Annotated in this window: 47 protein-coding genes and 1 pseudogene (2 of these 48 running past the window's edge); 25 read left to right on the forward strand and 23 right to left on the reverse strand. The window is 73.4% G+C overall.

Annotation, left to right across the window (positions count from 1 at the left end):
* The 4 genes in view from IOD16_RS16705 to IOD16_RS16720 are tightly spaced (at most 10 nt apart) and all read right to left on the reverse strand, a layout consistent with a single transcriptional unit that may run on beyond the window.
* Positions 1–631, reverse strand: the 5' end (the start) of a protein-coding gene (locus tag IOD16_RS16705) for an NAD(P)/FAD-dependent oxidoreductase (RefSeq protein ID WP_201440794.1). The gene continues 674 nt to the left of window position 1, outside the view; 631 of the gene's 1,305 nt are visible here — the first part of the coding sequence; the start codon lies at positions 629–631; its stop codon lies beyond the left edge, outside the window.
* A complete protein-coding gene (locus IOD16_RS16710) occupies positions 631–1,554 on the reverse strand; it encodes a UbiA family prenyltransferase (protein WP_201440795.1) in 924 nt (307 codons plus the stop codon). The genes IOD16_RS16705 and IOD16_RS16710 overlap by 1 nt, the downstream gene beginning before the upstream one ends.
* A gap of 10 nt (positions 1,555–1,564) precedes the next feature.
* Positions 1,565–2,692: a DegT/DnrJ/EryC1/StrS family aminotransferase gene (locus IOD16_RS16715; protein ID WP_201440796.1), complete on the reverse strand. Its 1,128-nt coding sequence runs from the start codon at positions 2,690–2,692 to the stop codon at positions 1,565–1,567.
* Positions 2,689–3,837 carry a DegT/DnrJ/EryC1/StrS family aminotransferase gene (locus IOD16_RS16720; protein ID WP_201440797.1) on the reverse strand — a complete coding sequence of 383 codons (1,149 nt, stop codon included), beginning with the start codon at positions 3,835–3,837 and terminating at the stop codon, positions 2,689–2,691. The genes IOD16_RS16715 and IOD16_RS16720 overlap by 4 nt, the downstream gene beginning before the upstream one ends.
* 227 nt (positions 3,838–4,064) lie before the next feature.
* Between IOD16_RS16720 and IOD16_RS16725 the strand changes: the two genes are divergently transcribed.
* From IOD16_RS16725 to IOD16_RS16750, 6 genes and pseudogenes are all read left to right on the forward strand, one after another.
* On the forward strand, positions 4,065–5,087 hold the full coding sequence (locus tag IOD16_RS16725) for a Gfo/Idh/MocA family protein (RefSeq protein ID WP_236595035.1): 1,023 nt from the start codon (positions 4,065–4,067) through the stop codon (positions 5,085–5,087).
* Positions 5,077–5,895, forward strand: coding sequence for a sugar phosphate isomerase/epimerase family protein (locus IOD16_RS16730; RefSeq protein ID WP_201440798.1), 819 nt, complete (start codon positions 5,077–5,079; stop codon positions 5,893–5,895). Before IOD16_RS16725 ends, IOD16_RS16730 begins: the two co-directional genes overlap by 11 nt.
* Before the next feature lie 31 nt (positions 5,896–5,926).
* The gene (locus tag IOD16_RS16735; protein ID WP_201440799.1) at positions 5,927–7,162 is read left to right on the forward strand and encodes a M20/M25/M40 family metallo-hydrolase; all 1,236 of its coding nucleotides are present in this window, start codon (positions 5,927–5,929) and stop codon (positions 7,160–7,162) included.
* Entirely contained in the window at positions 7,159–8,211 is a 1,053-nt protein-coding gene (locus tag IOD16_RS16740; protein WP_201440800.1) for an Ldh family oxidoreductase, read from the forward strand. The genes IOD16_RS16735 and IOD16_RS16740 overlap by 4 nt, the downstream gene beginning before the upstream one ends.
* Positions 8,208–9,272: pseudogene (locus tag IOD16_RS16745) on the forward strand (Gfo/Idh/MocA family protein); the annotation flags it as partial. The gene IOD16_RS16740 and the pseudogene IOD16_RS16745, both read left to right, overlap by 4 nt.
* Complete coding sequence (locus IOD16_RS16750) at positions 9,197–9,613, forward strand: DUF6917 domain-containing protein (protein WP_246038289.1); 417 nt, start codon at positions 9,197–9,199, stop codon at positions 9,611–9,613. The pseudogene IOD16_RS16745 and the gene IOD16_RS16750, both read left to right, overlap by 76 nt.
* Positions 9,614–9,668: 55 nt before the next feature.
* Here IOD16_RS16750 and IOD16_RS16755 read toward each other — a convergent pair whose 3' ends face one another.
* The 6 genes from IOD16_RS16755 to IOD16_RS16780 all read right to left on the reverse strand — a co-directional run bounded on the left by IOD16_RS16755 (position 9,669) and on the right by IOD16_RS16780 (position 15,948).
* Positions 9,669–10,211 carry an EF-hand domain-containing protein gene (locus IOD16_RS16755; protein WP_328809470.1) on the reverse strand — a complete coding sequence of 181 codons (543 nt, stop codon included), beginning with the start codon at positions 10,209–10,211 and terminating at the stop codon, positions 9,669–9,671.
* A gap of 90 nt (positions 10,212–10,301) precedes the next feature.
* Positions 10,302–11,549: a nucleotide sugar dehydrogenase gene (locus IOD16_RS16760; RefSeq protein ID WP_201440802.1), complete on the reverse strand. Its 1,248-nt coding sequence runs from the start codon at positions 11,547–11,549 to the stop codon at positions 10,302–10,304.
* 698 nt (positions 11,550–12,247) lie between these two features.
* Positions 12,248–13,123: an LLM class flavin-dependent oxidoreductase gene (locus IOD16_RS16765; RefSeq protein ID WP_201440803.1), complete on the reverse strand. Its 876-nt coding sequence runs from the start codon at positions 13,121–13,123 to the stop codon at positions 12,248–12,250.
* Between the two features lie 160 nt (positions 13,124–13,283).
* Positions 13,284–14,504: an endonuclease gene (locus IOD16_RS41505; protein ID WP_442978106.1), complete on the reverse strand. Its 1,221-nt coding sequence runs from the start codon at positions 14,502–14,504 to the stop codon at positions 13,284–13,286.
* Positions 14,505–14,614: 110 nt separating this feature from the next.
* Positions 14,615–15,064: a hemerythrin domain-containing protein gene (locus tag IOD16_RS16775; RefSeq protein WP_236595037.1), complete on the reverse strand. Its 450-nt coding sequence runs from the start codon at positions 15,062–15,064 to the stop codon at positions 14,615–14,617.
* Between the two features lie 122 nt (positions 15,065–15,186).
* The gene (locus IOD16_RS16780) at positions 15,187–15,948 is read right to left on the reverse strand and encodes a lysophospholipase (RefSeq protein WP_236595038.1); all 762 of its coding nucleotides are present in this window, start codon (positions 15,946–15,948) and stop codon (positions 15,187–15,189) included.
* Positions 15,949–16,042: 94 nt separating this feature from the next.
* Here IOD16_RS16780 and IOD16_RS16785 point away from each other — a divergent pair, with 94 nt between their 5' ends.
* Positions 16,043–16,690, forward strand: coding sequence for a HemK2/MTQ2 family protein methyltransferase (locus tag IOD16_RS16785; protein ID WP_201440804.1), 648 nt, complete (start codon positions 16,043–16,045; stop codon positions 16,688–16,690).
* On the forward strand, positions 16,674–16,865 hold the full coding sequence (locus IOD16_RS16790; RefSeq protein ID WP_123741612.1) for a CDGSH iron-sulfur domain-containing protein: 192 nt from the start codon (positions 16,674–16,676) through the stop codon (positions 16,863–16,865). Before IOD16_RS16785 ends, IOD16_RS16790 begins: the two co-directional genes overlap by 17 nt.
* Before the next feature lie 16 nt (positions 16,866–16,881).
* Here the strand turns inward: IOD16_RS16790 and IOD16_RS16795 are convergent, their stop codons facing one another.
* The 3 genes from IOD16_RS16795 to IOD16_RS16805 are packed head-to-tail and all read right to left on the reverse strand — an operon-like array spanning position 16,882 to position 20,458.
* Positions 16,882–17,880, reverse strand: coding sequence for an iron-containing redox enzyme family protein (locus IOD16_RS16795; protein ID WP_201440805.1), 999 nt, complete (start codon positions 17,878–17,880; stop codon positions 16,882–16,884).
* Positions 17,877–18,950, reverse strand: a complete 1,074-nt coding sequence (locus tag IOD16_RS16800; RefSeq protein ID WP_201440806.1) for a carboxylate-amine ligase — start codon at positions 18,948–18,950, stop codon at positions 17,877–17,879. The genes IOD16_RS16795 and IOD16_RS16800 overlap by 4 nt, the downstream gene beginning before the upstream one ends.
* Positions 18,950–20,458 carry an FAD-dependent oxidoreductase gene (locus tag IOD16_RS16805; protein ID WP_201440807.1) on the reverse strand — a complete coding sequence of 503 codons (1,509 nt, stop codon included), beginning with the start codon at positions 20,456–20,458 and terminating at the stop codon, positions 18,950–18,952. The genes IOD16_RS16800 and IOD16_RS16805 overlap by 1 nt, the downstream gene beginning before the upstream one ends.
* 60 nt (positions 20,459–20,518) lie before the next feature.
* Between IOD16_RS16805 and IOD16_RS16810 the strand changes: the two genes are divergently transcribed.
* Positions 20,519–20,968, forward strand: coding sequence for a DUF6098 family protein (locus IOD16_RS16810; RefSeq protein ID WP_201440808.1), 450 nt, complete (start codon positions 20,519–20,521; stop codon positions 20,966–20,968).
* Here IOD16_RS16810 and IOD16_RS16815 read toward each other — a convergent pair.
* Entirely contained in the window at positions 20,965–22,971 is a 2,007-nt protein-coding gene (locus IOD16_RS16815; RefSeq protein WP_201440809.1) for a neutral/alkaline ceramidase, read from the reverse strand. The genes IOD16_RS16810 and IOD16_RS16815 overlap by 4 nt on opposite strands.
* Positions 22,972–23,247: 276 nt before the next feature.
* Here IOD16_RS16815 and IOD16_RS16820 point away from each other — a divergent pair, with 276 nt between their 5' ends.
* The gene (locus IOD16_RS16820) at positions 23,248–24,210 is read left to right on the forward strand and encodes a GlxA family transcriptional regulator (protein ID WP_201440810.1); all 963 of its coding nucleotides are present in this window, start codon (positions 23,248–23,250) and stop codon (positions 24,208–24,210) included.
* On the opposite strand, the gene ccsB is transcribed toward IOD16_RS16820, so the two are convergent.
* The 6 genes from ccsB to IOD16_RS16850 form a co-directional block, all read right to left on the reverse strand.
* A complete protein-coding gene (ccsB, locus tag IOD16_RS16825; protein ID WP_236595039.1) occupies positions 24,192–25,070 on the reverse strand; it encodes a c-type cytochrome biogenesis protein CcsB in 879 nt (292 codons plus the stop codon). The two genes, IOD16_RS16820 and ccsB, sit on opposite strands and share 19 nt — an antisense overlap.
* On the reverse strand, positions 25,063–25,443 hold the full coding sequence (locus tag IOD16_RS16830; RefSeq protein ID WP_201440811.1) for a hypothetical protein: 381 nt from the start codon (positions 25,441–25,443) through the stop codon (positions 25,063–25,065). The genes ccsB and IOD16_RS16830 overlap by 8 nt, the downstream gene beginning before the upstream one ends.
* Before the next feature lie 67 nt (positions 25,444–25,510).
* Complete coding sequence (locus tag IOD16_RS16835; protein WP_123741619.1) at positions 25,511–26,392, reverse strand: M56 family metallopeptidase; 882 nt, start codon at positions 26,390–26,392, stop codon at positions 25,511–25,513.
* Positions 26,389–26,706: a BlaI/MecI/CopY family transcriptional regulator gene (locus IOD16_RS16840; protein ID WP_231648311.1), complete on the reverse strand. Its 318-nt coding sequence runs from the start codon at positions 26,704–26,706 to the stop codon at positions 26,389–26,391. Before IOD16_RS16840 ends, IOD16_RS16835 begins: the two co-directional genes overlap by 4 nt.
* Before the next feature lie 87 nt (positions 26,707–26,793).
* The gene (locus tag IOD16_RS16845) at positions 26,794–27,201 is read right to left on the reverse strand and encodes a VOC family protein (RefSeq protein WP_201440812.1); all 408 of its coding nucleotides are present in this window, start codon (positions 27,199–27,201) and stop codon (positions 26,794–26,796) included.
* Positions 27,202–27,290: 89 nt separating this feature from the next.
* Positions 27,291–28,103 (reverse strand): GntR family transcriptional regulator, encoded by an 813-nt coding sequence (locus IOD16_RS16850; protein ID WP_123741622.1) that lies wholly within the window; start codon positions 28,101–28,103, stop codon positions 27,291–27,293.
* A gap of 182 nt (positions 28,104–28,285) precedes the next feature.
* Between IOD16_RS16850 and IOD16_RS16855 the strand changes: the two genes are divergently transcribed.
* The 7 genes from IOD16_RS16855 to IOD16_RS16885 all read left to right on the forward strand — a co-directional run bounded on the left by IOD16_RS16855 (position 28,286) and on the right by IOD16_RS16885 (position 37,020).
* Entirely contained in the window at positions 28,286–29,530 is a 1,245-nt protein-coding gene (locus IOD16_RS16855) for an extracellular solute-binding protein (RefSeq protein ID WP_123741623.1), read from the forward strand.
* Position 29,531: 1 nt separating this feature from the next.
* Positions 29,532–30,485, forward strand: a complete 954-nt coding sequence (locus tag IOD16_RS16860) for a carbohydrate ABC transporter permease (RefSeq protein ID WP_201440813.1) — start codon at positions 29,532–29,534, stop codon at positions 30,483–30,485.
* The gene (locus tag IOD16_RS16865; RefSeq protein WP_236595040.1) at positions 30,482–31,318 is read left to right on the forward strand and encodes a carbohydrate ABC transporter permease; all 837 of its coding nucleotides are present in this window, start codon (positions 30,482–30,484) and stop codon (positions 31,316–31,318) included. Before IOD16_RS16860 ends, IOD16_RS16865 begins: the two co-directional genes overlap by 4 nt.
* A 24-nt stretch (positions 31,319–31,342) precedes the next feature.
* Positions 31,343–32,821 carry a beta-N-acetylhexosaminidase gene (locus IOD16_RS16870; protein ID WP_201440814.1) on the forward strand — a complete coding sequence of 493 codons (1,479 nt, stop codon included), beginning with the start codon at positions 31,343–31,345 and terminating at the stop codon, positions 32,819–32,821.
* An 18-nt stretch (positions 32,822–32,839) separates the two neighbouring features.
* On the forward strand, positions 32,840–34,222 hold the full coding sequence (locus IOD16_RS16875; protein WP_201440815.1) for a cellulose binding domain-containing protein: 1,383 nt from the start codon (positions 32,840–32,842) through the stop codon (positions 34,220–34,222).
* A gap of 138 nt (positions 34,223–34,360) precedes the next feature.
* A complete protein-coding gene (locus IOD16_RS16880) occupies positions 34,361–35,623 on the forward strand; it encodes an MFS transporter (RefSeq protein ID WP_201440816.1) in 1,263 nt (420 codons plus the stop codon).
* Positions 35,620–37,020 (forward strand): pyridoxal phosphate-dependent decarboxylase family protein, encoded by a 1,401-nt coding sequence (locus IOD16_RS16885; protein WP_201440817.1) that lies wholly within the window; start codon positions 35,620–35,622, stop codon positions 37,018–37,020. The genes IOD16_RS16880 and IOD16_RS16885 overlap by 4 nt, the downstream gene beginning before the upstream one ends.
* Positions 37,021–37,100: 80 nt before the next feature.
* Here the strand turns inward: IOD16_RS16885 and IOD16_RS16890 are convergent, their stop codons facing one another.
* A complete protein-coding gene (locus tag IOD16_RS16890; protein WP_201440818.1) occupies positions 37,101–37,310 on the reverse strand; it encodes a hypothetical protein in 210 nt (69 codons plus the stop codon).
* Between the two features lie 50 nt (positions 37,311–37,360).
* On the opposite strand from IOD16_RS16890, the gene IOD16_RS16895 reads away from it, so the two are divergent.
* Both IOD16_RS16895 and IOD16_RS16900 read left to right on the forward strand, forming a co-directional pair.
* Complete coding sequence (locus IOD16_RS16895; RefSeq protein WP_201440819.1) at positions 37,361–38,155, forward strand: SDR family NAD(P)-dependent oxidoreductase; 795 nt, start codon at positions 37,361–37,363, stop codon at positions 38,153–38,155.
* A 157-nt stretch (positions 38,156–38,312) separates the two neighbouring features.
* Entirely contained in the window at positions 38,313–40,031 is a 1,719-nt protein-coding gene (locus IOD16_RS16900; protein WP_201440820.1) for a DUF4082 domain-containing protein, read from the forward strand.
* Between the two features lie 124 nt (positions 40,032–40,155).
* Here IOD16_RS16900 and IOD16_RS16905 read toward each other — a convergent pair whose 3' ends face one another.
* Both IOD16_RS16905 and IOD16_RS16910 read right to left on the reverse strand, forming a co-directional pair.
* Entirely contained in the window at positions 40,156–41,523 is a 1,368-nt protein-coding gene (locus IOD16_RS16905) for a glycoside hydrolase family 43 protein (protein ID WP_201440821.1), read from the reverse strand.
* A 60-nt stretch (positions 41,524–41,583) separates the two neighbouring features.
* Entirely contained in the window at positions 41,584–43,056 is a 1,473-nt protein-coding gene (locus IOD16_RS16910) for a family 43 glycosylhydrolase (protein WP_236595042.1), read from the reverse strand.
* A 503-nt stretch (positions 43,057–43,559) separates the two neighbouring features.
* On the opposite strand from IOD16_RS16910, the gene IOD16_RS16915 reads away from it, so the two are divergent.
* From IOD16_RS16915 to IOD16_RS16940, 6 genes are all read left to right on the forward strand, one after another.
* A complete protein-coding gene (locus tag IOD16_RS16915) occupies positions 43,560–43,775 on the forward strand; it encodes an MbtH family protein (RefSeq protein ID WP_123741632.1) in 216 nt (71 codons plus the stop codon).
* Between the two features lie 142 nt (positions 43,776–43,917).
* Entirely contained in the window at positions 43,918–49,794 is a 5,877-nt protein-coding gene (locus tag IOD16_RS16920; RefSeq protein ID WP_201440822.1) for a non-ribosomal peptide synthetase, read from the forward strand.
* Positions 49,791–52,952 carry a non-ribosomal peptide synthetase gene (locus tag IOD16_RS16925; protein WP_201440823.1) on the forward strand — a complete coding sequence of 1,054 codons (3,162 nt, stop codon included), beginning with the start codon at positions 49,791–49,793 and terminating at the stop codon, positions 52,950–52,952. Before IOD16_RS16920 ends, IOD16_RS16925 begins: the two co-directional genes overlap by 4 nt.
* Positions 52,949–54,286 carry an FAD-dependent oxidoreductase gene (locus IOD16_RS16930; RefSeq protein WP_201440824.1) on the forward strand — a complete coding sequence of 446 codons (1,338 nt, stop codon included), beginning with the start codon at positions 52,949–52,951 and terminating at the stop codon, positions 54,284–54,286. The genes IOD16_RS16925 and IOD16_RS16930 overlap by 4 nt, the downstream gene beginning before the upstream one ends.
* Entirely contained in the window at positions 54,286–54,963 is a 678-nt protein-coding gene (locus IOD16_RS16935) for a DUF6875 domain-containing protein (RefSeq protein ID WP_123741636.1), read from the forward strand. The genes IOD16_RS16930 and IOD16_RS16935 overlap by 1 nt, the downstream gene beginning before the upstream one ends.
* Positions 54,960–57,671 carry the 5' portion of a non-ribosomal peptide synthetase gene (locus IOD16_RS16940; protein ID WP_201440825.1) on the forward strand. It continues 510 nt past the right edge of the window, so only the first 2,712 of its 3,222 coding nucleotides appear in the window; its start codon is at positions 54,960–54,962; the stop codon falls past the right edge of the window. Before IOD16_RS16935 ends, IOD16_RS16940 begins: the two co-directional genes overlap by 4 nt.

Consider the following 57,671-nt stretch of genomic DNA (forward strand, 5'->3'; position numbering starts at 1 on the left):
GCGCGGCCAGCGCGCGGGCCACCACGTCCATGCCCCGGTCGTAGGCGCGCCACGCGGTGGAGGGGCCGATCGCGCCGAGCAGCGCCAGGAACGGCGCGGCGGCGGAGCGTTCCGGCTGCCACCCGAAGAACCCCGACACCACCGGCTGGCACAGGTACTCCAGCACGTCGCGGTGGTAGGGGGCGCAGAACTCGGCGACGGTGGCCTTGCCCACCCGGGACGCCTCGGGCCGTTCGACGTCGACCGCGCTGCTCCTGGCCAGGCCGCGGGTCGCGCGGGCGAAGTCCAGCCGTGCGCGCACGGCCAGCCCCGCTCCGGTGACCAGGCCCGAGGGGTGCGCCAGCCCGCGATGCGCCCGGCCGTCCCGCCACACCCCCAGCCGACGGCCGATCGGGGGCACGTCGTCGAGGCCCAGCCGCCGCAGCAGCTCCCAGGTGTGCGGGTAGCCGCGGGTGGAGATCTGCTCGGCGCCGGTGTCGACCACGAACCCGGACACGTGCCGCGTGGCCATCCGGCCGCCGACGTGGTCGGCCGCCTCGAACACCCGCACCTCCCGTCCCGCCAGCGCCAGCTCGTGCGCCGCGGCCAGGCCGGCGATCCCGGCGCCGATCACCGCCACGTCGAGGTCCATCACCGCACCACCAGGTTCACCACGACGAGCGCCACCACGGTGACCCGGTGCGCGTCGATGCCGATCCGCCGGGCGCGCAGGATGTCGCCCTCGCCGAACCCGACGCGCAACTGCTGGGCCCGCAACAGGATGGTGGGCAGCAGCGCGAGCGGGAACCACCACGGGCCGCCGACCAGCGGCAGCGCCAGGACCAGCAGGAGCTCGCAGGCCGAGACGGCGCGGACGAAGCGCCGGTTGCCGGCGGGCGAGGTCAGCGCCGCCACCGTCGGCCGGCCGACGCGCCGGTCGCCCTCGACGTCGTTGGTGTTGGAGTAGACGCCGAACAGCAGCGGCCCGAGGCCGAAGATCAGGGCCTGCACGACCACCAGGCCGTCGATCCGCCCGGTGGCCAGGCCGTACGGCGCGAGGACCAGCGCCCAGCCCAGCGCGGCCAGGAAGAACTCCTGGCAGCCCCGGTAGCTCAGCTTCAGGCCCCACGAGTACTGCAGGGCGAAGAAGTAGGTGACCGCCACCAGTGCGACCGTCCACACAGGACGGTGCGGCGCGACGGCCAGCGCGCCGAGCCACACCGCGGCGCCCGCCACGGCGGTGATCAGCGCGAACCGCAGCACCTGCGGTTCGGTGAGCGTGCCCGCGACCAGCGGCTTGCGGTCGAGCTTGCGGGCCGGCGCGTCGGGGGCGTAGTTGGCGGTGTCGCTGCCGTCGCGGTAGCCGGTGAGGTCGTCCAGCGCGACCATCGCGACGATCACGAGCACCTCGCCGACCAGGAACACGCCCATGGCGCCCAGCACGCCGACGTCCAGCCGCAGCGAGGGCGCGAGCAGCGCCCACACCACCAGGACGCCGAGGTAGTAGTCGACGATGTCGAGCTTGGCCAGCTTCACGTACGCGCCCCTGGACCCGGGCGCGATGACGGTGGTCATCGGACTCTCCTCAGCCGTGTGCGCCGGACGTGGCCGCGAACCGGCACACCTCGTCGGCGATGTGTTCCACCTGCGCGTCGGTCAGGTGGGGGTGGATGGGGATGGCCAGTTGGCGTCGTGCGGCGGACGCCGCGGCGGGCCAGTCGCGGCCCGGCTGGGCGTGCCCGGCGAACGCGGGCTGGCGCGGCAGCGGCGCCTGGTAGTAGACGTGCGAGCCGATGCCGTGGGCGGTCAGGTGGTCGCGCAGCGCGTCCCGCCGGTCGGCCAGCAGCGAGTAGACGTAGAAGCAGCGCCCGTCCCGCCCCGGCGGAGGGGCGAGCACGCCGCGGCCGGCCAGGGCGGCGAACCGCGAGGTGTAGTACTCGCCGATGCGCGCCCGCCGTTCGAGCCGGTCGGGCAGCGTGGCGAAGCGGCGCAGCTGGAAGGCGGCCATCACCTCGTCGAAGCGGCTGTTGTGGCCGATCCGGTGGTGCCGGAACCGGTGCACGCCGTCCTGGCCGTGGTTGCGCAGCATCCGCACCTCGCGGGCCAGCGCCGGGTCGCCGGTGACGACCATCCCGCCTTCGCCGGGCATGCCGAACGTCTTGACCTGGACGAACGAGAACACGCCCGCGTCGCCCCACGTCCCGGCCGCGCGGCCGGCGAGCACCCCGCCCTGGCCCACGGCGGAGTCCTCCAGCAGCCGCACGCCCGCCTCGGTGGCGATCCGCCGCAACGCGGGCATGTCCGCCATCACCGAGAACACGTGCGCGGGCATGATCACCTTGGTGCGCTCGGTGACGAGCTTGTCCACCTCGGCCGGGTCGACCACCATCGTCCACGGGTCCACGTCGGCGAAGACCGGCGTCGCGCCCAGGGTCGACGGCGCGGACGCCAGCGGCGCGCACCCGTACGCGGGCACGATCACCTCGTCGCCCGGCCCCACGCCCATCGCGTGCAGCACCAGCGTCAACGCCGAGGTGCCGCTGCCGCACGCCACCGCGTCGGCGACGCCGAGGTCGTCGCGCAGCACCTCCTCGAACCGCGCGGTGCGCGAGCCGAGGATGAAGCGCTGGTCCGGCGCGAGCCCGACCTCCCGGACCACCTCCAGCAGCAGGTCGCCGTCGAACAGGTCCGGCGGGAAGAACGGGATGCTCACGCGCGCTCTCCGAGGTAGAAGGAGCGGATCGCGGCGCACACCCGGTCGACGTCGCCCAGCGGCAGGTCCGGGTACAGCGGCAGCGCGAGGGTCCGGCGGGAGGCCGCCTCCGCGTGCGGGAAGTCGCCGGGCCGGTGGCCGAGGTGGGCGAAGCACGGTTGCAGGTGCAGCGGCGTCGGGTAGTAGGTCTCCGTGCCGATGCCCTGCCCGGCCAGGTGCGCGGCCAGCTCGTCGCGCCGGTCGACCTCGACCACGTACACGTAGAACACCCCGCGCACGCTCGCGCGCCGGGGCAGCACGGACGGCAGCTTCCGCACCCCCGGCACGCCGGCCAGGCCGTCGGCGTAGCGGCGGGCCAGCACCGCGCGGCGGCGGATGTCCGCTTCGAGCCGGTCCAGCTTGGCCAGCAGCACGGCGGCCTGGACGTCGTCCATCTTGCTGTTCACCCCGACCGCGCCGGTGCCGGTGGAGATGCCGGGGAAGTTGTCGATCGTGCGGCCGAACCGGCCGTGGTGGCGCAGCGCGCCCACCGTCTCGGCGACCACCGGGTCGTTGGTGATCACCGCGCCCGCGTCGCCGAGCGCGCCGAGGGTCTTGGTCGGGAAGAACGACAGCACTCCCCCGGCGCCGAGCAGGCCCGCGTGCGCCCCGTTGTGGCGCATGCCGATCGCCTCGGCGCTGTCCTCCACCACCGTCAGGCCCAGCCCGCGCGCCACCTCCGCCAGGCCCGTCAGGTCGGCGAGGTGGTGGAACAGGTGCACCGGCATGACGAACCGGGCGCGCGGGCCGGCGACGGCGGCGACCGACGCCGGGTCGAGGCCGTAGCCGTCCGGCTCGATGTCGGCGAACACCGGTTCGCCGCCCGCGAGCACCACCGAGGACGCCGACGCGATGAACGAGAACGCGGGCACGACCACCTCGTCGCCGGGGCGCAGCCCGCACGCCCGCAGCAGCAGCACGAGCGCGTCGGTGCCGCTGTTCACCCCCACCACGTGCGCGGCCCCGGTGTACGCGGCCAGCGCCCGTTCCAGTTCCAGCACTTTCCGCCCGTGCGAGTACTTGCCGTTCTGGATGACTTCAACAATGTGCCGTCGCGTTATCGGCCACAATCCGGAAAATGTCGCCGATTGCGTGAAGAATGGCACGGTCAGCGCACTCACCTCCGCGGTCACCGCTTCCGGGGGTGAGCGTATGGCAGGTCACCGCACTGGCGGCCGACCACCGGCCAGTTCACTCTTCCTGGTCAACCCGCCGCCCCGGAGTTGACAGACCTTCGCGATTGGGACAACGTCGGGGCGGTCAATTGCGAGCTGACATCGCTCATTCCCGACCGGACGAGACAAGACGGGGCTCAATAGTGCGCACACTCGTCGTGGGACTGGGCCGAGCCGGTGCGGACCTGCACCTGCCGGTGCTGGCCAGGGCGCGGACCTCGGTCCGACAGCTGTTCGACGACCGGCCGATCGTGGCGTGCGACCCCCGGCGGCTGCCCCCGGAACGGCCTGGCGTGTCGATGGTGGGCAGCCTGGCCGAGGCCGCCACCCTGCTCGACCCGGGCGACACGGTGGCGCACGTCTGCACGCCGCCGTCCGTGCGCGCCGAGGTGATGGCCGAGCTCGCCGAGCGCGGTTTCCGCAACGTGATCGCGGAGAAGCCGCTCGCCGCCGACGCCGACGACCTGGCCCGGGTGATCCGGCTGCGCCGCAAGCACGGGCTGCGGATCGCGGTGGTCGAGCCGTGGCTGACCAGCTCGCTCACGGTGCGGCTGATGGAGCTGGTGCGCGGCGGCACGCTCGGCGAGCCGAAGTCCGTCTCCATCGTGCAGAACAAACCGCGCTTCCGCCGCTCGTTGACCAGGCCCAGCCACCTGACCGCGTTCGACGTGGAGCTGCCGCACGGCGTGGCCCTCGCGCTGCGGCTCGCGGGCAGCGCGCGGGTCACGCACGCGGCCGGGTTCGACCTCACCGTGGGCGACGTGGTCGTGCCGCGGATGGGCGGCGCGCGGATCGGCCTGCGGCACAACAGCGGTGTGCGCACGGAGATCAGCTCGGACCTCACCTCGCCGGTGCGGGAGCGCCGGATCACGGTGGAGTTCGAGAAGGGCAGCGCGGTCGGCCACTACGCGGTCAGCGACGACGACGACCACGCCCAGCTCACCGTCACGCTCAACGGGCGGCGCGAGCACGAGGTGCTGCGGGACGACTCGCTCACCGAGTGGGTGCTGCGCGCCTACCGGCTGTTCCACGCGGCGGGCGACCAGCACGCGCGGGGGTTCGCGTTCGCCACGGACGTGGTGCAGCTGCTGTCGGTGGCCAAGAACATCTGCGCCGAGCCGGTGATCCCCGCCGCGCGCGGCGAGGCGTCGCCCGGCCCGGTGGCCGCGCATGTCCGCTGAGCCGGTGCTGGCGGGCATCGCCGACGAGGCCGCGCCGGACTTGGCGGGCCAGTTGGCGGTGCTCGCCGAGCTGGGCTGGTCGCACCTGGAGCTGCGCACCGTGGACGGGCGGGCGGTGGCGGACTTGGACGACGGCGAGTTCGCGGTGGTGGCGAAGGAGCTGGCGGCGCGGCAGGTCCGGGTGGTGTGCCTGGCCTCCCGGATCGGGGGGTGGGCCCGGCCGATCAGCACGCCGTTCGAGGACGACCTGGCCGAGCTGGACGTGCTGCTGCGCCGCTGCGCCGCGCTGGGCACCCGGTACGTGCGGATCATGTCGTACCCGAACGCGGGCCTGTCCGAGCGGCGGTGGCGCGACCGGGTGATCATGCGGGTGTCCATGCTCGCCGAGCTCGCCGGCGCGGCCGGGGTCGTGCTGCTGCACGAGAACTGCTCCGGGTGGGCGGGCACGAGCGCGGAGCGCGCGCTGGACCTGCTCGACGCGGTGGACAACCCGGCGTTGAGGCTGCTGTTCGACACCGGCAACGGCGTCGCGCACGGCTACGACGGGTACGCGATGCTGCGCGAGGTGGTCGCGCACGTCGAGCACGTGCACGTGAAGGACGCGTCGGGTGACCGGTTCGTGCTGCCCGGTTCGGGTGACGCGCGGGTGGCCGACTGCGTCGAGCTGCTGCGCGCCCGCGGTTACCGGGGCGCGTGGTCGTTGGAGCCGCACGTGTCGCTGCGCCCGCACGAGTCGGGCGCGCTCGCCCCGGACGCCTCACCCGCGTTCGTGGCGGCCGGCCGGGCGATGGCCGGGCTGGTGCGGTGATCGGAGACTGGGCGGCGAGCGGAGCCGTGCGGTGATCGGTGAGGACCGCGACCTGCTGTTGCGGCTGCTCGCGCTGCCGACCGCGGGTCCGTTGGAGACCACCGACGAGGTGCGCCTGTGGGACGCGGTGCACGCGTACTCGGAGGCGGCCGAGTCCTTCGGCATGCGCACCGTGCACCTGGGACCGGCGCGGGAGGCCGACGTGCTGCGCCACGACGTGCCCGCCGTCGTGCGGGAGGCCATCGCCGAGGACCCGGGCTTCCTGGCCGGGCAACCGAACCTGGTGCTGCGGGTCGGCCACGCCGAGCCGGTGGTGATGTTCAACGTGCACCTGGACACGGTCGCGCCGTTCGAGCCGGCCGGGTTCGACGGCGTCCGGTTCCACGGCCGCGGCGCGATCGACGCGAAAGGACCGGCGGTGGCGCTGCTGGCCGGTGTCCGCGCCACGATGGCCGAACCGGCGGTGGGGCGGGACGTGAGCGTGCTGATCCAGGCGGTGTCCGGCGAGGAGGGCGGCGCGATGGGCGTGTTCGGCACCCGTCCGCTGGTCGAGGCCGGCTACCACGGCGGCCTGAACGTGTTCTGCGAGCCCACCGGCATGCGCTACCTGCCCCGCTCGACGGCCGCGATGACGGCGTGCGTGCAGGTGCGCGGCGAGGACGCGGTCGACGACCAGCCGCAGGCCGGGCACAACGCGACCGTGCTGCTCGGGTTCCTCGCCCAGCACCTGGCGGGCGCCCTGGCCGGCCGGGTGCCGGACGGGCGGGTGTGCGTGGCCGGGCTGCACACGGGCCGGATGCACAACCGCGTGTACGGCGGCGGCGAGCTGCTGCTGAACCTCTCCTACGGCAGCACGGCGTCCGCGCGGGTGCTGGCCGTGGCGCTGGACGCCGCGCTGAGGGAAGGGCTGGCCGAGTTCACCGCCCGCTTCCGGGGAGTGCCGCCGTTCCAACGCACCGCCGTCGACGCGGCCCTGATCACCCGGTTGGTGTGGCGCAAGCGCGGGCTGCCCGCCCTCCCGCCGCAGGACGTGCCGCTGCTGGACGGCATCGTGCCGCGCTGGCCCGCGCACGAGCCCGCGTTCACCTGTGACGCGATCTGGCTGGCCGACGTGCCGGGCGCGCACACCGCCGTCCTCGGCCCCGGGTCGCTGGAGGCCAACAACGCCCACGCGCGCGGCGAGCACGCCGACGTCGCCGACCTCGACCGGTTCGCCGACGCGGTGCGGGACATCGTCGTGAAGTTCGCGCGGAACGGAGGAACATGACCGTCCTGGTGCCCTACCCGACCCTGCTCGACACCGTCACCGGTGTCTTCCGTGCGCGGGGCGTGCCGCCGGACCGGGCGGCGGTCGCCGCGGAGGCGCTGTGCCACGGCGACCTGACCGGGATGAGCACGCACGGGGTGGTCAACCTGACCCGGCTGTACCTGCCGCTGTTCGACTCCGGGCGCACGGAGCCGACGGCCGACATGGCGGTGGTCGCCGACCTCGGCGCGTCCGTGCTGGCCGACGCGCGCCGGGCGCTCGGGCTGTGGTCGGCGTCCCAGGCGGTGGAGCTGGCCTCGGCGCGGGCGGCGCGGTACGGGATCGGGATGGTGACGTTGCGCGGCGCGACGCACATCGGCTGCGCCGGGTACCACGCGGCGCGGGCGGCGGCGCACGGGATGGTCGGGCTGATCGCCTCGAACTGCGGCGGCCAGCGCATCGCCCCCGCGCCGGACGGCCGGGAACCGCTGCTCGGCACGAACCCGCTGGCGTTGGCGTGCCCGGCGGGCGACCGGCCGCCGTTCGTGCTGGACATGAGCACGACCGTGGTGCCGACGGGCCGGGTGCGGGCGGCGGCGCGCGCGGGCGAGCAGGTCCCGCCGGGGTGGCTGGCGGCGGACGACGGGACACCGGTGACCGACCCGGCGGCGTTCGACCGGGGTGACGGGCGGCTGCTGTGGCTGGGCGGGGCGACCGAGACGGGCGCGTACAAGGGTTTCGGGCTGGGGCTGCTGGTCGAGGTGCTGGCGGCGCTCGTGCCGGGCGCGTCGACGGGGCCGCTGTCGTCGGTGTCGCGGGACGACGACATCGGCGTGACGGCGCTGGTGTTCGCGCCGTCGGCGCTGCGCTCGGGGTTCCGGGAGGACGCGGCGGCGTTGTTCGGCGCGGTGGCGGGCGCCAAGCCGATCGACCCCCGCAAACCGGTGAGCTACCCGGGCTGGCACGAGGGCGAACGCGCCCGGTGGCGCCGGGTCCACGGCGTTCCGGTGCCGGACGAGCTGTACGAGGAGCTGCGCTCGATCTCGCCGGCCCTGCGGGCCGTCGGATGAGCGGGTCGGAGGCGGTCGGGCCACCGGCGTCACGGGCGGGCGGACCGCGGACGGACGGGCCGGACCCGAGTCGGCCGGCGGCGGGCGCGTTGCCCGCGATCCGGCTGGGGGTGGTCGGGTTGGGCGTCATCTCGCGGTTCTACCTGGCCGTGATCGAGTCCTCGCCGCGCTTCGAGCTGGCCGCCGTGTGCGATCTCGACGAGCGCACGTTGACGGGGCGGCGCGTGCCCGCCTTCCGGTCGCACCGGGAGATGCTCGACGCGGGCGGGTTGGACGCGGTGGTGGTGACCGCGCCCAACGACGTGCACGCGGCCGTCGCCGCGGACGCCGTCGAGCGCGGCCTTCCGGTGTGCGTGGAGAAGCCGTTGGCCACGACCCTGCGGGACGGGTTGGCGGTGGCCGAGGCGGCGCGGGCGCGGGACGTGGCGCTGTTCACCGCCTTCCACCGCCGGTACAACGCGAACGTGCTGGCACTGCGCGACAAGCTCGCGGGCGCCGCGCCGATCGTGGAGCTGACCGTGCGCTACCTGGAGCGGATCGAGGAGCACGTCGGCGAGGACCGCTGGTACCTCGACCCGGCCCGGTCCGGCGGCGGCTGCGTGGCCGACAACGGGCCGAACGCGCTGGACCTGGCGCGGTTGTTCCTCGGCGAGCTGACCCTGGAGTCCGCGCGGGTCACGCGGGTGGCGGGCATCGACCGGCAGGCCGTGCTGCACGTGCGCGGTTCCGCGCCGGCGGTGGTGGAGCTGGACTGGTCGCACCCCGGCGAGATGAAGGACGTGACCGCGCGGCTGGCCGACGGGACCGTGCTGGGCGCGGACCTGCTCGCCGGCTACGCGGAGTTCAAGGGCTCGCTGTGGCACGAGTACGAGGGCGTCCTGCGGGACTTCGCGACGGCCGTGGCGGCGCGGTCGGCGTGGCGGGACGGCGGGCTGGCCGCGTTGGACCTGGTGGACGAAGCGTACCGACGAGAGGGTGTTTGATGGTGGAGGACGGCGAGAAGCGGGCGGTCGGCGGCCGGGTCGTCAAGGTGCTGGTGCACCGCCGCGACGACCGCGGGATGAGCCTGGAGCCGTTCGCGAGCCGCTGCGTGCGCCGGGGCGAGGTGCACGAGCTGGTGACGACCGACCACGAGGACACGGCCGCGGGCGCGCGGATCGACCGGGTCGCGTTCCTCGGGTTCGTGGAGATCGTCAACGCCGGCGTGATCGACCGCGGCGACGAGGTGTGGTGCGACGGCGAGTTCGTCGGCTCCGTGCTCGGTTTCGACGCCTGCCACCACCCGAACCACTACAACATCCTCATCACCAGCCCGACCCCGCGCACCGGCCCGGAACTCGGCCTGCGCCCCGAGATGGACGTCCTGTTCAGCCCGGCGGTCGTGGCGGTGCCCGCACGCTGAAACCACGACGGCGCCCCGGAGCTTCCCGCACCGGGGCGCCGTCGCGCGGATCAGGTCAGTGACCGAGGAGCGGCACGTCCAGCGTGCCGAAGTGGTAGGCGCGCACCGCGGCCACCAGCTCGTCCACGGTCAACGTCCCGTTGCCGGTGGTGTCGATCGTCCGGAACGACTCGACCGCCGACGAGGCGTCGACACCGATGGCTTCCAGCCACTTGCGGAACTCCGACGGGTTCACCTCGCCGTCGCCGTCGGTGTCGCACAGGCCCACCATCGCCGCGACCGTCGGCCGCACCACGCGGTTGAACCCGGCGTCGCCCTCCGCGAACACCTGCGCCTCGACCACGCTGAGGAACTGGTCCTCGGTCATCGCCCCGTCCGCGCCCACACCGGCCTTCGCCGCCAGGAACTCGTACATGGAGATGTAGGCGTCGACCAGGGCGCGCGCCTGCGGCGACGAGGTGTCCTCGCCGAACGCCTCGATGATGCGCCGCGCCTCGGCCTCGTAGTCGGACTTCTCGATGCGACCGTTGCCGTTGACGTCCCACTTCTCGAAGCGCTTCTTGAGCCGATCGCTCTTGACCGCCGTGGACATGACCATTCGGACACTCCTAAAAATGTGTGGTGAGGTGGTTCCAGCGGAACCACGTGCTGATCCGGTCCGCGGACCGGCTCCCCCGTCAGGGGACTCTCAAAGGCGCATGACCTCCCCTCCCGGCACGCTGCCCGTGACGTCGAGCAGCCGCCGCGAGTTCCTGGCCAACCGGCCCAGGTCGTAACCGCTGTGCGCGACGAGCAGCACGGTGGCGTCGCTCGCGCGCAGCGCGGAGTCCAGGTCGGCGACCGGCGGCCCGAGCGCGGGCACCTCACCGGCCACCGGGTCGTGGTAGGCCACGACCGCGCCGAGCGCCCTCAGCTCGTCGGCGATCCGGAACGCGGCGGACTCCCGGGTGTCCGGCACGTCCGCCTTGTACGACACGCCCAGCAGTAGCACCCGCGCGCCGTCGACGGGCACCCCCGAGCGGGCCAACAGCCGCACCGCCCGCTCGACCACGTAGGACGGCATCGCCGAGTCGACCCTCCGGGCCGCTTCCACCACGCCCAGCTGCGCGCCCTCGCGACGGGCCTTCTCCAGCAGGTAGCGGGGGTCGACGGGGATGCAGTGGCCGCCGACGCCCGGCCCGGGGGTGAACGGCTGGAAGCCGAACGGCTTGGTGGCCGCGCAGTGCAGCACGTCCCACACGTCGACCCCGAGCTGGTCGCAGAACACCGCGATCTCGTTGACCAGCGCGATGTTCACGTACCGGTAGGTGTTCTCCAGCAGCTTCGCCATCTCCGCCTCACGGGTGCCGCGGGCCACCACGACGGAGTCGACGAACCGGCAGTAGAAGGTGGCGCAGTGCTTGGCGCACAACGGGGTGTGGCCGCTGACCACCTTGGGCGTGTTGCGGATGCCGAAGCTGCGGTTGCCCGGATCGATGCGCTCCGGCGAGTAGCCGAGCGGGAAGTCCTCGCCGGCCACGAGGCCGTGCCGCTCCAGGATCGGCCGCAGCACCTCGTCGGTGGTGCCGGGGAAGCTCGTGGACTCCAGGATCACCAAGGTGCCCGGCCGCAGGTGGTCCGAGACGGTCTCGGCGGCGGCGCGGACCGCGCCGAGGTCGGGTCGCCCGTCAGGCCCCAGACCGGTGGGCACGCAGATCACCACGGTGTCGGCGCCCGCGATCACGCCGGGGTCGGTGGTGGGGGTGAAACCGTTGGCGCGCATGGCCCGCAACTCGGTGTGCGACACGTCCAGCACGTGCGAACGGCCCTCGGCCAGCGTGCGCACCACGTCCGGGTCGATGTCGTACCCCGCCACCGCCATGCCCGCGGCGGTGGCCGCCGCCGCCAGCGGCAGCCCCACATAGCCGACTCCGACCACGACCAGCTCGAAGGACACGTGCGCCCTTTCCACATCGGTTTGGGTTGACGACCACGGCGGTCAGGCCCTGGAGGTCGCGAGGTGAGGCTCGTGCGTGCCCGGGTCGACGAGCACGTGCACGTCCTTCGGGAGCGGCCGGCGGGACAGCCCCGGCGAACGCGCCGGGCACCGCGCCGAACCAGCGTTCCACTCAGTCCCTCCTCACCGGACGTGACCGCTGCTCGCAAGCTAACAGTCACCCAGAGCAAGAAGCAGCGGCTGAACCGAACACCACTCGGGCAGGTTGCGATCTTCGGTGGACGTTCATCCGGATGGTCACCGAACGCGCGACGGGAGTGGTTGCCGGTGAGCCGGCCACCGTCCGAATTCACGAGTTCGAGCGACACCCACCGGTCTTCCCGGTCGGTTAAGAGGAATGTCAGACGCAAGCGGTGACGAACCCGCACAATGACGGTCACGGCAGGCGCGCACCACGCACGGACGAGCGCCCGGGCGTGTCGCCCCCGAGGGGCCCGGCACCGCCTCAAGCACCACGAGGGATCAACTACGCACAGTGAAGAGCCGGTGAGGCGCGGTCCACAATGGCGTCACAACCGGTAACCGGGCCCACCGCACAGGGGGACGCCGACTCGGCACGGCCGGGACGAAGAGCCGACGGTGGACAGTGCCCGCCGACGGGTGCGGGACCGCAAGCGGTCGGGACAGCCGTCAGACCGTCAGGACAACGTCGGCAACACCTCGGCGGCCACGGTCTCCACGATCGACTCGTCGCCGGCGAACGGACCCTCCGCCCTCGGCCACGGCGCCAGGACATCGGTGAAGCCCAACTCGTCCGCTCGCCCCAGGAAGTCCCGGTAGCACTCGACGCTCGACAGCGAGAACACCGGCGCGGCGTCGGTCTGCAGGAACCGCCGGACCGGCGCCCGGCCCGCGGGCCGGGCGGCCAGCGCCTCGTCGAACCGCGCCGACAGCTCGGCCAACGACGTCCACCACGAGTCGAGCGAATCCCGCGCCGTGCCCAGGGTCACCCACCCCTCGCCGTGCTTCGCGGCCAGGGCCAGCCCCCTCGGCCCGTTCGCGGCCAGGATGAACGGGGTGCGGGGCCGCTGCACGCAGCCCGGCGCGTTCCGGGCGGCCACCGCCGTGTAGTACTCGCCGGAGTAGTCCACCCGCTCCCCGGTCAGCAACGCGTCCAGCAACTCGACGAACTCCTCGTAGCGACGCGACGGGCTCGCCACCCCGGTCGTGCCGCCGAACACCTCCACGTCGTACCCGCCCATCCCGCCCGCGCCGATGCCGACCGCGATCCGCCCGTCCGACAGGTCGTCCAACGCCAGCACGTCCCGCGCGAACGGCACCGGGTGGCGGAAGTTCGGCGACGCGACCATGAACCCCAGCCCGATCCGCGAGGTGGCCAACGCCGCCGCGCTCAACGTCGGCACCGAGCCGAACCACGCGTGGTCGACCAGCGGACCCCAGCCGAGGTGGTCGAACGTCCAGGCGTGGGCGAACCCGTATGCCTCCGCCGCCAGCCACCGCGGCTTCGCCTCGGACCAGCGGTACTCCGGCAGGATCGTGATCCCGGCGCGCATTGCTCCCCCTCCGCCCGAACAAGCGACGCGTTCATTCGAACAGAGCCGGCGTGCACGGTCAACACCGCATCGGGTGATCCCTGCCCGCGGGCGCGAAGCCAGGACGCCCGGCCCCGAACCCCTCGACCGAGGAGTCGGGACCGGGCGTCCGGGTGCGTGCCTAGCCCCAGATCGACGCCGCCCACTCGGGGTGGTCGACGAACGGGTTGCGGTTGTGCTGGTAGTTGTCGTAGATCACCTGGTTGCGGCGCTTCTCGAACGCGTCCGGCGGGTCCTGCGCGTTCCACTGCAGCAGCACCGACAACCGGCCGTGGTACGGCGCGGTGCCGTTGTTGACGTTGTTGTTCATCTCCAGGTTCGGGTAGCCGTCGTTGCCCTCGTACCGCACCGCCATGTAGAACAACATCCGCGCGACGTCACCCTTCACCGCGTTGCGCGGCTCCCACGAGTCGGCGTCGGTGTAGTTGCCCGGCGCCTCGCCCACCGCCGAACCACCCAGGTCGAAGTCCTTGTTGCCCCGCTCCGCGTTCACCGACACGTCCGTCGGCCGCAGGTGGTGGATGTCGGTGCCCGGACCGGTCGCGGTGCCGAAGTCGCCGTGCGACTTGGCCCAGACGTGCTCGCGGTTCCAGTCGTCCGGGTCACCGCCGTTGGTGGACTTGCTCTGCGAGCGGCCGGTGTAGAGCAGGATCACGTTGGCGCTGTTGCCCGGGTCCTGGTCGGTGACCTTCAACGCCTCCCACACCTGGTCGTAGGACAGCTTGGTGTTGGTCCGGATGATCCCGTTCAACGCCGTCTTCAACGACGTGCCGGACTTGCCGAGCGCGTTGCGGTAGTAGGTGTCGTCGTAGCCGCCGCCCGGAGCCGTGGTGGACGTGGTGGTGGGCCGGGTCGTGGTGGACGTCGGCGAGGTGCCGGCGTTGGCGAACGCGGTGGGCGAGGTGAGGCCCGCGTGCGAGAAGTACGCGCTCAACGGGCCGGTGACGTCGATCCGCGCGCCGAGCAGGCCGGGGTTGGTCCGCAGGCCCCACTGGGCCCGGAACGCGGACGTGACCTGCACGTACAGCATCTGGCTCGGGCTCGTCTGGGTCGGCGAGTCGGCCAGCGCCAACGCGTAGTCGGACGGGAAGCCCGACCGCACCACGGTGCTGGTGGCGGTCGGCTGCCCGACGACGTAGCCGCGCACGGTCGCGGACGCGCCGTTCTGCTGCCCGACGGCCTGGGCGACGGTGATCGGCGTGGCGCCGGCGGCAGCGGTGGGGATCAGCAGGGCCGCTGCGACGGCGATGACAGAAACGACAACGGCAAGGGGATTCAGCAGGGGTCGTAGTCGCACGATGGGGTGTCTCCTCCCGGGTGCGGCGGCGCAGGGTGGCCGCACGCAGGCAGGATCGCACGAAAGATCACACGTCAGAGTGAATGATCACCGAACATTCGTAACAAAACGAGACGGCGTCGTCTTTCAAGCCACACTGAAGCTACTGAGGCCACTCACTCGTCGTATCCCGTGGTGGCGCGGGTGATCAACGCCGCGTCGGCCTCCCCGAGCCGCCCGGTCAACGCCGACAGCACGTCCGCGATCTTGCGCTCCTCGTACGTGAAGTGCGTTTCCACCAACGCGGCCACGCCGTCCAGCTCGTGCCCCAGCACCACGGGGTCGACGTCGCCCAGCTCCGCCAGCGCGGTCAGGGCGTCCGACACGATCCGGTGATCACGGCCCAGTTCGTCCAGCACCGGCCGCAGCTCCGGGTGCTCCCGGGCCAGCACGGGGAACACGCCCTCGTCCTCGGCGGTGTGGTGCCGCTCCAGCGCGGCGCAGAAGGACAGGCAGTGCGACCGGAGGTCGGCGACCCCGGCGCCGTCGGTCAGGCCGTCCCTCATCGCCGCCAGCCGCTCGCGCAGCGCGATGTGCGCCTGCACGAGCTGGTTCCCGAACGCCACCAGGCGCGACGACGGCTCGATGACCTGCTCACCTCCGACCGGATCGCACCCTCCGGTCGATCTTCCCACGGCCGGTGGCGCGCCGATCCGCGAGGGCCCGCGGCGGAGCTGCCCGCGGCGGATCAACCCGGGGCCGCGACCGGCTCACTGCTCCGCGCCCACGCGGCCAGTCTCGGCGCCAGCAGGCGGAACACCTCGGGGTCCAGCCCCATGCCGGTGTGCGTGCTGGTCACCTCGACGCAGTCCGCGCACGGGTCGGCGCACAGCTCCCACGGCGCGATGAGGTCGTTGCGGGAGAACACGGCGATGGCGGGCACCTCCAACGGCTGCGCCATCGCGGTGGAGTTGGTGTCGTAGCACGTGCCCGCGAAGCAGTCCTCGTTCAGCAGTCCCGGAACACCCGCCCGCGACAGCCGCGCCATCTTCCGCGCGACCCGCATCACGCTGGGGTGCGCGCCGAGCTGGTCCAGCACCGGGCTGGCGAGCATGACCAGCCCCCGCACGAGTTCCGGCCTGCGCACCGACACCAGCCGGGCCAGACCACCGCCCCGGCTCTGCCCGAACAGCACCACCGGGCCGCCGGTCGCCTCCGCGTGCTTCTCCAGCCTGCGTTCGAGGCGGTCGACCAGCTCGGACGTGCAGCCCACGTTCATGCCGATCCGCGCGCCGGCCGGCGCGTAACCCCGGTTGCGCAGCCACCTCCCGGCCATCCGCAGGCTCCAGTCGCCGAAGCCGAAACCCGGCACCAGCAGCACGCCGACACCGCGGCCCTCGTCGCGGTCGACGGCCTGCCACGCCGGGTGGGACAGCAGCCGCGGGATGCCGAGCAACGCCACCAGCACCTGTTCACCGGCCACCGCGCGGGTCGACTCCACCACGCCCATCCGACCTCCCTGCGTCACGGGATAAGGGGGTTCCCCGTTCGGCGCGGTCCACTCCTCCGGTTTGTCGGCCGAACCGGCGGGAACCACCAGTCCTATGTGGTTGATGAGGCCGCCGGGCGTGTACCGGCCCCAAGAAGACACGTGGTTGATGGCCGAGGCGTTGCGGGAGACCGGCATCCCGCGAGGCGGCCGGGTGCTGGACGTCTGCACCGGCACCGGCGCGCTCGCGGTCGCCTCGGGCCTGGCCGGCGCGGCCGAGGTCACAGCGGTGGACCTGAGCAGACGGGCGCTCCTGGCCACCTGGGTCAACGCCCGGTCGCGCGGGATGCGGGTGCGCGTGCGGCGCGGAGACTTCGGTGATCTGGTCGGGCGCGACGAGTTCGACGTCGTCACGGCCAACCCGCCGTACGTGCCCAGCGTCGGCGTGCCGGACCGGGGCGCCGCGCGGGCCTGGGACGCCGGGCCGGCTGGCCGTTCCGTGCTCGACCGGCTGTGCGCGGTGATGCCGTTGTTGTTGGCGGACAAGGGCATGGGGCTGGTGGTGCACTCCGGGCTGTGCGACCCGGAGGTCACCCTGAGGCAGTTGCGCGGCGGCGGGTTGAAGGCGTCCGTGGTGGCCCGCCGCACGGTGCCGTTCGGGCCGGTGATGCGCGGGCGGGCGGAGTGGTTGGCCCGGCGCGGGTTCATCGCCCGCGGCCAGGAGCACGAGGAACTGGTGGTGATCCGTGCCGACGCCGCGTGAGGCCAGGGTGGTGACCGTCGTGCCCGGCGGCCCGGTCCTGGTGGAGGGCCCCGTCGAGGTGCGGCTGGACGACGGGACGGTGGTGTGCTCGGACCGGTTCGTCGTCGCGGTGTGCGCGTGCCGCCGCAGCAAGCGTTACCCGCTGTGCGACACGAGCCACCGCAAACGACGCTGACCGGTCCGCCGGGACGTCAGAGGGGCAGGCGCAACGCCGTCTGCCCCTCTTCCCACGCGCCCAGGAGGTGGTCGCCGAGCCGCTGTTCGAGCAGTTCGGTGGCCTGCACGCCGAACACCACGGATTCGGTCAGCTCGGGCTCGCGGGCCAGCAGGTCGCCGATCACGTCCCGGCGCATCACCTGCTCGTGCACCGCGTCCGCCTCGATGTGCTCGGTGAAGAACTCGACGCACGCGGGGTGCGCGTCCAGCCGTTCCAACGCCTTGGCCATGCGGGTCGCGCTCGGCGCGGTGGTGATCTCGGCGGCGGCGAAGTGCCCCACCAGTGAGCCGCGCAACGACCGGTGCAGACCGCACATCGACATCAGGTTGACCGTGGCCAGCATGACCGCGGGCGCGTGCTCCAGGTACCGGAGGTAGCCGCTGTCCAGGCCGGCGCCTTCGAGCAGGTCGGCGAACAGCCGTGAGTGCATCCGGTCGCCCCGGCCGCCGCCGAACTCGTCGAACTCGACGGCCACCAGCGCCGCCTTCGCCGTGCCGCGCAGGCGGGGGATCACCCACGCGTGCGGGTCCGCCTCCTTCAGGTGGTAGATCGAGCGCAACACCATGTACTCGCGCATGTGCCACCACTCCCCCTCGTCCTTGAGGAAGTGGCTCACGCCGACGCCGTCCACCGGCTCGACCAGCAGCTCGTCCAGCACGCCCTCGATGTCCGCGCCACCGGGCACGTCGGCGCGCAGCCCGTCCAGGAACACCTGTTCCAGCCGGGCGCGCAGGCCCAGCAACCCCGGATCCCACTCCCAGGCGTCCGACACGCCCGCGAAGCCCTGGTAGTGCAGCTCGTAGCAGACGTGCAGGGCCAGGTGCAGGTCTTCGCCGTACGGGTCGGCCGGCACGTGCGACGGCAGCCCGGCCGCCGGCGGTTCGCCGCGCAGGGCGTCCAGGACGGCGGCGGACAGGGGGCCGCGCGGCGCGGGCAGCACCGCTCGGTCGACAACGGGGTCCACAGTGGTCATGACCGTGGACTACCCGCTGCGGCGGGAGTGCACGCGAGCAGCTCCACGGCGTCCTCGGGTGATCCCGCCCTCAGCTGCCGCTGCGCTCCCGTCCCCCGGTCGAGCACGTCGCGCACCAGCGCGTGCACCAGGTCGCGGTCGTCGCCCAGCGCCCCGGACACGTGCTCCAGCAACGCCTCCACCAGCTCGACGGCGGGGACCTGGCGCGCGGTGACGGGGTCGACGCCCGGACCGGACAGCCCGTGCCGGGCCGCCGACCACACGGCCGCCGCCAGCACCTGCTCGTCCAGGTCGGGCGCGGGTCCGGCGGCGCGCGCCGTGTCGACCAGCGCCCTGGTCAGGCCCGCTTGCAGCAGGGCGTCGTCCACCGTGGCGGCGGCGTCGGCGGCCCGCACCTCGACCGTCGGGTACCGGGGCGACGGCCTGGCCAGCCAGAACGTCTGACCGGCGTCCACCAGGACGCCGCAGTCCACCAGCCGGCCGAGCCGGGCGTCGTACTCGGCGGCCGTGCGGAACAACGGCGGCACGCCCGAGCCGGGGAACCGCGCCTGGTCCATCATCCGCCAGCTCGCGTAGCCGGTGTCGCGGTCGCGGTCGAACGGCGAGTTGCCGCCGAGCGCCAGCAGCGTCGGCAGCCACCGCCGCAGGTGGTCGACCACGTGCACGGCCGTCTCCCGGTCGGGCACGCCGACGTGCACGTGACAGCCGCAGCACTGGTAGGCCTCCACCTGGCCGCGGTAGATCGACTCGATCCGCTCGAACCTCTCCCCCGCGCTCAACGCCGGTCGAGGGTCGGCCAACGGCGGTGAACCCGACGCGACCAGCCATAACCCCTCGGCGTGGGCGGCGTGGGCCAGCTCGCGCCGGCCGGCCGTCAACTGGTCGCGCAGCTCGGCCAGGTCCGCGCACACCCCGGTGGAGAACTCCACCTGCGCGGCGTTGAGCTCGCGGTGGACCCGCGCGCCGGGCGGCAGGTCTCGCACGCGGGCCAGCACGTCGACCGCGCGGGCCACGGGACGACGCGTCGACGGGTCCACGAGGAGGAACTCCTCCTCGACACCGATCGTCATCAGGCGGGGTCACGCCGCGGGAGCGGCTTGGTCGCGGGGCCTTCCAGCACGGCGCCGTCCACGTCGAACCGCGATCCGTGGCACGGGCAGTCCCAACTGCGCTCGGCGGAGTTGAACCGCACCAGGCAGCCCAGGTGCGTGCAGCGCAGGGACACCCCGTGCACGCCGCCCGCCTCGTCGCGGTAGACCCCGGCCTTGCCCGTGCCGTCGCGCACCACGCGCGCCTCGCCGACCGGCACGTCCGCCACCGACTGGACCTCGGCGGACTTCAGCCGGTCGCCGACCAGGTCGACGGCCACCTTCGCGTTCATCTTCGCTAGCTTCGGCGTGGCGCCCAGGGTGAGCCGGTGCGGGCTGAACCGCGCCGCCAGCGGGTTCTCCCGGCCGACGATCAGGTCGGTCAGCAGTTCCGCGGCCATGGTGCCGTTGCTCAGGCCCCACTTCATGAACCCGGTCGCGCCGTACAGGGTGGACGAGCCGGGCAGGTAGGGGCCGATCATCGGCAGGTTGTCGTAGGACGTGGGGTCCTGCGCGGACCAGCGGTGGGTGACCTCGGCGATGTCCCAGCGCTCGGCGGCGAACTTGGTCAGCTCGTCGTACGGCTCGCCCGGCGACGTGCCGGGGGCGTGGCCGCGTCCCGCGACGATCAGCAGGTCGCCGGAGCTCGCCAGCGACCAGGACGGGCTGCCCGCGCTGATGCCCAGGCCCGTCGGCGGTGCGCCCGAGGCCAACCGGATCGCGGCGCAGTAGGACCTCATCGGCTCCAGCCGGGCGAAGTACAGGCCGCGGTCCAGGATCGGGTAGTGCGTGGCGATCACCACGCGTTCGGCGACGACCGTGCCCTGGTCGGTGTGGACCCGGCTCGGCGTGCCGTCCTCGAGGCGCAGCACGCGGCTCGCCTCGTAGACCCGCGACCCGTCGCCGTCCACGGCCTCCGCCAGCCCTCGCACGTACTTGACCGGGTCGATCGCCAGCTGGTCGTCCAGCCGCACCGCGCCCGCGATCGGGAACGGCACGCCCATCAGCTCGCCGCGGTCGCGCGCCACGGGCAGCCCCGCCCGCGCGGCGGCTTCGGCCTCCCGCTCGACCGCGTCGAGCTCGCCCTGGTCGAACGCGAACGTGTAGGCGGGCATCCGGCGCAGGTCGCAGGCGATGCCCACTTCGGACACCAGCGCGGCGACCCGCTCGACGGCGGCGACGTTGCCGGAGGCGTAGTCGGCCGCCGCCTCGACCCCGTGCCGGCGTTCGATCGTCGAGTACACGGTGGACTGGAGGGCGGTGACCTTGGCGGTGTTGTTGCCGCTGACACCGCTGCCGACCCGGTCGGCCTCCACCAGCACGACCCGCAGGCCCGCGCGCTTGAGCAGCAACGCCGTGGTGACACCGGTGATGCCACCGCCGACCACCGCCACGTCCACCGCCGTCTCGCCGGTGAGCGCGGGGAACCGGCCGTGCGGGATCGCCTCGGACCACAGCGAGTGGCGGGCGGTCGTGGTCGCTTCCGTCATGTCTAGCTGGTACCCGGGGGTTCCGTGTTCGAACCTCCGTCCACGAGGTAACCCGGGCGCATGCGCACCTTCGCCGATCTCACCGACCTGGTCGCCTTGGTCGAGGACCGCACGCCCGCGCGCGAGCTGTACGTGCGCTGGTCGCGGGGCCCGGAGGCGGACAACGACCGGCGCAGCCGCGACGGGTTGAGCGGCGTGCCGCTGCCCGGCCTGTCCGCCAACTCCCTCGCGGTGGAGCCGTGGTGGGGCGACCGGCCGCTGCGGCTCTGGGTGGCCCGCCGCCTGCACGACTACCGCCACCTGCGGGAGCGCCGGGGGCCGGGCACGCGACCGTGGATCCTGGAGGGCTCCGAGGTCGGTCGCGGCCCGGACAACGAGCCGTTGGTGACCTGTCGCCACCCGATCGGGTGGATCGCGGACGACGTGCTCGCGGAGTGCGAGCACCTGGTCGACGACCACGCCGCCACGAACTGGGGTCCCTTGGACCGGGAGGGTCCGTCGCCGGCCTAGCCGACGGTGAACGTCCTGGTCGTCCCGGTGAACGGGGTGATCGCGCCGGTCCAGCCGCTCTTCCAGTCGCCGTGGTGCACGATCCGGTACGTGCCGGGCGGGGTGTCGGCCGGGATCGTCCAGGTGACCGTGGCGTTCGAGTTGGCCACGCCGTCGCGCTGCCAGCGGTAGCGGGTGGACCAGTCGCCGTCGTCGGCGTGCCGGCTCCAGGCGCCGTCGACCAGGCGTTGGACTTCGAGGAACGTGCCGTTGCGGCGGAGGTCGTTCTTCGGGTGCCCGGTGACGAACACGGCGGTGGCGGTCTGGCCGCGGGCGTAGGTGGCGGCGGGTTGGGTGAGCACCTGGCCGAAGGAGTGCCACGGCGCCTTGTCGTCGAACACCACCCCGGTCTGGAGGTTGATCTCGGTGAACGGCGGCTTGGCGGGCGTCGCGCCCGGCGCGAGGGGCGTGCCGGCGCGCAGTGACGCGGCGAGCTTCGCGAACTCCTGCTGGTAGGCGGGCAGGGTGTTGCGGCCGAACAACGTCGAGCCGCCCTCGTACTGCTGCAGGTCGTACTCCTCCGGCGTGGTCACGTACTGGCTGTAGTCGTTGGCGTAGCCCTGCACCAGCACGTTCTCCAGCGGCACGCCCGCCTCGGCGGCCACCGCGCGCCGGATCCGCAGGCCCGCCACGATCGTCACCTCGCCCGGCACGGCGACCAGGTGCAGCGGGCCGATCTTCACGATCTGCAGCGGCAGCACGTTCGGCGTGGCCTGCACCAGGCCCGTCGGCACCAGCGACGCCTTCGGGTACTGGCAGTCCCGCAGCCACTGCGGCACCTCGACGTCCAGGGGCTCGAACAACGCCTTCCACGGACTGGTCATGCCCTCGGTGAAGCCGGGGATCGCCGGTCCGTCCTCGACGCTGCCGGCCATGGTGGACGCGCCGACCACGCCGGGGCACGTCGTGCCCGGCTTCCCGTCGGTGGTGTACCGGCCGTCCACGGTGACCGCGGCCATGTCCACGAACCGCATCCGGTAGTCCACCGCGCCCGTGACCGGTGTCTGCGGGCCCGCGAACACCTGCTGCGCCTTGCGGTTCTGGCGCTCGCCGATGATCCGGGTGTTCTCCACCTCGTCCTCGGTCGGGCCGGAACCGGGGCGCAGGTTGAGGTTCGGCGACATGTCGCCCGCGTTGGTGTTGGGGAACGCGGCGACGAAACCGGGCCGGTCCTCCAGGTACCGCACGCCCCGGTCGTCGTGCTCCCACTGGTAGGAGGCGTAACCCTTGTTGTCCGGGCTGATCAGCGTGTTCTTGTTGGTCATCGACGTGTTGTGGGTGGCGAACCAGCTGATCGCGCCGACGTCCGCGCCGTTCTGCCGGAACTTCAGCACCGTCATGGCCGGGTCGATCGCCCGCGGGAAGTGGCCCTTGTCGGGGTTGCGCTCGAACGCGACCCGGGAGCGGTTCACGCTCGCGTCGGTCAGCTCGCCGCGCCCCAGGGTCAGCTCGCCGGGCTTGAGGTCCTCGTGCGCCCGCACGACCGACTCGGTGATGCCGTCGGTGATCGCGGCGAGCGTCTGCGGCTGCATGCCCAGGATCGAGAGGTTGTAGGCGAGGTTGTGCGAGTAGCCGCCGGGTCCCGCGTGCGTGTGGGTCGCGGACAGCAGCACGTTCTCGCGGGTGTAGAGCGAGCCGTACCGGGCCTGGAGCTTGGCCAGGACCGCTTCCTGCACCGCCCGGAACATCATCGCCAGGTCCGCGTTGACGTACGCGACGCGCTTGCCGGTGGCCTGGTCGACCACGACGTACGCGCGGGAGCGCTGGCGCTGGTGGATGCCGGTGGTCTTCTGCTCGAACGCCGAGTAGCCCATCATCCCGTTCTCGGCGGCGGGACCGGTGACGTCGGAGATGCCCCTCCCGACCAGGTAGGGCGTGGGCGCGGCGTCCGCGACCGGCAGCCCGACCACCACCAGCGCGCCGACCAGCGCCGTTGCCGCCAACGACCGTCGTGAGACCCGCATCCGCACTCCCCGACCCGATTCGGCTCGCCATACGCGAAACGTCTTCACCTTTACTCGACGGTAGGTGATCGGGCCCACCCGGGCAAGCCCCCGCCCGGCACAGTCGCCCTCGTGACGGCGGGAGGACGACGGCCGGGCCGCGTCGTGCGTCGTCGCGCAGGCCGTGCAGCCGAGGAGCACCTGCCCGGCGGTGAGCCGCGCCGCTTGGACGACCGGGAGCAGAGCGCCGTGCCCCGCACGTCGTGGCCACGGCGGTCGCGCCGCTACGGTTCCGGCATGCGCACGGTCGCCGTCCTCGCCCTCGACCAGGTCGTCCCGTTCGACCTGTCCACGCCGATCGAGGTGTTCAGCCGCACCCGCCTGCCCGACGGCGGACCGGCCTACCGCGTGCTGGTCTGCGGCGCCACGCCGACGGTCGACGCGGGCGCGTTCACCCTCCAGCCACCGCGGGGCCTGGACGCCCTGGCCGACGCGGACACCGTGATCCTGCCCGGCTGCGCCGACGCGACCGCGCCGGTCCCGGACGAGGTGCTGGACGCCCTGCGGCGCGCGGCCGCCGGTGGCGCGCGGCTCGCGTCGATCTGCGCCGGCGCGTTCATCCTCGCGGCCACCGGGCTGCTCGACGGGCTGCGCGCCACGACCCACTGGTCGGCGGCCCCCGCGCTGGCGGCCCGGCACCCGGAGATCGACGTGGACCCCGATGTCCTCTACGTGGACAACGGCCGGCTGCTCACGTCGGCCGGCGCCGCCGCCGGGCTGGACCTGTGCCTGCACCTGATCCGCCAGGACTACGGCTCCGCGGTGGCCGCCGACGCCGCCCGCCTGTCGGTGATGCCGCTGGAACGCGAAGGCGGCCAGGCCCAGTTCATCGTGCACGAGCAGCCGCCGACGACCCGCGGCTCCCTGCTCGAACCCGTGCTGCGGTGGATGGAGGACAACTGCGGGCGCGACCTCGGGCTCGCCGACATCGCCGCGCACGCGGGCATGAGCACCCGCACCCTCAACCGCCGCTTCCGCGAGCAGACCGGCACCACGCCGTTGCAGTGGCTGCACCGCACGCGCATCCGCCGGGCGCAGCACCTGCTGGAGGCCACCGACCACCCGGTGGACCGGATCGCCGCACGGGTGGGCTTCGGGTCGCCCACCGCGTTCCGGGACCGGTTCAAGCGGGTCGTCGGCACCAACCCCCACGCCTACCGCTCCGCGTTCCGCGCGCCCGCTCAGTCGACCCCCGCGTAGGAGTGCAGCCCGACCGCGACCAGGTTGACGAAGAACAGGTTGAACAGCACCACGACCATGCCGACGACGTTGAGCCAGGCCGAGCGCCGGCCGCGCCACCCGGCCGTGGCGCGCGCGTGCAGGTATGCGGCGTAGCAGACCCACGACACGAAGGCGACCGTCTCCTTCGGGTCCCAGCCCCAGAACCGGCCCCACGCCTGCTCGGCCCACACCGCGCCGGTGACGATCGCGAACGTCAGCGTCAGGAACCCGACCGTGCCGGTGCGGTAGGCGATCTTGTCGAGGTCCTCGGCGGGTGGCAGCCGGCGGCGCGGCGCACCCTTCCTGGAGAACTCGCCCGAGCCGGCCAGGTGCAGCGCGCTGACCACGCCGGACAGCAGGAACACGCCACTGGCCATGATCGCGGCGGCCACGTGGACGACGATCCAGTACGAGCGCAGCGACGGCATGAGCGGCGCGGCCTCGGCGTAGAGCCGGTTGCCCGCCAGGAACAGCAGCGACGCGACCGGCAGCAGCACGAACACCGACATGCGGCGCAGGTCGTGCCGGCACACCAGGTACAGCCACGCGCCGACGGCGATCAGCCCGACCGCCGACAGGTACTCGTACATGTTGCCCCACGGCACGCGGCCGGTCGCGACGCCCCGCAGCACCACCGAGGCCAGGTGCAGCAGAGCACCCAGGACCGTCAGCGCGACGCCGGAACGCCCCAGCCGCACGGCGAACGCGGGCGGGTCCACCGCGTGGCGGGTCAGGGCGTACTCGGCCGAGCAGAGCAGGGCGGCGAGCATGTACACGCCGAACGCGCTGGTGAACAGCCAGTCGCTGAGCAGGGCGGGGCCCACGAGGCGGTCACCCACGGCCGGCCCACAGCTGGTCGAGCCGCAGGATCATGACCGGCACGCTCAGGCACGTCACGGCCAGCACGCCCGCGCCCCACCGGGACCGCTCCGCCACCGACCACACCGCGCCGAGCGGCAGCACGACCGCCACGCCGACCAGGTAGCCGAGGAAGGTGGCCCGGTCCAGCTCCCGGTCCGAGCCGAGCACCGCCACCGCGCCGGCGACCGCCTGCGCCAGCAGCCCCGCCTCCAGCAGCAGGACGACCGCCGCCAGGCCGAGCGTCGGCTTGGTGCGCAACGTGATCGGGCGGTCGAGCACGGCGAGCGCCAACGCCCAAACCGCGGCCGCCAACGCGACGACCGTCAACGCGGTCGCCAAGACTTGGATCATCGAGAACCCCTCCGACACGACTACTACGAAACGTAGCACTACACGTTGTAGTAGTCGCCGGAGAGGGTCACCGCACCAGGAAGCTGAGCGGGATGCCGACCAGGACCAGCCCTCCGACCAGGGCGGAGCACCGCAGGGCGGCGGGCAGCGGCGGGAGACCGGCCAGGCGGACCAGCCGTGCCGCGACCGCGACGTCGGCCGCGCCGAGGGCGCCCTCGGGCGGACGCGCCGAACCGAACCTGCGCAGCGCCGAGGCGAGCGGCTGGGCGCCGTGGCGCAGGCTCGCGCTCTCGTCGGCCCGCATCTCCACCAGCAACGCCACCGCCCGCGCGACCGACCGCGCCAGGCGGACCTTCGGCAGCACCGAGCACAACGCGCTGAACGGCAGCAGCACCAGGTCGTGCCGCTCGCGCCCGTGCGCGTGCTCGTGGCCGAGCACGGCGTCCACCTGGTCGCGGGTCAACGCGGTCAGGGCGCCCGAGCTGAGCACGACGGCCGAGCGCGCGCCGGGCACGCAGTAGGCGACCACGTTCGGGTGGTCGAGCACGAAGGCTCCGGGCGCGGCCTCGTCCCGGCGGGCCACCAGCGCCAGCACGTCGCGGTGCCGCCGCCGCACCCGCAGCACCGAGCCCCACGTCCACAGCAGGCCGATCACCAGGTCCAGCGCGGAGAGCAGGCCGAGCACGACCAGCAGGGCGAGCGGTGTCACGTCGCCCCGCACGGCGTCGTCCGCCCACCGCCCCAACGCGACCGGGATCGGCGCGTCGTGAGGCGCGAGGCCGAGGGCGAGCAGCAAGCCGACCGCGGACAGCGCCCACGACAGGCCCAGCATCTGCCACAGCAGGATCCCGGTCCGCGGCGCGCGCCACACCCACCGGGCACGGGCGAGCGGACCGGCCACCGCCACGCACAGCACGAACGTCGCCGCCAGGTGCAGCGCGGCGTTCACCGCTCGTCCAACGCCTGGCTCAGCGCTTCCGCCTCGGGCGCGGTCATCGACTGCGCGAAGTGCGCCAGCGCGGTCTCCCGGTCGCCGGTCAGCGACAACGCGTCCAGCATCAGCCGCGCGACGTACTGCTCGCGGCTGGCCACCGGCGCGTAGTACCAGGCACGGCCCTCACCGGCCTCGCGGCGGACGAACCCCTTCTTCGCCAGGCGGTTCAGCACCGTCATCACGGTCGTGTAGGCGAGGTCGCGGTCCGCGAGCGCGCGGACGACGTCCCGCACCGCGACCGGCTCGCCGCGATCCCACAGGACGTCCATCGCGGCACGTTCCAGCTCGCCGAGCCCGTTCACCGGCACCCTCCACCCGTCACGGGGCGATCGTACGAGGCGCGGCGGCGGGCGGGCTCACGAGCCGCTGATGTTGACCATCCAGGAGATGCCGAACCGGTCCTGGCAGGCGCCGAACTCGTCGCCCCACATCTGCTTCTCCAGCGGCACCGTGACGTTGCCGCCGTCGGACAGCTTCTCGAAGTAGCCGCGCAGCTCGGCGGCGTCGTCGCCGCTGAGGCTCACGGTGATGTTGTCGCCGGGGTTGTGCGGCATCCCGGGCGGGGTGTCGGCCCCCATCAGCGCGTAGCCGCTCGACGTCTCGAGCATGGCGTGCATGATCTTCCCCGCCTCGGGCGCGTCCGCCTGGCCGTACTCGCCGAACGTGGTGAGCCGCAGCGTGCCGCCGAAGACCGATTCGTAGAACTCCATCGCCTCGCGCGCGTTGCCGGCGAAGCTGATGTAGGGGTTGAGCCGAGAGGTCACCGTGTCCTCCTCGAAGGTCGTGCGGGCGGCCCCATCCTGGCAGCACGACCGGCCGTCCGCAGGGGCACGGACCCCGCGTCGACCAGGCGCTACTGCACGTCACCCGTGGTGGCCGAGCGGACCTGGCCCGAGGACAGGTCACCCGGCGGGATGCCGGGGTGGTGACCGGTCCGCGCGCCGGGCGCGGGCGCGGACGGCGCGAGCGACAGCCTGGAGACGATCCGGTAGCGGTCGCCCCGGTACAGCGAGTGCACGTACTCGACGGGACGGCCGGTGGTGTCGTTGGTCAGCCGCTCGAACAGCAGCGCGGGCGCGAACACCGGCACGCCGAGCAGCGTCGACTCGGCGTCGTTGGTGACGGTCGGCTCGATGGACTGCACCGCGTCGCTGACGTGCACGCCGTGGTCGGCCAGCCGGTCGTAGAAGTTGCCGGACTCCATGTCCTGCACCGTGAGGCCGGGCGCGACGGCCACCGGGACGTGCAGGTACTCGATCGCCATCGGCGCGCCGTCGACCAGGCGCAGCCGGGCGATGTAGGTGATCTCGGCGGCCGGCGACACGCGCAGCCGGCGGCCGACCCGCGCGCCGGCCGGGACGCGGGCGTGCTCCAGCACCCGGCTGGTCCACGCGCCGCCGGCCTGCGGCACCGTCATCGCGCGGTCGGCCGCCACCAGCTCCTGGGTGATCTTGGCGGGCGCGACGAACGTGCCGCGGCCGTGCTGGCGGATCAGCAGGCCGGTGTTGACCAGTTCGTCCACCGCCGAGCGCAGCGTGGGCCGGGACACCGCCAGCTGCCGGCACAGCGCCCGTTCGGCCGGGATGGGCGCGCCCGGCGGGTGCGTCTCGATGAGCTCGAGCAGGTAGTCGCGCACCCGTTCGCGCTTGAGGATCGGTTCGGCCATGCCGCCTCGCTTCGTCTTGCGTGGTCCTCGACCAGTATGTCAGACCAGTGGTCAGGTCGGTGTCGACCAAGATCGAGAGCGCTCTCATGCCTGTGAACTGGGTGTTGACTGCCACATTGGTCTATGCCATCTTCGGACAGGCTCCACCGAGGTTTACCAATTGGTCAGCTGAGAGGTGAGACGTGCCGCACCGCCCCGTCGCCTTCGTCCTCGCGTCGTTGCTCGTCCTGTCCGCCTGCGGTTCCGACCCGGGCGAGTCCGGCGGCAAGCAGGACATCACCGTCTGGCTGATGAAGGACTCGGCCACCGACGACTTCGTCAGCCGCTTCGAGACCGAGTTCGAGCGCGACCACCCCGAGCTGGACCTGAAGATCCAGGTCCAGGAGTGGAACGGCATCACGCAGAAGGTGACCAGCGCGCTGGCCAGCACCGACCCGCCGGACGTGATCGAGGTCGGCAACACCCAGGTCGCCCAGTACGCCTCCAGCGAGGGCGTCACCGACCTGTCGGCCAAGGTCGGCGAGCTCGGCGGCGACGACTGGATCCCCGGTCTCGCCGAGCCGGGCGCGGTCGGCGGCAAGCAGTTCGGCATCCCGTTCTACGCGGCCAACCGGGTCGTCATCTACCGCAAGGACCTGTTCGCGGCGGCCGGCGTGACGCCGCCGACGACCCGGGACGAGTGGCTGGCCGCGACCGCCGAGCTCGACGAGGGCGACACGCAGGGCATCTACCTGCCCGGCCAGAACTGGTACGTGCTCTCCGGCTTCGTCTGGGACGAGGGCGGCGACCTCGCCCGGCAGGACGGCGACGAGTGGTCCGGGGCGCTCGGCACCCCGGAGGCGCTGGCGGGCGCGGACTTCTACCGCCGCCTGCAGGCGTTGGGCGACGGGCCGAAGGACTCCGACGAGGCCAAGCCGCAGCAGACCGACGTGGTCGCGGGCGGCGAGGTCGCGCAGTTCATCGCGGTGCCCGGCGCGGCCGAGCTGGTCGCCAAGGCCAACCCCGCGCTCGCCGACCAGCTCGGCTTCTTCCCGATCCCCGGCAAGACCGCGGCCACGCCCGGCGCGGTGTTCACCGGCGGCTCCGACCTGATCATCCCGCTCGCGTCGCCCCGGCAGGACGGCGCCTACCAGGTGGTCAAGGCGCTGGCCGGGGAGAAGTGGCAGGTCGAGCTGGCCAAGGCGATGAACTACGTGCCCAACCGGACGTCGCTCGCGAGCGCGGTCGGCGACGACCCCGGCGCGGTGGCGATGGCGGCGGGCGCGGTCAACGGCCGGGCCACGCCGAACTCGCCGAACTGGGCGGCCGTCGAGGCGCGCAACCCGATCAAGGAGTTCCTGACCGCGGTGCTGACCGGCGCCGACCCGGCGACGGCCGCGGCCGAGGCGGACAAGGTGATCACCCAGGCGCTCAACTCGGGCGCCTAGCATGACGACGACGCTGACGCGGGCGGCGCGACGCCGCCCGCCGTCGACCACTCCCCCGCCGCGCCGCCGCCGCACGTCGTGGTGGCCGTACCTGCTGATCGCGCCGACCGTGCTGGCCACCGGGTTCCTGCTGCTGTACCCGCTGGCGCGCAACGTGCTCATCTCCGTGCAGGAGTTCGGCCTGCCGCAGCTCGTGCGCGGCGACGCGCGGTTCGTCGGCCTGGCGAACTACGCCAGGGTGCTGGGCGACCCGGAGTTCTGGGCGGTCGTGCGGCGGACGCTGGTGTTCACCGCGATCAACGTCGTGCTGATCATGGTGCTGTCCACGTCGGTCGCGCTGCTGCTGGTGCGCCTCGGGAAGTGGGCGCGGCTGCTGGTGATGTCCGGGCTGGTGCTGGTGTGGGCCACGCCGGTGATCGCGGCGACCACGGTGTTCCAGTGGCTGTTCCAGTCCCGGCTCGGGGTGGTCAACTGGGCGCTGGTCGAGCTCGGGTTCGACGGCTACCGCGACTACGCGTGGTTCGCCGACGGTCCCGCCACGTTCGCCATCCTGGTCGCGCTGATCGTGTGGCAGTCCGTGCCGTTCGCGGCGCTGTCGCTGTACGCGGCGATGGTGACGATCCCGTCCGACCTGTACGAGGCGGCGCGCATGGACGGCGCGGGGGCGTGGCGGGTGTTCTCCGCCATCACCTTCCCGGTGCTGCGGGCCATGTTCGGGCTGATCACCTGCCTGGAGGTGATCTGGGTGGTCAAGGCGTTCGTGCAGATCTGGGTCATCTCCCAGGGCGGGCCGGGCCGCGCCACCACGACGTTGCCGGTGTACGCGTTCCAGGTCGCGCAGTCGTTGCAGCGCTACGACCTCGGCGCGGCGGTGTCGATGCTCATGGTGCTGCTGCTCGTGCTGGCGCTGCTGGCGTACTTCCGGCAGATGTACCGGCAGGAGGAGCTCTCGTGACCGGCCGGGTCTCGACCGGCAGGGCGCTGCGCGGCGTCGCGGCGGCGGTCGTCTTCGTGGTGTCGGTGTTCCCGGTGTACTGGATGGTGCTGACGGCGTTCAAGCCGACCCGGGACATCCAGGCCGCGACGCCGACGTTCCTGCCGCTGTCGCTGACGTTCGAGCACTTCGGCACCGCGGTGTCGGCGCAGGGGTTCTGGTCGTTCTGGCGCAACAGCGTCGTGGTCGCGGGCGGCGCCGTGCTGCTGTCGCTGGCGGTGGCCCTGCTGGCGGCGTTCGCGGTCGCCCGGCTGCGGTGGAAGGGGCGGCGCGGGTTCATCCTGATGGTCTTCGTCGCGCAGATGACGCCGTGGGAGGCGCTGCTCATCCCGATCTACGTGATCGCTCGGGACACCGGGATGCTCGACACGCTGTGGATGCTCACGCTGGTCTACTTCATGATCACGCTGCCGTTCACCGTCGTGACGCTGCGCGGGTTCCTCGCCGCCATCCCGGTCCACCTCGAAGAGGCGGCGCTGGTCGACGGGTGCTCGCGGGCGCAGGCCTTCCGCCGGGTGGTCTTCCCGCTGCTCGCGCCGGGGCTGCTGGCGACCTCGCTGTTCGGGTTCATCACCGCGTGGAACGAGTTCGCCTTCGCCAACGTGCTGATCATCAAGAACCAGGACGACCGCACCCTGCCGGTGTGGCTGTCGTCGTTCAGCAACACGTTCGGCACGGACTGGGGCGCGACCATGGCCGCCTCCACGCTGTTCATGCTGCCGGTGCTGCTGGTGTTCCTCGTGCTCCAGGGCCGGGTGACCACCGGGATCGTCGGCGGCGCGGTCAAGGGCTGACGTTCCTTGGGGGTACTCGTGATCGTGCCAAGACCGACGCGGCTGATCCGGCGGCACGGGCGGTTCGCGCTCGACCGCGACACGGCGATCCGGGCCACGCCCGGCGCGCAGGGCGCGGCCCGGCTGCTGCGCGCGCTGCTGCGCCCGGCGACCGGCCTGCCGCTGCCGCTGCACGAAGACGGGCGCGTGGTGCTCGCGCTGGACGACCGGCTCGTCGGCCTCGGCGACGAGGGCTACGCGCTGACCGTGAACGAGCACGCGGTGGTGTTGCGCGCGGCCACGCGTCACGGGCTCGCGCACGGCGTGCAGACGATCCGGCAACTGGTGGCGCCGACGGCGATGGGTTCGAGACCCGTGTCCGGCGTGGACTGGGGGCTGCCCGGGGTGGACGTCCGGGACGCGCCGCGGCTGCCCTGGCGAGGCGTGCTGCTGGACGTGGCGCGGCACTTCCAGCCGGTCGCGGTGCTGCGCCGGTTCGTCGACCTGATGGCGGTGCACAAGCTGAACGTGCTGCACCTGCACCTCACCGACGACCAGGGCTGGCGGATGCCGGTGCCGCGCCACCCGCGGTTGACCTCGGTCGGCGGGTGGCGCGCGGAGAGCATGGGCGACGGCGTGCCGCACGGGGGTTCGTACACCCGCGCGGAACTGGCCGCCCTGGTGTCCTACGCCGACGAACGCGGTGTGCGGATCGTGCCGGAGATCGAGATGCCCGGCCACGCCCGCGCCGCGCTGGCCGCCTACCCCCACCTCGGCAACTTCCCGCGCCGCCGGCTGCCGGTGTGGACGCGGTGGGGCGTGAGCGACGAGGTGTTCGGCGTGGACGACGCGGTGCTCGAGTTCTGCCGCGACGTCCTGGACGAGGTGATCGACGTCTTCCCCGGCCGGCACGTGCACCTGGGCGGCGACGAGTGCCCGACCTCGGAGTGGGAGTCCAGTCCGGGCGCCTTCCGGCGGGTCCGCGAGGAAGGGCTGGCCGGGCCGCGGGAGCTGCACGGCTGGTTCCTGCGCGCGATGGCCGACCACGTGGTGGGCCGCGGGCGCGTGCCGGTGTCGTGGGAGCCGATCGGCGACCCGCGCGTGGTGGTGATGCCGTGGCGTGACGCGGCGGACGCGCGCACCGCGTTGGACCTCGGCCACGACGTCGTCATGGCCCCGCACCGGTCGACCTACCTGGACTACCCGCAGTCCGCCGACCCCGACGAGCCCGCCGGGCAGCCCGGCCTGGTGGTGACCGCGCGGGACGTCTACCACCTGCCGCTGCCCGAGGGGGTGCTCGGCGCCCAGTGCGCGCTCTGGACGGAGTACGTGCCGACCGCGCACCACCTGGAACGGCTGGCGTACCCCCGGCTCGCGGCGCTGGCCGACGCGCTCTGGGCGCAACGCCCGTCCTGGACCGACTTCACCGAACGGATGCGCGCGCACACCGGCCGCCTGAGCGCGCTGTCCGTGCCCCTGTCGAGGAAGGAGGACGACGCCCGCTCCCCTGTCCCACCCTGCTGACTTGAGGAGAGAACCGAAGTGTCCGCACGCATGATCGCCGCGATCGGAGCCGCCGCGGTGTCCGTCGCCGCGCTGGTGGCCGCACCGATGGCGATGGCCGCCGACGTGGTCACCGCCCAGTACCGGACCAGCGCGTCCGGTGCGACGACCGACCAGGTCGAACCGTGGTTGAAGCTGGTCAACATCGGCGGCACGACCGTGCCGCTGTCCGAGTTGAAGGTCCGCTACTACTTCAAGTCCGAGACGCCCGACGTCGGCTACCGCTTCGCCTGCTCGTGGGCGGTGCGCGGCTGCGGCAACGTCACCGGCGCGTTCGGCACGCTGACCGGCGGTCCGGCCGACCGGTACCTGGAGGTCGGGTTCACCGCGGGCGCGGGCTCGCTCGCCCCCGGCGCCGACAGCGGCGACCTGCAACTGAGGTTCTACCGGTCGAACTGGGGGCCGATCACCCAGTCCGACGACTACTCGTTCCGCGCGGCGAGCACCTACTCGGCGTGGACGCGGGTGACCGTGCACCGGGGCACGACCCTGCTGTGGGGCACGTCGCCCGGCGGCACCGGTCCGACCACGACCACCACGTCCTCGACACCGCCGAACCCGAACGGCCCGGCGTTGTTCGACGACTTCAACTACACGGGCTCCGGCGACTCGCGGATCTCCCAGCGCGGCTGGACGGTCCGCTCGGGCGGCGGCGGTCCGGGCGTGCCGGGCGCGGTGTGGGACCCGGCGATGGTGACGTTCCCGACCGTGGACGGCCAGAAGTCGATGCGGCTGGAGTCGTCCAACAACGGGTCGACCGCGCGGCAGACCGAGCTGTTCCACCAGCGGAAGTTCTTCGAGGGCACGTACGCGGCGCGGGTGAAGTTCTCCGACGCGCCCGTCTACGGCCCCGACGGCGACCACGTGGTGCAGACGTTCTTCACCATCACGCCGCTCAACAGCAACATGGACCCGAACTACGGCGAGCTGGACTTCGAGTACCTGCCCAACGGCGGGTGGGGCGAGCCCGCCAACATCCTGTACGAGACGACCTGGGAGACCTACCAGAACGAGCCGTGGGTCGCGGACAACGTCCACAGCGAGCAGCGGCAGAGCTACGCCGGCTGGCACGACCTGGTGATCCAGGTGGCGGGCGGCCGGGTGAAGTACTTCGTGGACGGCGCGCAGGTGGCCGACCACGGCGACAAGTACTACCCCGAGACGCCGATGTCGATCAACTTCAACCTGTGGTTCATCTCGGGCGGCCTGGCGGGCGCGCCCGGTGACCGCGCCTACCAGCAGCACGTGGACTACGTGTACTTCGCCAAGGACCAGGTGCTGAGCCCGGCCCAGGTGCAGGCCAAGGTGACCGGCTACCGCTCGTCCGGCGTGGACCACGTCGACACGGTGCCCGCGAGCTAGTCCGACCGGACCCCGGGTCGGGCGGCGCCCGGCCCGGGGTCCGGCCCTGCCGCGATCCGGGGTCCGGCCCGCTCGTGGTCCGGCCCCCGGAATTGGCCCTCGCGCAGGCAGGGGGTCGAATGCGAAACTCTTCCGCCTATGCGGCAGATCACTCGTGGCACCCGTGCGGGCTATGCGACCGGGTCGTTCGTCACCGGCGCGTTCGGCACCGTGCCCGGTCTGCTGCTCCTGCCCTACCTGACCGACGGCCTGGCCGTGCCCGCGGCCGTCGCGGGCCTGCTGGTGCTCGTGCCGAAGGCGTGGGACGTGCTGTTCAACCCCGTGGTGGGCCGGATCAGCGACCGGGCCGGGGTGCGGCGGCCGTTCCTGCTGCGCGGCGGGCTGGCGACGGCGGTGTTGTTCGCGCTGCTGTTCGCCGGGCCGTTCACCGGGACGGGCGCGGTCGTGTACGTGGCGCTGGTGTTCCTGGCCTGCGCGACGGCGTACGCGTTCTTCCAGGTGCCGTACGTGGCGATGGCCGCGGAGATCACCGAGGACTACGACGAGCGCACCCGGCTGATGGCGTGGCGGATGGCGTTCCTGGCGTTGGCGATCCTGGTCAGCGGCGCGGGCGCGCCGGCGGTGCGGGACGCGGTCGGCTACCCGGGCATGGGCGCGGCCGTCGCGGCGCTGATGGTGATCGGCACGCTGGCCACGGTCGCGGGCACCCGCGGCGCCCCGGCGTCGCGGCGGGTGTCCGCGGCGGCCGGCCTGGGCGAGTTGGTGGCCGCGGTGCGCGGCTCCCGGCCGTTCCGGCTGCTGCTGGCCGTCTTCGTGGTGCAGGCCGTCGGCCTGGGCACGATGCTCGCCGGTGTCGACTACTTCGCCCGGCTGGTGCTGGGCGAACAGGGGTTGCAGACCGCGCTGTTCGCGGGCTTCGTCGGGCCGGCGCTGCTGGTGATGCCGCTGTGGCAGCGCGTCGGACGCCGCCACGGCAAGCGGGTCGGGCTCGTCGCCGCGTCGGTGCTGTTCGCGGTCGCGGTGGCCGCGCTGACCGCGGCACGGGTGCTGCCGGTGGCGGCGGTGCTGGCGCTGATGGCGGTGATCGGCGTGGGATACGCGGGCATGCAGGTGTTCCCGCTGGCCATGCTGCCGGACGTGATCACCGCCGAGGAACGGCGGACCGGCGCGACCCGCGCGGGCTTGTTCTCCGGGGTGTGGACGGCCGGCGAGACGCTCGGCCTGGCGCTCGGCCCCGGCGTGTACGGGCTGGTCCTGGCGTTCGGCGGGTACGTCGCGAGCACCGACGGCTCAGCCGTGCAACCCTCCGGCGCGGTGACGGCCGCGCTGCTCGGTTTCACCGCCATCCCGGCCGTGCTGGCGCTGGCGGCCCTGCCCCTGCTTCGTGAGGAGACCGCGTGACCGACGACGTCCTGGCCGAACTGCGCGCGTTGCGCGCCGGCGACCTGCCCACCCACGGCGGCCGGACGCTGGCCTACGTGTACGACAGCGCGCTGCCGGGCCTGGACGAACTGGCCGCGTCCGCGCACGCGCTGGCGTCGTCGGTGAACGGGCTCGACCCCACCGCGTTCCCGAGCCTGCTGCGGCTGGAGAACGACGTGGTGGGCACGGCGGCACGGCTGCTGGGCGGCGGTGCCGCGACGGTCGGCACGGTCACGTCCGGCGGCACCGAGTCGTGCCTGCTCGCGGTCGTCGCGGCCCGGGACTCGCGGCCCGACGTCGACCGGCCGTCCGTGGTGCTGCCGGAGACCGCGCACGCGGCGTTCCACAAGGCCGCGCACTACTTCGGCGTGCGGGTGGTCGCGGTGCCGGTCGACCTGGGGACGTTCCGGGCCGACCCGGTCGCGATGGCGGCGGCGATCGACGAGTCCACCGTGCTGGTGGTGGCCAGTGCGCCGTCGTACGCGCACGGCGTGGTCGACCCGGTGCCCGAGATCGCGGCCGCCGCTCTCGCCCGCGGCGTGCGCTGCCACGTGGACGCGTGCATCGGCGGGTGGGTGCTGCCGCACGCGCCGGACGCGCCGCCGTTCGACTTCTCCGTGCCGGGCGTCACCAGCATCTCGGTCGACCTGCACAAGTACGCGTACTGCCCGAAGGGGACGTCCGTGCTGCTGCACGCGTCCGCCGACCTGCGCCGGGCTCAGTACTTCGCGTCGGCCGCGTGGCCCGGCTACACGATGCTGAACCCGACCACCCAGTCCACCCGGTCGGGTGGACCGCTGGCCGCCGCGTGGGCGGTGCTGCGGCACATCGGCGACGACGGGTACCGCGCGCTCGCCCGCCAGGCGCTGGAGAGCACGCGGGTGCTGCGCGAGGGCGTCGAGAAGATCGACGGCCTGCGCGTGCTGGGCGAGCCGTCGTCGACGTTGCTGGCGGTCACGGCCTCGCGGGACGACTTCGACGTGTTCACCGTGGCCGACGAGATGAAGGCGCGGAACTGGTACGTGCAGCCGCAGTTCGCCTACCGCTCCTCCCCCGCGAACCTGCACCTCACGGTCACGGCGGCGAACGCGGGGCACGAGTCGGAGCTGCTGGCCGACCTGCGGGCGTCGGTGGAGGCCGCGACCGAGGCCGGGCCGGTGCGGGTGGCGCCCGAGGTCGTCGCGTTCGTCGGCGGGCTGGAGCCCGATTCGCTCACGCCCGAGGAGTTCGGCGGGCTGCTCGCGGCGGCGGGCATGGGCGGTGGCGACCGCGCGCTGCCCGAGCGGATGGCGACGGTGAACACGCTGCTCGCGGCGGCGAGCCCGCCGCTGCGGGAACGGCTGCTGGTGGAGTTCCTGGGCGCGCTGTACTCGTGAGCACCCGGGCGTTCGCACCACCGGGTGACCGCTGCCGCACCGGGAATGCGCCCGCGCCGTTCGGGAACGCGCCGGCGCGGTCAGTCGCCGCTGACCATCCGGACGCCCTGCGCGGACTCGTCGGTCGCCGTGAACAGACCTCGCGCGTGCGCGGACAGTCCATTCCAGTCGAGGCGGCCGTCGTCGTCGACGTCCATCGCCCCGAACGCCGTCTCCGCGACCTCCCGGTCCGGGATTTCCGCCGCGCCCACCGCGCCGTCGACGTCGGGGTTTCCTCGGCATCGTGACAACGACCGTCGGTGACCGGCGGCGTTGGGCCGTTTGCGCGATCATGGGCGCCATGCACCTGGATCTGAGCGGGAAGACGGCGCTGGTCACCGGTTCCACGCAGGGCATCGGCGAGGCGATCGCGGTGGCGCTGGCGCGGGCCGGGGCCCGGACGGCGGTGAACGGGCGCCGCGTCGACGTGGTCGACGAGGCGGTGGCGCGCCTGCGGGAGGTGGTGCCGGGGGCGGACGTGGTCGGCGTGCCGGCGGACGTGTCGACGGCGGAGGGCGCGGCGTCGCTGGTGGCGGCGCTGCCCGAGGTGGACGTGCTGGTGAACAACGTCGGCGTCTTCGGCGCGCGCCCGGCGCTGGAGATCACCGACGACGAGTGGCGGCGGTACTTCGAGGTGAACGTGCTGGCGGCCGTCCGGCTGACGCGCGCCTACCTGCCGGGGATGCGGGAGCGCGGGTGGGGTCGGGTGCAGTACATCGCCAGCGACTCGGCCGTGGTCATCCCCGCCGAGATGATCCACTACGGCGTGTCGAAGACCGCGCTGCTGGGTGTGTCGCGCGGGTTCGCGAAGGAGGCGGCGGGCAGCGGCGTCACGGTGAACTGCGTGATCGCCGGGCCCACGCACACCGGCGGGGTGGAGGACTTCGTCTACCAGCTGGTGGACCGCTCGCTGCCGTGGGAGGAGGCGCAGCGCGAGTTCATGCGCGCCCACCGGCCGCAGTCCCTGCTCGGCCGGCTCATCGAGCCCGAGGAGATCGGCAACCTCGTGGTGTACCTGGCCTCGCCGCAGGCATCGGCGACGACCGGCGCCGCCGTGCGCGTGGACGGCGGCTACGTCGACTCGATCCTGCCGTGACCCTCGGGGCCGTCGCCTCGGGAACCGGTTCCGGGAACAGTCGACCACCTCGCGGGATGCCGTAACGGTTCCGAAGCGGAGCGTAACGGGAGCTCCCCCCGCCTCGATCCCGCTGACAGGAGCGGGCCACCGCGGTCCCGCGAGGAGAGGCGGGAACATGTCTTCGCCAGGAACGGACCACCAGCCGGCCAGACCGGGGGCACGGCTGCTCGCGCTGGTCGCCGCCGCGGTCGTGCCCCTGCTGCTCGTCATCCCCGCCCAGGCCCAGGACGTCGCCGCCCAGGCGACCCTGGTGGGCACCTCGCCGCTCTCCGGCGCGGGCAGCGTGGGGCTCACCCCGGCGGTCAGCGCCACCTTCGACGGGACGGTCACCGAACCGTCCCTCCGGTTCACCGTCACCGGACCCGCCGGCGCGGTGCCGGGACAGGTGTCCCTCGCCGACGCCGGCCGGACCGCGCGGTTCGTCCCGGCCGCGCCGCTGGACCCCGGCGCCGCCTACACCGCCTCCGTCCAGGCCGACGAGGCGCCGGCGACGCACACCTGGACGTTCACCACGGGCTCGCCGAGGCCGGCCGCGTGCCCGTGCACGATCTGGGACGACTTCACCACCCCCGACACGGCCGCCACCAGCGACGCCGCCGCGGTGGAACTGGGGATGAAGGTCTACTTCACCAGCCGGGGCGAGGTGCTGGGCGTCCGCTTCCACAAGGGGCCGGGCAACACCGGCACGCACACCGGCTCGTTCTGGACCGCCGCCGGGCAGCTGCTGGCCACCGGCACGTTCACCGGTGAGACCGCCACCGGCTGGCAGACCCTGCTGTTCGACGCGCCGGTGGTGGTGGAGCCGGGCCCGACCTACGTCGTGTCGTACTTCGCGCCCGGCGGTCGCTACTCGATGAACCAGGACCACTTCGGCACCTACGGCAGGGTGATCGGCTACAACCACATCGAGGGCGTGGTCAACAGCCAGACGAACCAGAACGGGGTGTTCCGCTACGGCGGCGGCATGCCCACCACCGGGTACCGCGCGTCGAACTACTGGGTGGACGTGGTCTACCGCCACGGCACCAACGGCGACCACACCCGGCCGGCGCTCGGGGCGCGCAGCCCCGCCGCGGACGAGACCGGCGTCGCGGTGGCGGGCGTGCTCACCCTGGAGTTCGACGAGGCGATCGACCTGGCCGCGACCCAGGTCCGGCTCGTCGACGACGGCCAGGGCACCCTGTACGGCACCTCCGCCCTGTCCGCCGACGGTCGCACGGTGACGTGGACGCCGAACGGCCCGCTCGCCCCCGGCACCCGCTACACCGCCCGGGTGCTGGCCACCGACGTCAACGGCAACGCAATGGCATCCCCCGCGACGTGGGCGTTCACCACCGGCGCCGCGACGTCCTGCCCGTGCTCGCTGTTCAGCGAGGCGACCTCGCCCGGCACGACGGCGTTCGGCCAGGGCATCCCGGTCGAGCTGGGCGTGCGGTTCGGCTCCTCCACCCCGGGCGCCGTCACCGGCGTCAAGTTCTACAAGGCCGCGGGCAACACCGGCGCCCACACCGGTTCGCTGTGGACCGACCAGGGCGTCCTGCTGGCCACCGGCACGTTCACCGACGAGACCGACACCGGCTGGCAGACCCTGACCTTCGCCACCCCGGTCGCCATCGAGGCGGACCAGGTCTACGTGGCCTCCTACTACTCGCCCACCGGGCGGCACTCCGCCACCAACCACTACTTCGGCACCCGGCCCCAGGTCGTGTCGGCCCCGCTGTGGACCGCGCCGGGCGCCTACGCGAACGGCAGGTACCGGACCGGGACCGGGTTCCCGGACCAGCACTACATCGGCAACAACTACTGGGTGGACGTCGTCGTCACGACCGGTTGACGGCCGTGGACGCCCGGGTCCCGACCCGGGCGTCCACGGCCGCCGTGTTGTCGGGACAGGGCTCTGTGGGCGCGGCACGCCGCCGTGGTACCGCGCCCACAGCCGGGTCGGACCGACCTTTGGGTCAGTGACCGACCTGGAACGTGGCGTCCGCGCGGTCCCCCGCCGTGCTGACGGGGTCGATGCGCAGGACGTAACCGGAGTGCCGCAGGTGGCGGTCGGGGAAGTTGTGCGACCGGAACGAGGTCCAGGCCGGGTCGGCCAGCCCCGCGACCCGCTGGAAGGTGGCGTCGGCGGCGAAGGTCGAGCTGCCGTCGTTCGCGGCCAGGGTCAGTTCGTAGTTCACGTGCCGCAGGTAGCGGTCCGGGTAGTTGACCGAGCGGAACGACACCCCGGCCGACGACGCGAGGCCGGGCACCAGGCGCCACTGGGAGTCCTGGTAGGGGTCGAACGGGTACGGGTCGATGCGGGCCACGTTGTCGGCGTGCCGGACCAGGTGGTCGGGGAAGTTGTAGGACTTGATCCGGTTCCAGCCCGGCGCGCCCCAGCGGGCGAGCAGGTTCGTGTGCTCGGTGGCGGTGATGCCGCAGATGGTGGGGTGCTTGGCGTTGAGCGGCTGGGTGTACTGGGCCTTGGTCAGCGGGGTCCAGGAGTCGGCGTTGACGTCGCCGCTGCGCCACGCGTACAGCTCGCCGTTGACCGGGGAGTACGAGTCGCCCCACAACCACCACTCGTTGCGGTTGTGCGCCTTCACCACGATGGGCGCCTCGATGCCGCCGCTGACGACGCCGCTGGTGTAGGTGCCGCGGTCGAAGCTGCGCGGGGTGAGCGTGCTGGAGCGGGCGCCGTACAGGCGTCCGTCGGCGAAGCTCTTGTAGTACAGGTAGTTCGTGCCGTTGCCGACGTGCACGGTGGCGTCCAGCACGTTGAAGCCGGGGTCGAAGAACAGCTGCGGCGCGCCGACGGTGACGAAGTCGGTGGTGTAGTTGACGTAGAAGGCGTCACGGCCGCCGCTGTTGGCCGAGTAGAGGATGCCGTACTGGCCGCGCGCGGCGTCCCAGAACGCCTCCGGCGCCCAGGTGTGGGTCGGCATCGAGTGCATCTTGAGCCTGCGGTAGCCGGTGAACGACCGCAGGTCGGCCGAGTCCCAGGCGTGGATGTACTGGTTCTGGCGGGTGAAGTCGGTGCCGGTCAGGTCGGTGGCCAGCACCACGAACCCGCCGTTCTGCTTGCGCATGATGAACGGGTCGCGCAGGCCGCCGGTGCCGGCCGTGGGGGTGGCGACGGGGTTGCCCTGGTTGAGCGGGACCCAGGTGAGCCCGTCCGTACTGACCGCCAGGTGCAGCGCGTACCGGTCGGCGACCTTGTTCGGCGACTCGGTGAAGTAGCCCATCACGTAGGCGGAGTCACCGGGCGCCGCGGTGGCGATCCCGGTCCGGGCCAGCGCCAGCGAGGCCAGGCCGCCGGCCAGCAGTGTGCGTCGTTGCAGCATCAGCCGTGTGCCTTTCGGGGGACCCCGGGGCGGGCGGGAGACACCCGCCCCGGGGGAGTCTCATTCGCCGGAGGGCGCGGTCAGGGTGGCGCCGAGCCGGACGGGCGTGCCGAAGTTCGGGGTGCCGTCCGAGTTCCAGGTGAACTTCTGCGCGCGGGTGGAGCGGTTCATGTCGCAGCCGCCGCCCGCGGAGTCGTTGGCGTGGTAGACGATCCAGTCCTCGGTGCCGTCGGGCGACTTGAAGAACCCGTTGTGGCCCGGCGCGTACACGCCGTTGCCGTCGTTGCGCTGGAACACCGGGCTGGGCGACTTCGTCCAGTGCGACCGGTTGAGCGGGTCGGAGCCGGTCAGGGTGAGCAGGCCGAGCTTGTAGTCCGGGCCCCAGCACGCGCTGGCCGAGTACACGATCATCGTCTTCCCGTTGTGGTACAGCGGCTCGGCGCCCTCGTTGACCGCCGCGGTCTGCCGTTCCCAGGACAGCGTCGGCTGCGAGATGGTGCGCCGCGACCCGCTGAGCGTGTACGGGTTGGACATCGGGGTGATGGTCAGCGACTGCGTGCCGTCCATCGCGCTGCCCATCAGGTACAGCTTCCCGTTGTGCTGCAGGATGCTCGGGTCGAGCTCCCACGTGCTGCCCAGGTCGGCCTTGAACGAGTACGGGCCCATCGGGTCGGAGCCCGAGGACTCCAGCACGTGCAGGCGCTGCGTCGGGTTGTAGTCCGACACGTTCTGGCCCGCCACGTAGTACAGGTACCAACGGCCGTTGAGCAGGAAGAACTCCGGCGCCCACATGTTGCAGCACCCGTTGGAGCGGGTCAGGGTGAAGACCACCTGGTCGGACGCGGTCGACAGGCCGGCCAGGGTCGTCGAACGGCGCATCGTGATCGTGGAGTTCCACGTCGTCGTGGCCAGGTAGTAGTACCCGTTGTGATACTGCAGCCACGGGTCGGGGCCGTTGCGCTTGATCGGGTTGGTGAACGTGCCCGGCGTGGGCGCGCCCAGCTTCACCAGCTGCCACTGCTGGTTCGTGCCGCCGGTGTCCGGCCACTGGACCACCTGGGCGCCGTCGGCGGTGGAGAAGTCCAGCACGTCCACGGCCTTGCCGCTGGCCCGGTTGACCAGCCGCACGTACCCGCCCGACGAGTCGGCCAACCGGAACTGCTGGTTGGCGCCGTTGCGGTCGGTCCACTGCGTCAACCCGGTGCGGTCGGCGGTGTCGGCGAAGTCCAGCACCTTGCCGCTGTGCCGCGACTTCAGCCGGTAGTAGCCGCCGCCCGAGTCGACGAACTGCCACTGCTGCCACGCGCCGTCGTTGCGCGTGTACTGCGAGATCCGCGCGCCGTCGTTGGTGGCCAGGTCGTAGACGTCGAGCGCCTTGCCGCTGTTGCGGTTGACCAGCACGTACGAGGCGTTGGTGTCGACCACCGCGGCCGACGCGGCGGGCGGCAGGGCCGCGGTCACCGCGCCCAGCAGCGTGGTGACGGTGGCGAGGACCAGCCCGCCGCGGCGCGCGCGCCGATAAGTCGATCTCATGGTTGCTCTCCCTGCGACGCTGCATGGACGAACACGGTCGACCCGCCGGCGTGGAAGCCGGTGCGGGCCGGGGGGACGGCGTGGCGGCGGGAACGGGTGCGGGCGGGCGGGGTCGCCGTCCACCGGGGCATCGCGTCTGTTAACGCTAACAGCACGATCGGCGACGGTTCAATAGCCGCGTGTCCCCACTGTTGACGCACCGCCCTGGGGTCGCCCGGCTCCGCCCCATTGGGCCGTTCGGTCGCATAACCCCTGTCTGTTAGCGATAACAAGGGTCCGGTTTTCGTGCTTGCCGGGAATTGCCCGGCGGGCGCCGCGAAGAATGCTTCCGGTGACCGGGCGGACACGGCGCGCGACGTTCCATAGGCAGGATAAATAGTTCCGACCGCAGCGGACAAATGACCGGTTCGACCGTTTAGAGGATTCCACATTACGAGACGCGCGGCGTAACGTTGCGCGGACCGGCGATCCGCCCGCAGCGGCCCAGGGCAGGAGTTCTCTGCATGACCGACGAGCACGCGAAAAACCATGAATTCCTGGTCGTGGTGAACGACGAGGAGCAGTACTCGGTCTGGTTCGCCGACCGGGACCTCCCGCCGGGATGGCGGGCCGAGGGAACACGCGGCACCAGGGAAGACTGCCTGGCGCACATCGACCGGGTGTGGACGGACATGCGTCCGCGCAGCGTCCGCGAGCACCTCGCCGCGCACCGCGGCTGACGCTCTTCCCGGCACCCCCGCGCATTACCCAACACCCCGCCAAAGGGGCGTCCCACGCTGCCCGAAAATGGTCTCCGAGATTTTTTCCCGGAGACCGGCCCGGTCGTGTGCGCGCCCGAAAAGCATTCGTCCGGGAGGCTTTGTGCACACGGATTCGCCGTCACGAGTCGCGCCCGCGCTGCCGTTGCAGAGCGGAATGATCGCGGCCGGGTTGCGCGACCCGTCGGCCGGGACGGACGTCATCCAGTGCGTGCAGCACTGGCCGCACGGCCTGGACACTTCCGCGTACCTCGCGGCGTGGCGTGCCGCCGTCGACCGGCACCCGGTGCTGCGCACCCGGTTCGCCTGGCGCGCGGACGGCGGCATGGAGCAGTGGCCGGGGCCCGTCGACGACGTCCCGGTGCTGGTCGACGACTCGGCGACGGACCTGGACGCGTTCCTGGCGGCCGACCGCCGGGCCGGGGTGGACCCGGTGGCCGCGTCACCGCTGCGGGTCGTGGCGCTGCCCGGTGACGTGGTCGTGGTGACGTTCCACCACGCGATCCTCGACGGCCGGTCGCTCGCGATGCTGCTGGCCGAGGTGGACGACGACTACGCGGCCCGGCTCGTCGGCGGCTCCGCCGAGTTCGCGCCACGGCCCGACTTCGCCGACTACGCCCGGTGGCACGACGCCCGGATCGCGCCCGAGCACCCGCGACGGCGGGCCGACGAGCGGTTCTGGGCCGCCGAACTGGCGGGATCGGCCGAACCCGGTCCCCTGCCCCTGGAGCACGCCGGGCCCGGCACACCGGTGATGGCCACCGCCGCGCTCGACCTGTCCGACGCCGAGACCGGGGCCGTGCGGGCGTTGGCCGAACGGGCGGGCGTCACGGTGAACACCGCGGTGCTGGCCGCGTGGGGTCTGGTGCTGACCGCGCACGCCCGCGCCGACGAGGCCCTGTTCGGGGTGACCCGGGCGGCGCGCCACAACACCGTCGAAGGCGCCCAGGACATGCTCGGCCTGCTGCTGGCGACCGTGCCGCTGCGGTTGCCGGTCGACCGGGACGCGTCGGTGGCCGACTGGCTGCGATCCGTGCGAGCGCGGTCCGTGCGGGCACGGGACCACCAGCTGTGCCCGCTCCCGGTGATCCGCCGCGCGGCCGGGCACGACGCGTCGTCGACGCGCAGCCTCGTGCTGTTCGAACGCCGCGAGCTCGGCGCGGTGCTGGCCGCGCGGCCGTCCGCGCCACCGGGCAGGCGGGTCCGCATCCTGCGCACCCCCGGCTACGCCATGACCTTGTACGCGTTCGCCGAACCACGCCTGAGCTTCCAGCTCATCCACGACACCGGCCGGTTCCCGGACTGGGCGGCGGGCGCGGTGCTCGCGCAGGTCCGCGACCTGCTGGCGGGCATGGCCGAAGCGCCCGACCGGCCCGTGCGGCACCTGGGCGAGCCGCGTGACCACACGCGGGCGCCGGCCGCGTGGAACGACACCGGAGTCGACTACCCGGCGGACGCGACCGTGCCGGACCTGTTCGCCGAGCAGGTGCGGCTGCGGCCGGACGCCGACGCGGTGTTCGACGGCGAGCGGTGGCTGAGCTACGCCCGGCTGGACGAGCGGTCGAACCGGTTGGCGCACGTGCTGCTGGCGCGCGGCGCGCGGGCCGACCTGCCGGTGGCGCTGTCGCTGCCGCGGGGTGCGGACTTCGTGACCGCGATGCTGGCCGTGCTGAAGACCGGCGCGGCCTACCTGCCCCTGGACCCGGCGAACCCGGCGGCCCGCGACGCGGTGGCGTTGCGCGAGTCCGGCACACCCCTCGTGGTGTCCGATCGGCCGCGTGCCCTGCCCGACGGCGTTACGTCGATCGTCCTGCCGGAACTGGACCTTTCGGAGCAGTCGCCGGTATCTCCCGGCGTCCCCGCGCATCCATTAAGCGTGGCCTACGTCAACTACACGTCCGGGTCGACCGGCAAGCCGAAGGGCGTCGCCGTGCCCCACCGGGGTGTGGTCCGGCTGGTCACGCGGCCGACGTTCGCCCGGTTCGGGCCGGGCCGGACGTTCCTGCACCTGTCCGCGACCGCGTTCGACCTGACCACGCTGGAGGTGTGGGGCGCGCTGCTGACCGGCGGCCGGGTGGTCCCCGCGCCGGCCGGCCCGCCCGACCCGGCGGTGCTGGCCGACCTGCTGCGCGTGCACCGGGTGAGCGTGCTGTGGCTGACCGCCGGGCTGTTCCACCAGCTCGACCCGTCGCTGCTGGCGGACGTGGAGCAGCTGCTCGCCGGCGGCGACGTGGTGGCCCCGGACGCGGTGCGGGCGGCGTTGGCGGTCCGCGGCGGGAAGCCGGTGGTCAACGGGTACGGCCCCACGGAGAACACCACCTTCACCACCTGCCATGTGCTGCGGTCGGCCGACGACGTGGGCGCGACCGTGCCGATCGGCACGCCGATCCAGCGGACCACGGCGCACGTGCTGGACGAGTCGATGCGGCCGGTCCCGGTCGGCGTGCCCGGCGAGCTGTACACCGGCGGCGACGGGTTGGCCCGCGGGTACCTGGGCGCGCCGGGTGCGACCGCCGCGAAGTTCGTGCCGGACCCGTTCGGCGACGCGCCCGGCGGGCGGCTCTACCGCACGGGCGACCTGGCGCGGTGGCGGCCGGACGGCGTGCTCGAGTTCCTGGGCCGCGTGGACCGGCAGGTCAAGGTGCGCGGGTTCCTGGTCGAGCCGGCCGAGGTCGAGGCCGTGCTGCGGGAGCACCCGGCGGTCGCGGAAGCGGCCGTGCTGCCGATCGGCGACGACGACGCGAGGCACCTGGTGGCGTTCATCGTGCCGACCGGCCCGATGCGGACCTCCGACAACACGGCCACCTCGGCCATCGAGGACGTGCGCACGCACGTCGCGGAACGGCTGCCCGCCTACCTCTGCCCGGCGCGGTACGTGCCGCTGCCGGAGCTGCCGCTGAACCGCAGCGGCAAGGTGGACCGGGCGGCACTGAGGTCGGTCCGTGCCCCGGGCGCGCGGGGCACGGACCGGACCCGCCCGTCGACCGCCACGCAGCGGCGGTTGGCGGCACTGTGGGAGAACCTGCTCGGCACGCCGGACGTGTGCGCCGAGGACGACTTCTTCGCGGTGGGCGGCAACTCGCTGCTCGCGGTGCGGTTGGCGTTCCGGGTGCGCGAGGAGTTCGGGGTCGAGGTGCCGGTCGCCGACCTGCACCGGGCGCGGACGCTGGCGGGGTGCGCGGCGGTGCTGGACGCGGCGGCGGGTTCGCCGACGAGCCGTGCGCCGATCACCCGGCGGGACCGGTCGGCGTACCTGGTGCCCGCGCGGCGCGCGTCGGCCCGGCCCGTGGCGGATCACCTGGTGCTGCCGACCGAGGGCGACTGGGCGGCGTGGCGGTGGGTCGAGCTGCGCGGGACGGGTTTCGGCATCGAACCGCTGCTGGCCGTGGCGAGCCCGGACGCGGCACGTGCGGCGGACGCGGTGACGGCGGCCGAGGAGGCGGTGGGCGCGGCGCGGTGGGCGGCGTCCCGGGTGCTGCGGGAGGTGGAGGACCGGGCGCGCGGCGAGCGGCGGTCCGCGTTGCGGCGGATCGGCCGGCTGGTGCGCAAGGGACGGTTCGCCGAGGCCCGCGCGGCACTGGCCACGGTCACGTCGCCGATCGGGGACGCGCCCGTGGCGCTGGTGGCGGCGGGCGCCGCGCCCGAAGCCGGTGGTGGACCGGCCACCGTGCTGGTCGTCGACCCGGACCCGGACCCGGCCGCGGACACGGGCCGGCCGACGGCGGCGTCCGACGACGAACGGGTCGACGCGGCGTTGGCGGAGGCGGAGGAGGCCGCGACCCGGCATGAAGCGCTGCTCGCCGAGTACGCGGTGCGGTTCGACGCAGGCCGCCGGGCCACCGCCGAGGTGCTGCGAGTCGTCAGCGGGGACGCCAGGTTCCGCGAAGCGGTCGCGTGGCAGAACCCGCGCGCCCTCCAGACCGCCGTGGACGCGCTGCACCGGGCGCTGACGGGCGACCGCGCCGCGTCCCGCAACGTCGACTACCGGCGCTACGAGCACACGGTCGTCAGCTACCTCCAGCGCTACAGCGCCAAGAACGACACCATCGGGTTCTTCGGCCCGGTCGGCTGGGCCAGGGTCGAGGACGACGCGCCCGCCGCGATCACCGCGAGGCCCGGGCCCGACCTGGTCGGCTCGCGCACCACCTACCTGGAGAACTGGGCCGTCCAGCAGGTGGCCGAGGCGTTGACCACGGACGCCGTGCGACCGTGGGCGGTGCCGCGGCGGATGCCCTTCGTGGACGTCGTGGGCGACACCATGCACGTCCCGTTGACCGATCCGGTGCGGCTGCCCGCGGCGGACGCGGCCGTGCTCGCCGCCTGCGACGGCCTGCGCCGCGCCGCCGAGATCGCGAGCGGCCTCGGCCGGCCGGTCGACGACGTGCTCGCCACCCTCGAACGGCTCCGGCAGGCCAAGCGGATCGCGTGGATCCTGGAGGTGCCGCCCGAGGCGTTGGTGCCGGAAACGGCGCTGCGCGAGCAGATCACCGCCATCGGCGATCCCGAGGTCCGCGCCGTGGCCGAGCGGGCGCTCCACCGGGTCGAACGCGGACGGGACGCGGTCGCCGCCGCCGTCGGCGACCCGGACCGGCTCGTGCGCGCCATCGACGAGCTGCACGAGACGTTCACCGCCATCACCGGCACGGCGGCGGTGCGCCGACCCGGCCTCTTCTACGCCGGTCGCACGGTCGTGCACGAGGAGTGCCGGCGCGACCTCCACGTCACCCTCTCCCCCGCGCTGGTGGAAACGCTGTGGACGCCGCTGTCGCTGGTGCTGGAAGCCGCGCGGTGGTTCACCTCCGCGGGCGCCGCCCTGTACGGGCGGGCGTTGCGCGAGGTGTACCGGGAGCGGGTCGCGGCCACCGGGTCGGACCGGGTGCCGCTGGCCGACTTCTGGCTGTGGGCCAACGACACGATCTTCCGCCTCGACGAGCGGCTGATCGGCAGGCTCGTCCGGACCTTGCAGGACCGCTGGGCCAAGGCCCTCGGGCAGGCGCCGGACGGCCGCGAGGCCCACTACCGGGTGCGGGACGTGCGCGACGCCGTGCTGAAGGCGTTCGCCGCGCCCCGGCCGGGTTGGCGCGGCGCGGTGCAGCACAGCCCCGACGTCCTGATCGCGGCACGCGACGAGGACGCGATCCGGGCAGGCGACTACCGGTGGGTGCTCGGCGAGGTGCACCCCGGTGTGAACACGGTGCGCTCGGCGTTGTTCGTCTCCCAGCACCCCGACCCGGCCCAGCTGCGCGCGGCGATGCGGCACGACATGGCGGGGCCGCGGATCGTGCTGGCCACCACGCGCGAGGAGGGCGGCACGCCCCAACGGCTCGCCGACGCGCTCGTCTCACCGGACGACCTGAAGATCGTGTCCGGGCACGACGCGTGCGGCCCCGGGTTGCGCGGCGCGGTGCCGGTCGGCGCGTGCGAGGTGACCGAGAGCGGCGGCCGGTTGGTGGCGCGCAGCCGTGACGGCCGGGTGGACGTCGACCTGGTCGAACTGCTCAACGAGCAGGTCATGGCCCAGCTGGTGCAGCACTTCCGGCTGCTGCCGGCGGGCGAGCGCACGCCCCGGGTCAGCCTCGACCGGTTGGTCGTCGCCAGGGAGGGCTGGCGGTTGCCGGCCGCGAGGTCGGCGTTCGCGTTCGCCCAGGACGAGGCGACCCGCTACCTGCGGGCGCAGTCCTGGCGGCGGGAGCACGGCATGCCGAGGTTCGTGTTCGTGAAGAGCCCGGTCGAGCACAAGCCGTTCTACGTGGACTTGGAGAGCCAGCCGTCGGTCGAGCTGTTCGCGCGCGCGGTGCGCGCGCTGGACCGCGAGAAGCCGGACGCCCTGATGGGCGTGGGCGAGATGCTGCCGGGCCCGGACCAGCTGTGGTTGACCGACGCCGCGGGCGCACGGCACACGGCGGAGTTCCGGGTGGTGGCGGTCGACCGGCGGGGTTGGCCGGACGGTGTCGGTCTGAGGGGGGAGGGATCGCGGTGAGCGCGGTGCTACCAGAGGGGCGTGCGGACGAGGTGTTCCGCTTCCCGGCTTCATCCGGGCAGCGCAGGTTGTGGTTGGTCGACCAGCTGCTGCCCGCGAGCCCGGTCTACAACATCGGCTGGCGGGTCGGCATCGACGGCCCGCTCGACGCCGGTGCGTTGCGGGCGGCGTTGAACGCGCTGGTCGCCAGGCACGAGGCGTTGCGGACCCGGTTCGCGGACGAGGACGGCGTGCCCGTGCAGGTGGTGTCGGCGACGTCGACCGTGCCGTTGGCGCGGCTGTCGGGCGACGTGGACGCGGTGGTGCGCGACGAGGTCGGCCGACCGTTCGCGTTGCACGACGGGCCGCTGCTGCGCGCCGGTCTGGTGGAGGTCGCGCCCGACGAGCACGTGCTGGTCCTCGTGCTGCACCACGCGATCGCCGACGGCTGGTCGTGCGCGGTGCTGTTCGACGAGCTGGCACAGCTGTACGCGGCCGAGGCCGCAGGCGTGCCGCTCGACCTGCCGGACCTGCCCGTGCAGTACCCGGACTACGCGGTGTGGCAACGGGAACAGGCCGAGAGCGGCGCGTTCGCCGCCGACGCGGAGTTCTGGCGCGAGGCGCTGCGCGGTGTGCCGACCGTGCTCCCGCTGCCGACCGACAAGGCGCGGCCGGCAGCGCCCACCGGACGTGGCGCGGAGCTGCGGGCGGAGCTGACCGTGCCGGACGGGTCGTTCGCCCGGCTGCTCGCGGTGTTCCAGTGCGTGCTGCACCGGGTGACGGGGCAGGCGGACTTCCTGGTGGCCACGCCGGTGGCGGCGCGCACCAGGCCGGAGACCGAGGGCTTGGTCGGCTTCGTGGCCAACACCCTGCCGCTGCGGGCGAGGTTCACGCCGGAGACCACGTTCGGCCAGGTGGTCGGCGCGGCCGAGGAAGCGACCGTGGCCGCGCTCGCCCACCAGGACCTGCCGTTCGAGCAGCTCGTGGACATCGCCGCGCCACAGCGGACGCTGGCGCACGCGCCGCTGGTGCAGGTGATGTTCGCGGTCGAGCCCGTGCCGCCGCCGCGGGCCGCCGGCCCGATCACGATCAGGCCCGAGCCGGTCGCCAACGGCGGTGCGAAGTTCGACCTGTCGTTGACCGTCGAACGGGCGGGTGAGCGGTGGTTCGCGCACTGGCAGTACGACTCCGAGCTGTTCACGCCTCAGACGATCGCCGCGCTGCACTCGGTGTTCGCCGCCGCCGTGCACGCCTCGCCCGGCGACCGGGTGGCCGAGCTGTGGCTCGGCGACGACGCGCCGCAGGAACCCGCTGTGGAGGTGCCCGCCGAGACCGCCGCCGACCTGGTGTTCGCCGCGTTGGCCGAGCACCCGGACGCGGTCGCGGTCGAGGGCGCGTCGACGTGCGGTGAGCTGGACCGGGCGGCGAACCGCCTGGCGCACGTGCTGCTGGCCACGGGCGCGCGGGCGGACCAGCCGGTGGCGCTGTGCCTCGGCCGGGGTGCGCCGATGGTGGTCGGCATCCTGGCGGCGTGGCGGGCGGGCGCGGGCTACCTGCCGCTGGACCCGTCGTGGCCGCCGGCCCGGTTGACCGCGATGGCGGCGGGGTCCGACGTGCCGGTGCTGGTCACGGACGCCGCGTCGCGTGCGGTCACGGGACCGCTGACCGGGCCGTGGACCGAGGTCGACCTGGACACCGCCGACCTCGACGCCCAGCCCGACACGCCCCCTCGGGCAGAGCAGCACCCCGGTTCGCTGGCCTACGTGATCCACACCTCCGGGTCGACCGGCAAGCCGAAGGGCGTGCGCTGCACCCAGGGCGGGCTGGCCGCGTTGCTGCGGGCGATGGGCGGCTTGATGGAGCTGACGCCGGCCGACCGGCTCGCGTCGATCACCACGCCCGCGTTCGACGTGTCCGCGGTGGAGATGCTCGCCCCGCTCATCAGCGGCGCGACGCTCGTGGTGGTCCCGGCGGACGACGTCGCCGACGGGGCGCTGCTGCGCGCGCGCATCGAGGAGACGGGGGCGACGGTCGTGCAGGGCGGTCCGGCGAGCTGGCGGATGATCGTCGCGGCCGGTGGCGTGCCCGCGGGCGTGCGGCTGCGGATCAGCGGCGGCGAGGCGATGACCCGCGACCTGGCCGACGACCTCCAGACCGACGGCGCGACCCTGATCGACGGTTACGGGCCGACCGAGACCACCGTGTACTCGGCCGCCGGTGTGGTTTCGCACGCGCCGGACCCCGTGCGGCTCGGGCCGGCGGTGAAAGGCACGTCGCTGCACGTGCTGGACCCGTTGATGCGACCGGTGCCGCCCGGTGTGATCGGCGAGCTGCACATCGGTGGCGCGGGCGTGGCCCGCGGCTACCACGGGCTGCCCGGCCTGACGGCGGACCGGTTCCGGCCCGACCCGTTCGGACCGCCCGGCGGACGCCTCTACGCCTCCGGCGACCTGGTCCGCCGCCACGCCGACGGCAGGCTGGAGTTCCTCGGCCGCGCCGACCGGCAGCTCAAGGTGCGCGGCTACCGGATCGAGCCGGGCGAGATCGAGGCCGTGCTCCGCGCCCACCCGGACGTGGCGCAGGCCGTCGTCGTCGCGTGGTCCGCGCACGCCGCCGACGTGCGGCTCGTGGCGTACGCGGTGCCCGCCGACCCCGACCTCGGCGAGGACGCGCTGCGCCGGCGGGTGCGCCCGCACCTGGCCGCGAGCCTGCCCGACTACATGCTCCCGGCGGCGGTCGTCGTGCTGCCGGAGCTGCCGCGCACCGGCACCGGCAAGATCGACCGGGACGCGCTGCCCGACCCGGTGTGGACCACCGAGGACGTCGAGCGGGTCGAGCCGCGCGACGAGGACGAGCGGCGGCTGGCGCTGATCTGGCGCGAGGTCCTGAGCATGCCCGCGGACGCGCCGCTCGGCGTGCACGACAACTTCTTCGCCCTGGGCGGCCACTCGTTGACCGCGACCCAGATGCTGGCGCGGGTGCGGGTCGCGCTGGACGTGGACCTGCCGCTGGCGACGCTGTTCGCCGCGCCGACCATCGCCGAGCTGTGCGCGAACCTGCGTCGCGGCACGGGTTCGGCGGCACGGGGTCCGGCGCCGCTGCTCGACCAGCTCGACGAGCTGTCCGACGAGGAGATCGACCGCCTGCTCGGCGCGCTGGTCGACGAGGACGACGCGTGAGCCGCGACGCGGTGGTGGTCGGCGCGGGGCTGGCCGGCTCGTTGACCGCCGTCTACCTGGCCCGGCGCGGGTTCGGCGTGCGGGTGCTGGAACGGCGCGGCGACCCGCGGGCGCCCGGCGTGCGGGAGGAAGGCCGGTCCATCAACCTCGGCCTGTCCCAACGCGGCATCGTGGCGTTGCGGGAAGTCGGCCTGCTGGAGCGGTTGGTGCCGCTGACCGTGCCCATGCGCGGCCGGGTCGTGCACCTGGCCGACGGCACGCTGCGCTTCCAGCCCTACGGCCTGGCCGAGGACCAGATCCTGCACTCCGTGCTGCGGCACGACCTGAACGTGGCGCTGGTGGACGAGGCCGAACGGCTCGGCGTCGAGTTCTCCTGGGGCCACCGGGTGACCGCCGTCGACCGCGCCGAGCCCGCCGTCACCACCGACGACGGGACCACGCACACCGCGGACCTGGTCATCGGCGCGGACGGCGCGTTCTCCGCCGTGCGCGCCCACCTCGGCCGCGGCCTGCGGGTGGACCTGCACCAGGAGTTCCTGGAATGGGGCTACAAGGAGCTGTTGATCCCGGTCGGCGACGACGGTGAGCCGCGCACCGAGCTGCGCGCGCTGCACGTGTGGCCCGGTGACGACGGCCTGATCGTGGCGCACCCGAACGCGGACGGATCGCTCACCGCGACCGTGTTCCTGCCGTTCGACGGCGAGCACGGGTTCGCCGGGCTGACCGAGCCCGAGCGGGTGCGGTCGTTCTTCGCCCGCCGGTTCCCCGACACGCTCGTGCTCATCCCGGACGTGGTCGAGCAGTTCCTGGCGCACCCGCCCGCGGGCCTGGTCACCGTGCGCACCTCGCCGTGGCACGTCAGCACCGACGAGGGGCGCGGGGTGGTGCTGATCGGCGACGCCGCGCACGCCGTGTACCCGTTCTTCGGGCAGGGCATGAACGCGGCGTTCGAGGACTGCTCGGTGCTCGACCGGTGCCTGGCCGCGCACCCGCGCGACCTGCCGCGGGCGTTGGCGGAGTTCGAGGGCTCCCGCCGGCCGCACACCGACGTGCTGGCGGAGCTGTCCAAGCGCAACTTCGTGGAGCTGCGCGACAAGCTGCGCTCACCGCTGTTCACCGCGCGCAAGAAGGTGGACCTCGCGCTGCACCGGGTGTTCCCGAACGCGTGGGTGCCGCTCTACACCCTGATCACGCACACCACGGTCCCCTACGGCGAGGCGTTGGCGCGGGCACGGCGGCAGGACCGCGTGCTCGGCGGTGTCACGGCCGCGTTGACCGGTGCGGCGCTGGCGGGCCTGTCCCGCCGGTCACGGAACAAAGGCAGGTGGAGTTGATGCTGATCCATCCGACCCACCGGGCCCACCCGCTGGTCGAGCCGGCGGACTTCGCCGCGCCTCGGCTGCCCGACGCGGTCGCGGCGCACGAACTGCCGCTGCGCACCGTGTTCGAGTGGGCCGGTGAGTACCTGTGCGGACCGCACCCGGACCTGGGGCGCAGGGGCGCGGTGTGCCCGTTCACCGACACGTCCTTGCAGCGCGGGCTGTTCTACCTGTCCGTGCACACCGGCACGCCGGAGGAGCCCGACGAGCTGGCCGCGCTGCTGCTGCACTACCGCGACTGGTTCGCCGAGCTGGAGCCGACGAGGGGTCCGGGCGCGCAGTTCAAGACCATCGTGCTGCTGTTCCCGGACCTGACCGACTTCGGCGTGGTCGACCGGGCTCAGGAGCTGCTCAAGCCGCAGTACACCCGGGACGGGCTGATGCTGGGCGAGTTCCACCCCGGCCCGCCGCAGAAGGCGGGCCTGTGGAACCCGGTCTTCCGGCCGCTGCACAGCCCCGTGCCGCTGCTGGCGATCCGGCACATGGTGCCCACCGACTTCCCGTTCCTGCGGGACGACGACACCACCGTGGCCGCCTACCTGGAGCGCTTCGGCGACCGCGTGCCCACGCACCTGCGAGACCACGTCCGGGCCGCCGCCGACCGGCTGACGAGATCGGGGAGCACGTCATGACCGATCTGCGGGACACCGGCGCCACGGCGTCGGCGCGCAAGCGGGAGCTGTTGGCGCAACGGCTGCGCGCACGGGCCGCCGCGCCCACCGCGTACCCGCTGTCGTTCGGGCAGCAACGCCTGTGGTTCCTGGACAAGTTCTCCCCCGGCAGCGCCGTCTACAACGTGCCGCTCGCCCTGCGGCTGCGCGGGACGCTCGACCGGGCCGCGCTGCGGCGGGCGTTGGACGCGCTGGTCGCCCGGCACGCGTCGCTGCGCACCACGTTCCCCGACTCGGGCGGCGAACCGGTGCAGCTGGTCGCGCCCACCGGCGCCGCCACCCTCACCACCCACGACCTCCCGGGCGGTGACCGGGACGCGGCGGCGCAGCGGTTCGCCGACGAGCGCGGCGGCATCGGGTTCGACCTGCACCGGGGGCCGCTGTTCGCGTCGAGCCTGGGCCGGTTCGCCGACGACGACCACGTGCTGGTGCTCACCCTGCACCACATCATCGCCGACGCGTGGTCGCTGTCGGTGCTGCTCGGCGAGCTCGGCCAGGCCTACGACGCGGCGCTCGACGGCCGCGACGCCGACCTGCCCGCGCTGACCCTGCAGTACCCGGACTTCGCGGTGTGGCAACGGGACCGGATGGCGGACCTCGCCGCCGGGCACCTCGACTTCTGGACGCGGCACCTCGCGGGCGCGCCGGAGCTGCTGACCCTGCCGACCGACCGGCCGCGGCCGCCGGTGGTCACCCACCGGGGCGCGCTGCGCTACGGCTACGTCCCGATCGGGCCGCTGGAGGAGCTGGCTCGCGCGCACGGCGTCACCGTGTTCATGGTGCTGCTGGCCGGGTTCGCGGCCCGGCTCGGCCGGCTGGCCGGGCAGGACGACGTGGTGGTCGGCACCCCGGTCGCCGGGCGTTCGCACCCCGACCTGGAAGGCCTGATCGGGTTCTTCGTGAACACGCTCGCGTTGCGCGCGCGGGTGGGCGGCGACCCGACGTTCACCGAGCTGCTGGCCCGCATCCGGGAGGTCGCGGCGGCCGGGCTCGCGCACGCCGACCTGCCGTTCGAGCGGCTGGTGGAGCACCTGAGCCCGCAGCGCAGCACCGGGCACGCGCCGATCCACCAAGCCCAGCTGATCTTCACCAACACCCCGCCGCTGGACATCTCGCTGACCGGGCTGGACGTCACGGCGCTGGTGCCCGATCCGAAGGTGTCGAAGTTCGACCTCACGGTGGCCGCCGACCCGCAGGGCGACCGGCTCGCCCTGGGTGTCGAGTACAACACCGACCTGTTCGACGAGCCGACCATCGCCGAGTTCACCGATCGGCTGATCGCGCTGCTCATCGCCGCCGCCGAGCACCCGGAACGGCGGATCAGCGAGCTGGACGGGCTGACCGGCGTGCGGCGGTGGGAGGTGCTGGAGGGCTTCAACGCCACCGACCTCGCCCTGCCGCCCGCGCGCACCGCGCTGGACCTGGTCGTCGGGCACGGCCCGGCGGTGTCGGGTGCGGGCCCGGGGCTGACGTACGCGGAACTGGACACGCGGGCCGAGCGGGTCGCCGCGCTCCTCCGGGCGCACGGCGTGGGCCTCGGGTCCGCGGTGGCGTTGTGCCTGCCGCGCACCCCGGACCTGGTCGCGGCCGTGCTGGGCGTGTGGAAGGCGGGCGCCGCGTACGTGCCGCTGGACCCGGGCTGGCCGGTGGAGCGGCTGACCGCGATGCTGGCCGACTCCGGCGCGGCCGTGCTCGTCACCGACGGGGAGCTGCCGTTCGGCGGCCCGGTGGTGAGCCTCGCCGACGCGGACCTCGTCGAGCCCGCGCCCGTGCCGTGCCCCGCGTCCGGCGAGGACCTGGCCTACCTCATCTACACGTCCGGTTCGACCGGCACGCCCAAGGGCGTCGAGGTGCCGCACCGGGCGGTGGTGAACCTGCTGGTGTCGTTCCAGCGGTTGCTGGCGCTGACCGTCGAGGACCGGCTGGCCGCGGTGACCACGCTGTCGTTCGACATCTCGGTGCTGGAGCTGCTGCTGCCGCTGACCGCGGGCGCGGAGGTGCTGGTCGTGCCCTCGGAGGTGAGCGCGGACGGCGCGGCGTTGCGGCAGCTGCTGGTCGAACGCGAGGTCACCGCGCTGCAAGCCACCCCGGCGACGTGGCGGCTGCTGCACGCGGCGGGCGGCGTGCCGGCGGAGGTGGTGACCCGGATCTGCGGCGGCGAGGCGTTGCCGCGTGACCTGGCCGACGACCTGCTGACCGACGACGCCCTGCTGTGGAACGCCTACGGGCCGACCGAGACCACGGTCTGGTCGTCCGCCGGCCTGGTCGAGCCCTCCCCCGCGCCGGTGGCGCTGGGCCCGCCGATCGGCAACACCCGGCTGTACGTGCTGGGGCCGGGCCTGGAGCCGGTGCCGCCGGGGGTGGTCGGCGAGCTGCACATCGGCGGCGCTGGCGTGGCGCGCGGCTACCACGACCGGCCCGGGCTGACCGCGAGCCGGTTCGTGCCGGACCCGTTCGCCGGGGAGCCCGGACGGCGGCTGTACGCGACGGGCGACCTGGTGCGGCACCGGTCGGACGGCACGCTGGAGTTCCTGGGCCGGGCCGACCACCAGGTGAAGGTGCGCGGGTTCCGGATCGAGCTCGGCGAGGTCGAGGCCGCGTTGCTGGCCTCCGGCGAGGTCCGCGAGGCGGTCGTGCTCGCCGTCGACGAACGGCTCGTCGCCTACGTG

It is taken from the genome of Saccharothrix sp. 6-C (assembly GCF_016695385.1).
Taxonomy (GTDB): domain Bacteria; phylum Actinomycetota; class Actinomycetes; order Mycobacteriales; family Pseudonocardiaceae; genus Actinosynnema; species Actinosynnema texasense.

Excerpts from the sequence above, each read along its gene's own strand:
- IOD16_RS16840 (WP_231648311.1), bottom strand. The coding sequence starts at position 26,706 with ATGGACGTCCTGTGGGATCGCGGCGAGCCGGTCGCGGTGCGGGACGTC.
- IOD16_RS16830 (WP_201440811.1), bottom strand. The coding sequence starts at position 25,443 with ATGATCCAAGTCTTGGCGACCGCGTTGACGGTCGTCGCGTTGGCGGCC.
- IOD16_RS16795 (WP_201440805.1), bottom strand. The coding sequence starts at position 17,880 with ATGACCACTGTGGACCCCGTTGTCGACCGAGCGGTGCTGCCCGCGCCG.
- IOD16_RS16740 (WP_201440800.1), top strand. The coding sequence starts at position 7,159 with ATGACCGTCCTGGTGCCCTACCCGACCCTGCTCGACACCGTCACCGGT.
- IOD16_RS16815 (WP_201440809.1), bottom strand. The coding sequence starts at position 22,971 with ATGCGGGTCTCACGACGGTCGTTGGCGGCAACGGCGCTGGTCGGCGCG.
- IOD16_RS16860 (WP_201440813.1), top strand. The coding sequence starts at position 29,532 with ATGACGACGACGCTGACGCGGGCGGCGCGACGCCGCCCGCCGTCGACC.
- IOD16_RS16935 (WP_123741636.1), top strand. The coding sequence starts at position 54,286 with ATGCTGATCCATCCGACCCACCGGGCCCACCCGCTGGTCGAGCCGGCG.
- IOD16_RS16805 (WP_201440807.1), bottom strand. The coding sequence starts at position 20,458 with ATGACGGAAGCGACCACGACCGCCCGCCACTCGCTGTGGTCCGAGGCG.
- IOD16_RS16755 (WP_328809470.1), bottom strand. The coding sequence starts at position 10,211 with ATGGTCATGTCCACGGCGGTCAAGAGCGATCGGCTCAAGAAGCGCTTC.
- IOD16_RS16900 (WP_201440820.1), top strand. The coding sequence starts at position 38,313 with ATGTCTTCGCCAGGAACGGACCACCAGCCGGCCAGACCGGGGGCACGG.
- IOD16_RS16820 (WP_201440810.1), top strand. The coding sequence starts at position 23,248 with ATGCGCACGGTCGCCGTCCTCGCCCTCGACCAGGTCGTCCCGTTCGAC.
- IOD16_RS16785 (WP_201440804.1), top strand. The coding sequence starts at position 16,043 with ATGTGGTTGATGAGGCCGCCGGGCGTGTACCGGCCCCAAGAAGACACG.
- IOD16_RS16780 (WP_236595038.1), bottom strand. The coding sequence starts at position 15,948 with ATGGGCGTGGTGGAGTCGACCCGCGCGGTGGCCGGTGAACAGGTGCTG.
- IOD16_RS16915 (WP_123741632.1), top strand. The coding sequence starts at position 43,560 with ATGACCGACGAGCACGCGAAAAACCATGAATTCCTGGTCGTGGTGAAC.
- IOD16_RS16880 (WP_201440816.1), top strand. The coding sequence starts at position 34,361 with ATGCGGCAGATCACTCGTGGCACCCGTGCGGGCTATGCGACCGGGTCG.
- IOD16_RS16910 (WP_236595042.1), bottom strand. The coding sequence starts at position 43,056 with ATGAGATCGACTTATCGGCGCGCGCGCCGCGGCGGGCTGGTCCTCGCC.
- IOD16_RS16850 (WP_123741622.1), bottom strand. The coding sequence starts at position 28,103 with ATGGCCGAACCGATCCTCAAGCGCGAACGGGTGCGCGACTACCTGCTC.
- IOD16_RS16730 (WP_201440798.1), top strand. The coding sequence starts at position 5,077 with ATGTCCGCTGAGCCGGTGCTGGCGGGCATCGCCGACGAGGCCGCGCCG.
- IOD16_RS16895 (WP_201440819.1), top strand. The coding sequence starts at position 37,361 with ATGCACCTGGATCTGAGCGGGAAGACGGCGCTGGTCACCGGTTCCACG.
- IOD16_RS16905 (WP_201440821.1), bottom strand. The coding sequence starts at position 41,523 with ATGCTGCAACGACGCACACTGCTGGCCGGCGGCCTGGCCTCGCTGGCG.
- IOD16_RS16810 (WP_201440808.1), top strand. The coding sequence starts at position 20,519 with ATGCGCACCTTCGCCGATCTCACCGACCTGGTCGCCTTGGTCGAGGAC.
- IOD16_RS16800 (WP_201440806.1), bottom strand. The coding sequence starts at position 18,950 with ATGACGATCGGTGTCGAGGAGGAGTTCCTCCTCGTGGACCCGTCGACG.
- IOD16_RS16710 (WP_201440795.1), bottom strand. The coding sequence starts at position 1,554 with ATGACCACCGTCATCGCGCCCGGGTCCAGGGGCGCGTACGTGAAGCTG.
- IOD16_RS16765 (WP_201440803.1), bottom strand. The coding sequence starts at position 13,123 with ATGCGCGCCGGGATCACGATCCTGCCGGAGTACCGCTGGTCCGAGGCG.